At 36.8% G+C, this 57,671-nt stretch carries 51 protein-coding genes (2 of these 51 running past the window's edge); 32 read left to right on the top strand and 19 right to left on the bottom strand.

Translation table 11 applies throughout. The features are described 5' to 3' along the window. Positions 1 to 240, bottom strand: the beginning of a protein-coding gene (gene mfd / locus AAC601_RS06995; protein ID WP_340152866.1) for a transcription-repair coupling factor. Its footprint begins 3,129 nt before the window's first position; only the first 240 of its 3,369 coding nucleotides appear in the window; the start codon lies at positions 238 to 240; the stop codon falls past the left edge of the window. Between the two features lie 149 nt (positions 241 to 389). Here mfd and AAC601_RS06990 point away from each other — a divergent pair, with 149 nt between their 5' ends. Continuing rightward, positions 390 to 734 (top strand): tRNA-binding protein, encoded by a 345-nt coding sequence (locus tag AAC601_RS06990; RefSeq protein WP_303271256.1) that lies wholly within the window; start codon positions 390 to 392, stop codon positions 732 to 734. A gap of 23 nt (positions 735 to 757) precedes the next feature. After that, positions 758 to 1,375 (top strand): cytochrome C oxidase subunit III, encoded by a 618-nt coding sequence (locus tag AAC601_RS06985; protein WP_303271255.1) that lies wholly within the window; start codon positions 758 to 760, stop codon positions 1,373 to 1,375. A gap of 116 nt (positions 1,376 to 1,491) precedes the next feature. Here the strand turns inward: AAC601_RS06985 and AAC601_RS06980 are convergent, their stop codons facing one another. Then, positions 1,492 to 2,406, bottom strand: a complete 915-nt coding sequence (locus tag AAC601_RS06980) for a TIGR01777 family oxidoreductase (RefSeq protein ID WP_340152865.1) — start codon at positions 2,404 to 2,406, stop codon at positions 1,492 to 1,494. A gap of 159 nt (positions 2,407 to 2,565) precedes the next feature. On the opposite strand from AAC601_RS06980, the gene AAC601_RS06975 reads away from it, so the two are divergent. Then, complete coding sequence (locus AAC601_RS06975; protein ID WP_303271253.1) at positions 2,566 to 3,258, top strand: hypothetical protein; 693 nt, start codon at positions 2,566 to 2,568, stop codon at positions 3,256 to 3,258. A 2-nt stretch (positions 3,259 to 3,260) separates the two neighbouring features. Here AAC601_RS06975 and AAC601_RS06970 read toward each other — a convergent pair whose 3' ends face one another. From AAC601_RS06970 to AAC601_RS06950, 5 genes are all read right to left on the bottom strand, one after another. Further along, the gene (locus tag AAC601_RS06970; protein WP_303271252.1) at positions 3,261 to 3,992 is read right to left on the bottom strand and encodes an NYN domain-containing protein; all 732 of its coding nucleotides are present in this window, start codon (positions 3,990 to 3,992) and stop codon (positions 3,261 to 3,263) included. A gap of 68 nt (positions 3,993 to 4,060) precedes the next feature. Next, positions 4,061 to 4,741: a hypothetical protein gene (locus tag AAC601_RS06965; RefSeq protein ID WP_340152864.1), complete on the bottom strand. Its 681-nt coding sequence runs from the start codon at positions 4,739 to 4,741 to the stop codon at positions 4,061 to 4,063. A 114-nt stretch (positions 4,742 to 4,855) separates the two neighbouring features. Further along, positions 4,856 to 6,040: an MFS transporter gene (locus tag AAC601_RS06960; protein ID WP_340152863.1), complete on the bottom strand. Its 1,185-nt coding sequence runs from the start codon at positions 6,038 to 6,040 to the stop codon at positions 4,856 to 4,858. A 122-nt stretch (positions 6,041 to 6,162) separates the two neighbouring features. Continuing rightward, positions 6,163 to 6,984, bottom strand: a complete 822-nt coding sequence (locus AAC601_RS06955) for an SDR family oxidoreductase (RefSeq protein WP_340152862.1) — start codon at positions 6,982 to 6,984, stop codon at positions 6,163 to 6,165. Positions 6,985 to 7,037: 53 nt separating this feature from the next. Next, entirely contained in the window at positions 7,038 to 7,490 is a 453-nt protein-coding gene (locus AAC601_RS06950; protein WP_340152861.1) for a hypothetical protein, read from the bottom strand. A gap of 134 nt (positions 7,491 to 7,624) precedes the next feature. On the opposite strand from AAC601_RS06950, the gene AAC601_RS06945 reads away from it, so the two are divergent. The 3 genes from AAC601_RS06945 to AAC601_RS06935 all read left to right on the top strand — a co-directional run bounded on the left by AAC601_RS06945 (position 7,625) and on the right by AAC601_RS06935 (position 11,760). Beyond that, positions 7,625 to 8,173, top strand: a complete 549-nt coding sequence (locus AAC601_RS06945; RefSeq protein ID WP_340152860.1) for a hypothetical protein — start codon at positions 7,625 to 7,627, stop codon at positions 8,171 to 8,173. 75 nt (positions 8,174 to 8,248) lie between these two features. Next, on the top strand, positions 8,249 to 9,916 hold the full coding sequence (locus AAC601_RS06940) for a formate--tetrahydrofolate ligase (protein WP_340152859.1): 1,668 nt from the start codon (positions 8,249 to 8,251) through the stop codon (positions 9,914 to 9,916). Positions 9,917 to 10,353: 437 nt separating this feature from the next. Next, positions 10,354 to 11,760 carry a S41 family peptidase gene (locus tag AAC601_RS06935; protein WP_340152858.1) on the top strand — a complete coding sequence of 469 codons (1,407 nt, stop codon included), beginning with the start codon at positions 10,354 to 10,356 and terminating at the stop codon, positions 11,758 to 11,760. A gap of 147 nt (positions 11,761 to 11,907) precedes the next feature. Here the strand turns inward: AAC601_RS06935 and AAC601_RS06930 are convergent, their stop codons facing one another. Further along, positions 11,908 to 12,585 carry a LytTR family DNA-binding domain-containing protein gene (locus AAC601_RS06930; protein ID WP_303271244.1) on the bottom strand — a complete coding sequence of 226 codons (678 nt, stop codon included), beginning with the start codon at positions 12,583 to 12,585 and terminating at the stop codon, positions 11,908 to 11,910. Beyond that, a complete protein-coding gene (locus tag AAC601_RS06925) occupies positions 12,582 to 13,586 on the bottom strand; it encodes a histidine kinase (protein ID WP_340152857.1) in 1,005 nt (334 codons plus the stop codon). Before AAC601_RS06925 ends, AAC601_RS06930 begins: the two co-directional genes overlap by 4 nt. Before the next feature lie 200 nt (positions 13,587 to 13,786). Between AAC601_RS06925 and AAC601_RS06920 the strand changes: the two genes are divergently transcribed. The 5 genes from AAC601_RS06920 (at position 13,787) to AAC601_RS06900 (ending at position 20,061) form a co-directional block, all read left to right on the top strand. Continuing rightward, positions 13,787 to 14,146: a MotA/TolQ/ExbB proton channel family protein gene (locus tag AAC601_RS06920; RefSeq protein ID WP_303271242.1), complete on the top strand. Its 360-nt coding sequence runs from the start codon at positions 13,787 to 13,789 to the stop codon at positions 14,144 to 14,146. Between the two features lie 189 nt (positions 14,147 to 14,335). Further along, entirely contained in the window at positions 14,336 to 16,183 is a 1,848-nt protein-coding gene (locus AAC601_RS06915; RefSeq protein WP_340152856.1) for a cystathionine beta-synthase, read from the top strand. Between the two features lie 302 nt (positions 16,184 to 16,485). Beyond that, positions 16,486 to 17,073, top strand: coding sequence for a hypothetical protein (locus tag AAC601_RS06910; RefSeq protein WP_303271240.1), 588 nt, complete (start codon positions 16,486 to 16,488; stop codon positions 17,071 to 17,073). A 125-nt stretch (positions 17,074 to 17,198) separates the two neighbouring features. Continuing rightward, a complete protein-coding gene (locus tag AAC601_RS06905) occupies positions 17,199 to 19,226 on the top strand; it encodes a M13 family metallopeptidase (protein WP_340152855.1) in 2,028 nt (675 codons plus the stop codon). A gap of 103 nt (positions 19,227 to 19,329) precedes the next feature. Continuing rightward, the gene (locus AAC601_RS06900) at positions 19,330 to 20,061 is read left to right on the top strand and encodes an SGNH/GDSL hydrolase family protein (protein WP_340152854.1); all 732 of its coding nucleotides are present in this window, start codon (positions 19,330 to 19,332) and stop codon (positions 20,059 to 20,061) included. 36 nt (positions 20,062 to 20,097) lie between these two features. On the opposite strand, the gene AAC601_RS06895 is transcribed toward AAC601_RS06900, so the two are convergent. Both AAC601_RS06895 and AAC601_RS06890 read right to left on the bottom strand, forming a co-directional pair. Further along, the gene (locus AAC601_RS06895) at positions 20,098 to 20,301 is read right to left on the bottom strand and encodes a YwbE family protein (RefSeq protein WP_340152950.1); all 204 of its coding nucleotides are present in this window, start codon (positions 20,299 to 20,301) and stop codon (positions 20,098 to 20,100) included. Between the two features lie 308 nt (positions 20,302 to 20,609). Beyond that, positions 20,610 to 20,954 carry a hypothetical protein gene (locus tag AAC601_RS06890; RefSeq protein WP_340152853.1) on the bottom strand — a complete coding sequence of 115 codons (345 nt, stop codon included), beginning with the start codon at positions 20,952 to 20,954 and terminating at the stop codon, positions 20,610 to 20,612. 466 nt (positions 20,955 to 21,420) lie between these two features. Between AAC601_RS06890 and AAC601_RS06885 the strand changes: the two genes are divergently transcribed. From AAC601_RS06885 to AAC601_RS06870, 4 genes are all read left to right on the top strand, one after another. After that, positions 21,421 to 22,386 carry an NAD(P)-dependent alcohol dehydrogenase gene (locus tag AAC601_RS06885; RefSeq protein WP_303271236.1) on the top strand — a complete coding sequence of 322 codons (966 nt, stop codon included), beginning with the start codon at positions 21,421 to 21,423 and terminating at the stop codon, positions 22,384 to 22,386. Between the two features lie 272 nt (positions 22,387 to 22,658). Beyond that, positions 22,659 to 23,546: a DUF808 domain-containing protein gene (locus AAC601_RS06880; RefSeq protein ID WP_303271235.1), complete on the top strand. Its 888-nt coding sequence runs from the start codon at positions 22,659 to 22,661 to the stop codon at positions 23,544 to 23,546. Positions 23,547 to 23,736: 190 nt separating this feature from the next. Next, positions 23,737 to 26,595 carry an insulinase family protein gene (locus AAC601_RS06875; RefSeq protein WP_340152852.1) on the top strand — a complete coding sequence of 953 codons (2,859 nt, stop codon included), beginning with the start codon at positions 23,737 to 23,739 and terminating at the stop codon, positions 26,593 to 26,595. A gap of 12 nt (positions 26,596 to 26,607) precedes the next feature. Continuing rightward, positions 26,608 to 27,420, top strand: a complete 813-nt coding sequence (locus tag AAC601_RS06870; RefSeq protein WP_340152851.1) for a crotonase/enoyl-CoA hydratase family protein — start codon at positions 26,608 to 26,610, stop codon at positions 27,418 to 27,420. A 103-nt stretch (positions 27,421 to 27,523) separates the two neighbouring features. On the opposite strand, the gene AAC601_RS06865 is transcribed toward AAC601_RS06870, so the two are convergent. Then, positions 27,524 to 28,261, bottom strand: coding sequence for an acyl-CoA desaturase (locus AAC601_RS06865; RefSeq protein ID WP_303271229.1), 738 nt, complete (start codon positions 28,259 to 28,261; stop codon positions 27,524 to 27,526). 243 nt (positions 28,262 to 28,504) lie between these two features. On the opposite strand from AAC601_RS06865, the gene AAC601_RS06860 reads away from it, so the two are divergent. The 8 genes from AAC601_RS06860 (at position 28,505) to AAC601_RS06825 (ending at position 35,579) form a co-directional block, all read left to right on the top strand. Further along, positions 28,505 to 29,050, top strand: a complete 546-nt coding sequence (locus tag AAC601_RS06860) for a Crp/Fnr family transcriptional regulator (protein WP_340152850.1) — start codon at positions 28,505 to 28,507, stop codon at positions 29,048 to 29,050. Between the two features lie 67 nt (positions 29,051 to 29,117). Continuing rightward, positions 29,118 to 30,632 (top strand): glutamate synthase-related protein, encoded by a 1,515-nt coding sequence (locus AAC601_RS06855; protein WP_303271224.1) that lies wholly within the window; start codon positions 29,118 to 29,120, stop codon positions 30,630 to 30,632. A 228-nt stretch (positions 30,633 to 30,860) separates the two neighbouring features. Continuing rightward, positions 30,861 to 31,538, top strand: coding sequence for a porin family protein (locus tag AAC601_RS06850; RefSeq protein ID WP_303271222.1), 678 nt, complete (start codon positions 30,861 to 30,863; stop codon positions 31,536 to 31,538). Between the two features lie 469 nt (positions 31,539 to 32,007). Beyond that, on the top strand, positions 32,008 to 32,346 hold the full coding sequence (locus tag AAC601_RS06845) for a type II toxin-antitoxin system HigB family toxin (protein WP_303271221.1): 339 nt from the start codon (positions 32,008 to 32,010) through the stop codon (positions 32,344 to 32,346). Between the two features lie 5 nt (positions 32,347 to 32,351). Next, positions 32,352 to 32,906, top strand: a complete 555-nt coding sequence (locus AAC601_RS06840) for a transcriptional regulator (protein ID WP_303271219.1) — start codon at positions 32,352 to 32,354, stop codon at positions 32,904 to 32,906. Positions 32,907 to 33,103: 197 nt separating this feature from the next. After that, entirely contained in the window at positions 33,104 to 33,880 is a 777-nt protein-coding gene (locus tag AAC601_RS06835) for a hypothetical protein (protein ID WP_303271217.1), read from the top strand. A gap of 92 nt (positions 33,881 to 33,972) precedes the next feature. Beyond that, a complete protein-coding gene (locus tag AAC601_RS06830) occupies positions 33,973 to 34,968 on the top strand; it encodes a hypothetical protein (protein ID WP_303271215.1) in 996 nt (331 codons plus the stop codon). Between the two features lie 299 nt (positions 34,969 to 35,267). After that, positions 35,268 to 35,579, top strand: a complete 312-nt coding sequence (locus AAC601_RS06825; protein WP_303271213.1) for a hypothetical protein — start codon at positions 35,268 to 35,270, stop codon at positions 35,577 to 35,579. 426 nt (positions 35,580 to 36,005) lie between these two features. Here AAC601_RS06825 and AAC601_RS06820 read toward each other — a convergent pair whose 3' ends face one another. Continuing rightward, the gene (locus AAC601_RS06820; protein ID WP_303271212.1) at positions 36,006 to 36,833 is read right to left on the bottom strand and encodes a hypothetical protein; all 828 of its coding nucleotides are present in this window, start codon (positions 36,831 to 36,833) and stop codon (positions 36,006 to 36,008) included. 269 nt (positions 36,834 to 37,102) lie between these two features. Between AAC601_RS06820 and AAC601_RS06815 the strand changes: the two genes are divergently transcribed. The 4 genes from AAC601_RS06815 (at position 37,103) to AAC601_RS06800 (ending at position 41,051) form a co-directional block, all read left to right on the top strand. Continuing rightward, positions 37,103 to 39,094, top strand: a complete 1,992-nt coding sequence (locus AAC601_RS06815; protein WP_303271210.1) for a TetM/TetW/TetO/TetS family tetracycline resistance ribosomal protection protein — start codon at positions 37,103 to 37,105, stop codon at positions 39,092 to 39,094. Positions 39,095 to 39,365: 271 nt separating this feature from the next. Next, positions 39,366 to 39,941, top strand: a complete 576-nt coding sequence (locus AAC601_RS06810; protein ID WP_303271208.1) for a Crp/Fnr family transcriptional regulator — start codon at positions 39,366 to 39,368, stop codon at positions 39,939 to 39,941. Between the two features lie 85 nt (positions 39,942 to 40,026). After that, entirely contained in the window at positions 40,027 to 40,437 is a 411-nt protein-coding gene (locus AAC601_RS06805; protein ID WP_303271206.1) for a hypothetical protein, read from the top strand. An 11-nt stretch (positions 40,438 to 40,448) separates the two neighbouring features. Next, positions 40,449 to 41,051: an START domain-containing protein gene (locus AAC601_RS06800; protein WP_303271204.1), complete on the top strand. Its 603-nt coding sequence runs from the start codon at positions 40,449 to 40,451 to the stop codon at positions 41,049 to 41,051. A 179-nt stretch (positions 41,052 to 41,230) separates the two neighbouring features. Here the strand turns inward: AAC601_RS06800 and AAC601_RS06795 are convergent, their stop codons facing one another. Then, entirely contained in the window at positions 41,231 to 45,721 is a 4,491-nt protein-coding gene (locus AAC601_RS06795; RefSeq protein WP_303271203.1) for an ATP-binding cassette domain-containing protein, read from the bottom strand. 353 nt (positions 45,722 to 46,074) lie between these two features. Here AAC601_RS06795 and AAC601_RS06790 point away from each other — a divergent pair, with 353 nt between their 5' ends. The 3 genes from AAC601_RS06790 (at position 46,075) to AAC601_RS06780 (ending at position 50,803) form a co-directional block, all read left to right on the top strand. Continuing rightward, complete coding sequence (locus AAC601_RS06790) at positions 46,075 to 49,197, top strand: PAS domain S-box protein (protein ID WP_303271201.1); 3,123 nt, start codon at positions 46,075 to 46,077, stop codon at positions 49,195 to 49,197. A gap of 73 nt (positions 49,198 to 49,270) precedes the next feature. Continuing rightward, the gene (locus AAC601_RS06785) at positions 49,271 to 49,699 is read left to right on the top strand and encodes a response regulator (protein WP_303271200.1); all 429 of its coding nucleotides are present in this window, start codon (positions 49,271 to 49,273) and stop codon (positions 49,697 to 49,699) included. Positions 49,700 to 50,431: 732 nt separating this feature from the next. Then, entirely contained in the window at positions 50,432 to 50,803 is a 372-nt protein-coding gene (locus tag AAC601_RS06780) for a hypothetical protein (protein ID WP_303271197.1), read from the top strand. 70 nt (positions 50,804 to 50,873) lie between these two features. Here the strand turns inward: AAC601_RS06780 and AAC601_RS06775 are convergent, their stop codons facing one another. Both AAC601_RS06775 and AAC601_RS06770 read right to left on the bottom strand, forming a co-directional pair. After that, entirely contained in the window at positions 50,874 to 52,244 is a 1,371-nt protein-coding gene (locus AAC601_RS06775; protein ID WP_303271196.1) for a TonB family protein, read from the bottom strand. A gap of 1 nt (position 52,245) precedes the next feature. Then, complete coding sequence (locus AAC601_RS06770) at positions 52,246 to 52,770, bottom strand: sigma-70 family RNA polymerase sigma factor (protein ID WP_340152849.1); 525 nt, start codon at positions 52,768 to 52,770, stop codon at positions 52,246 to 52,248. A gap of 296 nt (positions 52,771 to 53,066) precedes the next feature. On the opposite strand from AAC601_RS06770, the gene AAC601_RS06765 reads away from it, so the two are divergent. Together AAC601_RS06765 and AAC601_RS06760 are read left to right on the top strand one after the other, a co-directional pair. Continuing rightward, positions 53,067 to 54,923: a von Willebrand factor type A domain-containing protein gene (locus AAC601_RS06765; protein WP_303271192.1), complete on the top strand. Its 1,857-nt coding sequence runs from the start codon at positions 53,067 to 53,069 to the stop codon at positions 54,921 to 54,923. 175 nt (positions 54,924 to 55,098) lie between these two features. Beyond that, positions 55,099 to 55,707, top strand: coding sequence for a transposase (locus tag AAC601_RS06760; RefSeq protein ID WP_303271190.1), 609 nt, complete (start codon positions 55,099 to 55,101; stop codon positions 55,705 to 55,707). Positions 55,708 to 55,837: 130 nt separating this feature from the next. Here the strand turns inward: AAC601_RS06760 and AAC601_RS06755 are convergent, their stop codons facing one another. The 3 genes in view from AAC601_RS06755 to AAC601_RS06745 are tightly spaced (at most 48 nt apart) and all read right to left on the bottom strand, a layout consistent with a single transcriptional unit that may run on beyond the window. Continuing rightward, positions 55,838 to 56,683, bottom strand: a complete 846-nt coding sequence (locus tag AAC601_RS06755) for an IS3 family transposase (protein ID WP_340152848.1) — start codon at positions 56,681 to 56,683, stop codon at positions 55,838 to 55,840. A gap of 26 nt (positions 56,684 to 56,709) precedes the next feature. After that, complete coding sequence (locus AAC601_RS06750) at positions 56,710 to 57,069, bottom strand: hypothetical protein (RefSeq protein ID WP_303271188.1); 360 nt, start codon at positions 57,067 to 57,069, stop codon at positions 56,710 to 56,712. Between the two features lie 48 nt (positions 57,070 to 57,117). Continuing rightward, positions 57,118 to 57,671: the 3' portion of a beta-ketoacyl synthase N-terminal-like domain-containing protein gene (locus AAC601_RS06745; protein ID WP_303271187.1), read on the bottom strand. It continues 631 nt past the right edge of the window; 554 of the gene's 1,185 nt are visible here — the last part of the coding sequence; its start codon lies beyond the right edge, outside the window — the gene reads right to left on this strand; the stop codon is at positions 57,118 to 57,120.

The raw sequence follows: 57,671 nt of genomic DNA, 5'->3' as shown, positions 1-57,671 counted from the left end.
TTTAAAATCTAATAGGTTTTGCAAGTCATTTTGAAAATAAGCCGCTTCCTCCTTATCATGCAAAATAATAAGCTGGTTCTGATGATTTAATAGATGGGAAACCGCAACGGCTATAGCATCCAAACTACCCACTAAACCTCTAAACTGGATAGTTTGATCTTCATTGGGCTTAAGAGAAGCTACCATCGTTTGCATGATGGCATCGTCCTTATATAATTTTAGAAAGTCTTTAATTTTCAAAACAGATACAATTTAAATTTTGTGCTCACTTTTTCGTTCTAAATTCGTAAACACCCTGCAAAGGTAAAACAAACTAATGGGAATGGGGCATAGTTCAAGTTTCGCGCAAAGATTTAATGAAAAAATAACTAAACGGATTATAAAGAGTTATGAATGAAGAGACTAAAGAAATCAGTTGGGAAGATTTTTCTAAAGTTGAAATGCGTGTGGGTACTATTGTAAAGGCGAAAAATTTTCCTGAGGCAAAGAGACCAGCTTTTATATTAGAGATTGATTTCGGGGATTATGGGCTAAAAAAGAGCTCTGCTCAAATTACGGAGCTTTATAATTTGGATGATTTAGAAGGCAGAAAAGTAGTAGCAGTTGTTAATTTTCCTCCTAAACAAATTGCGAACTTCATGAGTGAATGTTTGGTTTTAGGTGCGGTGGATGAGTCGAGAATTAGTCTGCTCGGAGTTGATGAAACTGCAGAAAATGGATTAAGAATTGCATAAATTGAGCTTTAGGGCTTTAGAATATGGATAAAAAAACGAAAGACGAGGAGTTATCATTTTTTGAAAGGGTGGAGAGAATGCACCCGTATAAAATGATTTTTATTTTGAGCTTATTGGGTAGCTCTTTAATCTTTTTATTTCTGCTTTTTTCATTTTTTATGAGTCTTGGAAACGAAGGTCAAAAGGATATTGAAATTCCTGCAGTTTTTGCCTTAAGTACCGTTTTGATCGGTGCTTCTAGTTTTATGATTCATCCTATTCACAATCTGTTTAAAGCAGAAGAGATTTCATCATTATTAACTGCCTTGCGATTCACCTTCTTTTTAGGCTTAGGATTTGCTTTATGTCAAATTCTGGGTTGGAAAGCCTTAAGAGAATCAGAAGTTTTATTTTCATCACAAGTTTCAGCTTCTTTTCTATACGTTTTAACAGGTTTACATGCCCTTCATTTTCTGGCCGCACATACTTATTTGGGCTTTCTGATTTTTCAAACACAAAACATTTCGAAAGACCCGGTTAAATATTTAATCGCTGAAACCAATCCGTTTTGGCATTTAAAATATAAACTTATTACCAAAGCTTGGCACTTTTTAGGCATCCTTTGGGGAATATTGGTGCTGAGTTTTTGGATTTTTTTGTAGAGTCCTGACCTTCTAATGGAAAATTGATTGCAGAAGAACAATAGCATTCACACTGATTCATCCACTTGTATTTTGTACTGATGAATTACATCAGTGATAACTATCCCCGCTCAGAGCTATGGGGCAGGTTTATATATATCCACTAAAGCTTCTTCCAACTTTTCATACTTAAATTCAAATCCAGAATTTAAAGTTTTTTTTGCACTAACTTTATTTCCACCTAAGACCATTTGAGCCATTTCACCTAATAATAGTTTCATGGCAAAAGCAGGAACATTCGGCAAAATCAAGGGTTTATTCAAAACCTTGGCCACTGCTTTTGTAACCTCTTTATTTGTTGCAGGATTAGTTCCCACTCCATTGTAAACTCCAGTAAATTTATTTTCAAGCAAATGTAAAAACAAACGAGTTAAATCATCTATGTGAATCCAACTCATCCATTGCTTTCCTGAACCCAATGGTGCTCCTGCCATTAATTTAATGGGCTGAGCCAATTGAGGTAAAGCACCTCCTTTTTTAGTCAAAACTATTCCGATTCTGATTTTTGCCGTTGGGATTTTCAAGGATTCAAATTGATCGACTGATGCTTCCCATTTCTGTGTGACATCAGCTAAAAAGTCGTTGCCAGCTTTTGATTCTTCATCAACTAATTTATCTCCAGTGTCCATACCGTAATAACCAATCGCACTAGCACTAATAATATGTTTAGGAGCGTCATTCGGCATCTTTTTAATGGTATCGTACAATAAGGAGGTAGACTCAGTTCTACTTTCAACAATTATTTTTTTCCGAGTTTCTGTCCATTTTTTATCTGCTACTCCCGCACCAGCAAGATGGATAATCACATCAGCGAATCGGATAGCTTCCTTTTCTATTTCCTGATTTTTTATATTCCATAGAAACTGCTTATAAGGGTAGTCACTTTTTTTATTTCTAGTCAGATGTGCTACTTCATAGCCATTTTCTTTCAAAATAGCTGAAAGTTCTGTTCCTACTAGTCCTGAGCCACCTGTAATTAGTATATTTTTCATATTCTTAAATTCTTATCTGTTTAACTCATGCCAGTAAAATATGTTGGACTTGCACATTAATCTAAATATTTTAGGCTTGATTATTGTAAATTGAATACCATACATAACTATACCATAATGTCTATATTTGCGTTTGTAATTTTATAGAAATGACTCAATATGTTACGATTTATACTACTATCCGCTTTTTTATTATTCAATTTAAACTTTTCCTCAGCTCAGTTTCAAACTGTAGAATCCCAGCATTATCTGCTTGGAGTTGATGTTAAAGGGTTTGAAATTATACTACCATTTTCAAAGGAAAAAACAGAGGAAAGCTGGAAAGTATATGCAAAGGAATTTGGGAAAAGCGAGGAAACTCAAGCCCATAAAACCTATCAAACCACTTTCAGAACGGATATTTATTCCGAAGAGGTCTTAATTTATAGTCAGGTAAAAGGTAATAATGAACAAAGTACTATTTGGGCGGGAATAGACCCACAGGGGATTCCAAAAGATGTTTATCCTGAACTGCAAAACGCATTAGAAGAGTTCATTTATAATTTTAATATTAAAATGAGGACCGATTTGGCCCAGAAGAAAATTGATGAATCAGAGCAAGCAGCCACTTATTTGAGTAAGGAATTTGAAAGCCTTAAAAAAGACGAACGAAATAATCAGAAGGGCTTTGAAAAAACCAATGAAAAAATTAATTCTTATGAGGAAAAGCTTACCGAGCTGAGGACTGACTCAACCCAGTATTCAGAAAATCTCCAAAACTTAAAAACTTCAATCGATTCCCTCTATATTGAGCTAGAAAAAGTAAAATCCATGGTGGAGACTTATAAAAAGAAATTGGAGGAGATTAAGTAAATCTATTTATTTTTCTTTAATCTCACATAAACCAATTTCAAATGGTTTTTTGTCCCAATTCTCTCTTCAATTTCAAATTGCCTGAGTGATTTTAATAAAGGGGTCAGTTTTGCAAAACCATAGTTTCTGGAATCGAAATTGGGTTGCTTTTTCTGTAACAAATTCCCTACATCTCCTAAGAAAGCCCATCCATCTTCATCTGCCAAATCAGAAATAGTACTGGTAATCAATTTGATATCTTTTGGGGTAACTTTATCAACTGAAACTTTAGACTTAGATTCAGCATTTTCCCTTTCTTCAGCTTGATTGTTAAGTATTTCTATATAAATAAACTTATCGCAGGCCACAATAAAAGGATTAGGTGTTTTCTTTTCACCAATGCCGTAAACTTTCATTCCTGCTTCACGCAGTCGTGTGGCTAAGCGAGTGAAATCGCTGTCGCTAGAAACCAAACAAAAACCATCAACTTTTTCAGAATATAAAATGTCCATGGCATCGATGATCATGGCAGAATCTGTAGCATTTTTACCAGTAGTATAACCGTATTGCTGAATGGGCGTGATGGCATTTTCCAGCAATAAGTTTTTCCATTTACTCAAATTAGGCTTTGTCCAATCGCCATAAATTCTTTTGATGGTTGGATTGCCGTATTTAGCAATTTCCTCCATCATTTCCTTTACATTGGCGGACGGAATATTATCTCCATCGATTAATACTGCTAAATTTATGTCCATATTCTACTTAAGAGTTGTTTTATTTGTATACTCTTAAAAACTGCAAGAGTTGATGAAAATACATATTTCTATTCCACTAAATCGTAATACACTTCAAAATCTCCATATTCTTCTTTAGTCATATTTTGGAGAAAAGTAGTTGATATCCAGGCATCCCCGAATACAGATTCATATTCAATAAAAAACATATTATTGTTCATGCTAAAATAATTATAGAAAAACTCTTTAATAGGGCCTAATCCTGAGCTACCACCTCTTGCTGAGAAAAGCTCCATTTTTTCTCCAGGACTCAATACAATTCCTTCCACAATCGAGGCAGAATTCCACGAATATACTGTGTCAGTATTTTTATTATCGTAAAACATTTTCAGGTTAAAATGTAGGAAAGTCGAATCTTTTTCTTTTATATATAATCCTTTTATAAAAGCTGGTCCAAGACCTTTGTTTTTAATATTGATCGAAAAAACATCGTCACCTGACTCGTCAATAAATTGAAGATATGGAAGTACTGCTGCTTTTTGTTGTTTGACCGTAAGTTCATATTGTTTATCCAATATATGACTTTGATAAAGTAAAACTACTAAAGTAAAGAGTGCAATCGCCATTGCTGACAGACTCACTATTTTATCGGCATTCCAGAACTTCTTTTTGGATGGTTTTGGATTGTATCTTTTTTTGTAATAGGGCTTTTTGTGTTTTCTTCGTTCAGTTTTGTTTGAACTATTATCTTTATTCGAATTGGCTTCCATTTATTTTAATATTGAGCGGATGTAATTTGACCATAAGAATACAGCAGAATAATTTATAATCCAACTTAATCATGCTTTCTGTCAAAACCTTTTCTTTTGTATTAGAAAATAATCTTAAATTATAACTTTAGCCGAACCGTTTTTATACAAACCGAAAAGCCCTAATAAGGGACCAAGTGCTAAAATCAAAAACAACAGACTTGGAGCAAGTTCAATTCTTAGATAATTCAAAACTTGAATACTCACTATCGTTATAGCAAAGCCAATGGAGTTCACTATGGTTAATGCAGTTCCTTTTATTTCTGCTGGAGTATTTTGTGCTACTAGTGTTGAAAAAAGAGGGGAGTCCGCGATTACAACCATGCCCCATAAAATTAAGAATGTGATGAATACTGCGGGGCTACTATAAAGGATCAGCAAAGGAGATAAAAGGCAGCACATACCAGAAAGAAATAATGATATGGAAGCCGTCTTTCTAACCCCAATAAATTCAGAAATATACCCTCCTGAAATACATGATAAACTTCCGGCTCCAATGATTATAAATGACAACAGTGGGATATTAAAGGTTGATAGTTCTTGTTGGTCTTGGTAGATCGATAAAGCCAAAGGGACAAAAGCCCAAAAGGCATACAATTCCCACATATGGCCAAAGTAGCCAAAAGCAGATGCTCGAAAATCCTTTTTCTTAAATACTTGAAAGAAAGCCGAAAAATCTGGCTTTTGACTTCTTTTTTGAAAAGGACCATCAGGAACAAGTAATAGCAACAAGATTCCTCCCAGCGTTGCCAAGGCGGAGGTAATGTAGATCACTATTTCCCATTGAATATTTTGTGTAAATTCTTTTAATAGATGTGGAAAAGCAGTGCCCAACACTAAAGCTCCTACCAAAAATCCTAAAGACTTACCTAATCCCTTTTCGAAATAATCAGAAGCTATCTTCATACCTACAGGATAAATTCCGGCCAAGAAAAAGCCTGTTCCAAAGCGAGTGCTTATCAAACTGATTAATGTATTTCCATCCCACACGCCTCCTAAATTAAAGAGTGACCCGATTAAGGCACAAACAAAAAATACTTTAGAGGGAGAGAAACGATCTGCAATAGAGAGCACTGCAAAAACTAATGTTCCTATTATGAAACCAAATTGAACAGCTGAAGTCAAACTCCCTAAAGCCGTTGGTTCTAAGCTAAAACTGCTTAATAAATCAGGCATTACCGCATTTCCTGCAAACCATAAGGAAGTGCAGCAGAACTGAGAGAAAACGATGATAGGAAGTATTCTGGAAGAAGGCTTCATATAATATCTTGAATCAATTTTATCCTTAAAGGTATTATTTCCTTCGGAGAATTCTTAAATATCTTTATTGCCTCTATTTAGCTCGCTAATTTTCAGCGCTTCTTCTTTTTTTAAGATAGATACTAATAATAGCCCTCTACCATCTTTTCGCTTTCACCCCAAAGACGCTCTCTTGCAGCTTGACTGTTTGCTAGAGAAGAAGCTTTCTTTACTTTTTTATCCTTGAAGTAAGAGCCATTTTTATCTTGGGACAAGTTACTACTTGCTAAATAGATGGATGTGGAGGCACCTTCCCTCGTGCTTTTCATAAATGGTGTTCCTAATTTCCACATCAATTTGAAGAAGCCCGGCAATTGTTCACCAAAACCAGAATCAATTACTCCCGGATGTAAAGCGTAAGAGGTTAAGCCTTTGTCTACTAATGATTTTGTAAAGAGCACATTGTATAATTTAGCATTTCCATATCCCAGTATGGTGGAATATTTCTTCTTTAAGTTCAAATCAGACCAATCAGGCTTTCCTGCTCTGTGAGCTTCAGAGCTCACATTAATTACCTTGGTTTTGCTTTTCTCTAGTAAAGGCATCAATATTTTAGTAAGTAGGAAATGCCCTAAATGGTTTACGGCTAAATGCAGCTCAAAACCATCTTTGCTTTCTAAACGCTCATGGAATGTTCCGCCCGCATTATTAATTAGCACATCCAATTTATCAGTTTTTTGTAAAAGTTCTTCTCCTGCTTTCCTTACAGATTTAAGGTCGGCCAAATCACATTTAATGATGATAATATTTTCTTTGTTATCCCAATCGGCAATTACATCTTCTGCTTTTTCGGTATTGCGAACCAAAAAAATTAAGCGGTTACCTTTTTTCAATAATTCTTCGGAGGTGGCCAAGCCAATTCCTGATGTGGCTCCTGTGATCGCGATGGTTTTCGTATTCCTCATAGGAATACCCAACCTGTTTGTGAAGAAATGGTTGGGGAAATTTTTATGTTTTTTTATTCTACTTTTTGAAAGTAGTTATCTGAGCCATCTGAAGGGGAGCCGTTAAAAAGCATATAATTTTCAGAAAAATATAAGGTGCCAAATGTGTTTGAAATTGGCTCCTCCGTTTCTAGGTACAAAGCATCTCCATCCCTTTCCTCAAATTGCCAGTGCAACGTTCGTTCCAAATTCTTATTCGTAAAAACTTTCACACTATCCCCTTCAAATCGCAGATCAAAATAATTGTCTTCTACCGCAGACCATTTATTGCTGTCTCCAAAGCCACAGCAGTAAGTATAAATTAAATTCCAGCGTCCTTGTAAATGCTCTATTGCTGATGCTTTGGTCCAATTTGCAGCTTCATGATTGGAGTAAAATTCTTGTTTATTGAATGGTGCCTTTGTCTCATCTTCAGTACATGAAAAAACTAATGCAACAATTATTATCCACGGGAAAACTATTTTCATAATTTCTGATATTTTAAATGGCTATTTATATAGACCCACATAAATATAAAATAGTTGCACCTTTGTTTTTTCCTTGTCTTTATTTTCTTGGAAGTCAAACATATTGAAAGATAGAAGGTTACCTGTAAAAAAACATGAAACTACTTATCACAATTTCTCTTGTTGCATTAACTTACCGTATACAAGCACAAGATATGTTATCTATGGCAGAGGCTGAAAGCCGACAGCTCATTTCAATGGCTAATGTCACTGCAAACAGTTCAGATGGAATTTATAGATATTATGCTAAAGGAGCTAAAGAACCTTTCACTGGCATATTGTTCTCAAAATTTGAAAATGGAAACTACGACTCCTATCAGGAATATGTTGATGGTGTTGGTCACGGAACGTGGATTAATTATTATGAAAATGGTAATTACAAAGAAATAGGAATATATGAGCAAAATAAAGTAATGGGACCCATTAAAAAGTATCACGAGAATGGTGAATTAGCATCCGAAGGAGTGTATAAAGACTGGAGAGTGAGAGTGGGCAAATGGACTTTCTATAATGACCAAGGGCAGTTACTACAAAGTGTCGATTATGGCGAAAAGGGAAGTATAGTAGAGGTAAAAGAGTATTACGAGAAGGGGAAAATTTCTTACAGCTGGTATAGTAGGATTCTAAATGAAAATGGGTTTTAATCATTAAGTTATATGATATCCATCATTATATTTGTTGGATTGACGTAGTAGATTAGCAGCATAAAAAGAAGCCCGATGACAGACTTAGAAATCGCGAATAAAAGCCAATTACAACCCATCCAGCAAATTGCAGAAAAATTAGGTTTAATTCCAGATGAGCTTGAAATGTATGGAAAGTACAAAGCCAAATTACCGCTGGATGTGATTAATGATAGTAAAGCTGAAAAAAGCCATCTTATTTTAGTATCTGCTATTTCTCCAACGCCCGGAGGCGAAGGAAAAACTACTATGTCCATTGGTCTTTCTGAGGCACTTAACCAGTTGGGTAAAAAGACGACTGTGGTGCTTCGAGAACCTTCTCTTGGTCCTGTTTTCGGAATGAAAGGAGGGGCTACAGGAGGGGGAAGATCTCAGGTTTTGCCGATGGAGGATATCAATCTCCATTTTACAGGCGATTTCTCCGCTATCGAAAAAGCTAATAATTTACTTTCTGCCATTATTGATAACAATGTTCAAAGTAAGAGTAATTCACTAGGACTCGACCCAAGAACCATAGCTTGGAAGCGAGTTATGGATTTAAATGATCGGGCATTAAGAAATATTGTGGTAGGATTGGGTGGCACAACCAATGGAATTCCAAGAGAAACGGGATTTGATATCACGGCAGCATCAGAAATTATGGCCATTCTTTGCCTTTCTTCTGATTTGATTGATTTAAAGAAGAGGCTTGGAAATATTTTTGTTGGATATACTTTCGATAAAAAGGCGATTTATGCTAGAGACTTGAAGGCAGAGGGAGCTATGACTGCTTTGCTTAAAGATGCAATTAAACCTAATCTCGTACAGACAATTGATGGAAACCCAGCGATTATTCATGGCGGACCTTTCGCTAATATCGCTCAGGGCACCAATACGGTCATTGCCACAAAAATGGGCATGTCATTATCAGATTATACGGTAACGGAAGCCGGTTTTGGCTTTGATTTAGGGGGCGAAAAATTTCTAGATATTAAATGCCAAAGTGCAAATTTAAAACCTAAAGCCGTGGTTTTGACCACTACAATTCGTGCGCTGAAATACCATGGCGGAGCAGATCTAAAAACACTCAAAGAACCCAATGAAGTAGTTCTGAAAAACGGCTTTCCCAACTTGGAGAAACACATTGAGAATGTGAAAAAGTATGGGATAACGCCAATTATCGCCATTAATAAATTTAGCACAGATAGCGAGGAAGAAATAGAGGCGGTTCTAGAATATGCTAGAAGTAATAATATTCAGGCAGAAGTGGCAGACGTTTGGGCAAGTGGAGGAAAAGGGGCATTGGATTTGGCACAAATTGTTATTGATTCTGTAGATGCCGAAATTTCAGATTTCAAACCTTTGTACAATTGGAATAGCCCAGTAGAGGAAAAAGTAGCTAAAATTGCAAAAGAAATTTATGGAGCTGATAGAGTGGAATATGCAAGTAAAGCTAAAGCAGATTTAAAGCGAATCGAGAATTTGGGGCTAACGAGTTTACCTATTTGCATTGCTAAAACCGAAAAGTCCCTCTCTGATGACCCTAAACTTTTAGGGAGGCCAAAAGATTTTGTCTTGACGGTAAGAGAAATAGAAATCGCTGCTGGAGCAGGATTTATTATTCCGATTACGGGAAATATTATGCGGATGCCAGGCTTGCCAGCCCATCCGGCCTCAGAGCAAATTGATGTGGATGAAGAAGGAAGGATTACAGGTCTTTTTTAAGCGTCTAGCCCATAAAGGGATGAGCACTATGTTAATTGTTACCCATTTTACTATTGACAACATCTTTCCTTTTCCTATTTTTTATGGAATTTTAACAAAATTGAAGAATAATAGAAAATAGACGTTCAATATTCACTAAGCAGCAGAAGGTTTAAATAGATTACCCATAACCTAATAGTTCCGTCTTTCCCTAATTTGAAATATTGCCTAGTTAGCAATAATTTATAAACTATTTATATATATATTGAAAAGTTAATTCAACAGTCACCAAAACCTGGGTAGATTTTGGTAGCTAAAAAAACGTTCCTTTTTGTTTAATATCATTTAAATCGAATGGTAGTGTTTATCACTAATAAGTAAACCAATAATTATTCAACATATTAAACCTTACAATGAACCTATTTCTTAAAATCACCCTCAGCTTATTATGTCTAATAATGGTACCTTATCTGACTTTACAGGCTCAAGATTGTAATTGTGAAGATTCTTTCAAAAAGACGGTGGACGTCTATGAGAAAGATTATTCTCTTTTTATTTATAAAGTCACCGATGAAAATCGCGACTTATACACGGCACATACCGATATTATGCGCACAAAAGCAATGCAAACGGATAATTTGCAAGACTGTAAAACCATCTTAGTACAATGGCTTGATTTTTTTAGAGATGGGCATACTTACCTGAAGATTTCCACATCAATAGATCTCGATATCGAAAAAATCCCGATTTCAGAGAAGGAATTCAAAAGCAGTTATAAACGCAATGAATATAAGCAAAATCCGCTTTTGGGAATATGGCAGTATAAAGGATACGAAGTAGCTATTATTCCCAATCCCAAAAATAAAAATCAGACCAGAGATTTTGTTGGGCTTGTAATTAATAGCAGTAATGAAGATTGGAATCAAGGCGATGTAAAATTCGAACTTACCAGCGATTTCGGAAGCAATTACAAGTCTACTTTCATGATGGGTGATCATACCCCCAAAACCGTCAAAGCTTATCAACTTAGTGAAAGTAAACTGAGCTTCGAAAACCTCAATGAATGGACTAAAATATGGCCGAAAACCAGTAGCGAAGTTTCCGAATCTGAAATTGTTGAAAAATTTGGTCAATTTCACTTTACGGAAATTGATGGCATTCCTTATTTGAGATTTCCTGATTTCTATTCTGTAGATGAACTCCATGTCGACAGTATAATGAAAGCTAATCATGAAAAACTTTTAGCTTCAGAATTTATCATTGTGGATATTCGAGAAAATGGAGGAGGAAATGATGTTACATACTACCCCCTGCTACCGTACATTTTGAGCGGTCCTATTCAAATTCCTAATACAGGCTTATGGATGAGTGATGGGAATATTAAAAAATTCTTTGAATCAAGCGACTTGAAAGGCAAATCGATCGATGAGTACACAGCAGAAGAGCGGGAGCTCTACGATTATGTGATGTCGCTTAAAGGCACTGCATTTTTTGAAGACCCTAATTATTTCTATGAATATGAGCCTGACACCATTTATACAAGCCCTATGAAGGTTATACTCTTGAGTACAGAAGCTGGCAGTTCAGGAGAAACCTTTGTTTACAGAGCGAATCAAAGTGATAAAGTAGTGGTTTATGGTCAAAATACTGCAGGAGTAGTCGATGGATTCAATGGCCTTTCAACGGATATTGGTTGTTTTACACTGACGTACCCTTCTTCCTTTCGAGCAAAGGACGTGAATGAAAACCCAATAGATCCATATGGCATTGCACCAGATGTATATGTTGATGAAGATGTTGATGTTTTAGCTTACTCAATTCAGCACATGAAGCAGTTGATCAAAAATGTGAACTCAAAAAAATAAAAAAACTCACTAGATGAGGACTAAGCATTAGTTATGCGATCACAAATATGGTACAATGAATCGATATGGCTTCATGACATTTATAATATTGTAAATATAAAAAAACTAGCAGTGGTAGAGACAGTAGCAAATTGTCCGTTCCACTGTCTAATCCCCAAAATCAACCTGATTTTTAAAAGATCTAGAGATGTTCAACCATTCTTCTCCAACTTTGACTTTTTCTTTTTGAAAAGCGGTTATTTTATCTTGATTGATGATAAAGGATCGGTGAATTTGGATAAAGCTTTCAGGGATTTGTTCTTGAAGTGATTTCAAAGTCATTTTGCTCATCAATGGTTTTTCATTTTCCAATACGAACTTTAAGTAGTCGCCTCTTGATTCAATAAAAAGCACTTTGTCCAACAGTAATTTCTGCTGTTGCCTGTCAATTGAAATGAAAATATGGTGAGATTGTTGATTCACTTCTGAATTACTAGATTCTAATCCGTTGACAGCCTTCAAAAAGCGTTCAAATGAAATCGGCTTTAATAGATAATCTAGTGCTTTTACCTCAAATGCTTCAACAGCATATTTTCGATGTGCTGTAATGAAAATAACTTTTGGCTGGATGGGATTGCTTTTAATGAAAGTCAGCCCATCTAATCCGGGCATTTCGATATCAATTAATAGCAAATCAACTGGATTTTTCTGCAAGAAATCACGAACCTCCCAGGCATTGGTGAAAGTGTCTTTCAAATCCAGAAAGGGAACTTTGGCCACATAATCGCTGATAAGTTCGCGTGCCAAAGGTTCGTCATCGGCTATAATGCATTTCCAAGTTTTCATTTAACAGGGATTTGGATTTCGATTTTAAAATTACCCTCACTAATGGACTTCTCCATTTTGTATTCTTCTTTGTAAATATAAGAAAGTTGACTTTCAATATTTTTTAGGCCTATTGCTTTTGGATTACTTTCGTTGTGTAAAAAGTTATTGGAAAATGATAGAAGCAGATTACGGTCTGTGCTTTTGATCGAATACTTGATTTTCAATTTTCCGGTATTATTTATCCCTCCATGTTTAAAGCAATTCTCCATTAAGGTAATCAGAATCAAGGGCGGAATTTTAATAAAAGCATCCTCTGGAACTTCCAAATTTTTTTCAATTTCCAAACGATCCCCAAAGCGGAAACTTTCCACATGAATATAGTCTTCTAAAGTGCTTATTTCATCAGATAATAGGATCAAGTCTTTTTTGCTATTCTCTAGAATATACTCTAACAAAGCACTCAATCGCAAAATTAATTCAGGTGCTTTATCTGATTTCTTAAGTGATAAAGCGTAAAGATTATTCATTGTATTAAATAAAAAATGTGGATTGAGCTGGCTTTTCAGAAAGCGCAGTTCTGCCTGTGCCATATTTTTTATGGCCTCATTTTTTTCATTTTCCGTGGTTCTCCATTTATCTATGCTGGTGATGGCTACGAAAAGAAATACAATCAAGAATAATACGGTATTTAGGATGGCTATATCACGAGTGCCGGGAGGCATTAATTCAAATTGATAATCTGCAATCACAATAAAAACCACCGTATTAATGAGGAGTGTCAAAAATATCGCTGAAATAATGAGGTAAACTACATAAAGAACAAATCTCAATTTTTTATCCTTCAACAGATACTTAGGAATCAAGTAATTGGATATCAGGTAAGCGCAAGCAATGGTTACGGGCAAATAAATCAAACTTAAAAGCAGTGCTTCATTCCAATTGTTGTCATAACTAATCAAAAATGCACAAAGCAAAAATGAAAGTAGCCAAAAAGCGATATGATATAGGTAGTGCTGCATCTGGAAAAAGTAAAATTAAACAACTTCAGTTAAGATGCATTTTTTATCGACCGATAACTTCTTTAGGTAGGCAGAACACAAAATTCACCTTCTAAATCTAAAATTGTGTTTTCTATCTTTACAAACCCGACAACCATCGACTATAAATAATAAAGTGCAAAAATGTTGATAGGATTGCATATCACTTAAAAACAAAAATTATGAAAATTATTGAAATTCATGTTGAAGGAGGAATTCTATTTATGGGCATATTATTTTGCCTTCTAGTTGCTGTGGTTGTAACATCAGCACTGGTTTTGAAGCATCGATCTGACAATGTCTTGTCAGAAAAATGGCTGAAGATTTCGCAGGACATAGCGCTTTTTGCTCTAGTTTTCGGCATTTTGGGCCAATTAGTAGGCTTGGTCGGTGCTTTTCAAGCAATTGAGCAAGTAGGAGAAGTTTCCCAAGCCTTATTGGCCGGGGGACTAAAAGTATCTTCCTATACTACGCTTTATGGATTCTTTATATTTTTGCTGGCCAAGCTTTTTAAAATTGGATTTCTATTCTCCCAAAAGTAAGCCGTTTAAAATCATGCAATAAAGTGTCTCATGAATTATTGCAATTTTGAACTCTAAGCACGCATTGATTTGCGTGCTTTTTTTGTTTAAAAATTGATACTATTCATATTGAAGTAAAATCATTAAGGCCAGATTTAAAATTTAATTAGCTTTGCACAAACACTTTTACATCTATCGTATTAACCTATTATGGAAGACAATAAAACACTCAATTATACAAAAAAGGTGGTCGAAAATGCACCTACTGATTGGTTGAATCTTACAACTCACCGCTTGGATATTTATAAAGAAGAATTGGCCAAAACAGAATTTTTGGAAAAATTTGAAAGTTTGTTTGAAGCTAAAATAGCCGAGAAAACAGCTCTTAGCGAATTGCCAACTGCCTATGATTATATTCGGTTAGGTCATCCTTTATCGACTGTCTTGGAGTGGACGATTGCCAAACAAAATCGGTTGAATCCTGATAGCGTCATCGCCTTTTCTTCCAAAACGATCCCAGTTTTGGCAGTGCTAAGGAAGAATCTATTTGACAAGAAAAGCACCCAGGTTGTTTATACTGAAGAATTACCGGAAGCTTTTGATGAGGAAATTATCAAGCTTGTTTACGGATATAGTTTTGAACTGAATAAGGTTAGTAGCATTGAAGAAGTACCTGCTTTTGACGGCAGTACTATTTTCGTTTCTCAAGAGGATGACTTAAATAAAATCTCGCTTCAGCAGAATATTGATTTTTTCGTTAGTACTCAAGCTAATCTTGGAAGTGTTTTACTTGTAAATGGTAAAGAAAACGAAAGCTATATTTCTGCTATTCAGCACGTGAGAAGAAGGGAAACTATTGCTATGACGCCTCCAGACTGCTACACTTTATTACAAAAACTGACTGGAATTTCTGCTACTGGCGATCCAAATTCAAAATTTGATGCTGACAAAGCAAAGGTTCTTAAAACCATAAAGGAAATAACAGCCACGGATACCACAGCCCTGTTGGGGTCATGTGGTTTATCGGTTCAATATGCCATCATGATGGGTCTTATTGAAGATGCAATGGAAAAGCATGAAGGAAAGGCTATCAAAATTATTGTACCCCCTAACTGCTATGGCGGCACAAATGATCAGGCAAGAAGAGTTGCGGCTTGTTTGGAAAATGCGGAAATTTTGGACTTAGCGGTTGATGGCGATAGTGATATGGTGAATAGTACGGAACAAGTTTTGGAAGCCGTAGCTAAGGACAATGCTGTACCCTATATTATTGCAGAGATTCCAACAAATCCTAGAGTGGAAGTTCCTGTAATGGAAGCTTTGAGAAAAGCTTTAAGCAAAGAGAGAAAAACAGCAAATGGAGAAAAAGCCATTGATCCTGTATTTATTTTAGACCAGACCTTTTGCCCTAATATTCAATTTTTGAGTGAAGAGGGAATTCTATCAGAAGTTCAGACGATTTCTTATGTAAGTGGATCGAAATTCCCAAGTGGCGGTAAATGTACTGCAGGATATGTTTCAGCTAACAGAAAAGCGGCCTCACTAATGGATAAAATTGAAAAGCATCTAATTCTTTGTGACAATGAAGCGACACCTCTACAAACGGCAATATTAGCTGAGCAATTGCCATCTATGAATCAAAGAATTGCAGATGCTTATAAAAACACCCGTGAATTTGTAAGCTTTATTAGGGAAACTTTACCCACTGCTAAGATCAATTTTGTGTCTGAGGAATTAGCGCAAGCAGATTTTACCCCTTCCGTTTTTTCATTAGATCTTCCTACTAAAGGAAATACTCCAGAAGAAAGAGAAAATTATAAGAGAGCTTTAAATTTAAAGCTGATTAACATGATGATCACGGAGATTCCGGAGGAAAGCAAGTACTGTGTGAGTTATGGTCAATTGAAAGGCTGTTATTGGACTATTCCAGCTACTTCCACACAAGGAACGACCAAAGAAGAAGATAAGGATTATATAGCGCGAGTATCGGTTTCGCCTGACCTAGATTTGAAAAAGCATAAGGAGGTTTTTGTTAATTTTGTTAACAGTATTGGATAAGGAAAATGACGGGAAGGCTTCTCCAGCTAGAAAAAATGGATTGATGTTGTGCTACCCATAGGTTGATTATCAAAGCCCTGGTAAACAGAGAGCAGGTGGATAAATTTACTGGGGATATTTGATACAATATTGTACTAATACAGGATGGCGAAATATTTGTGGTTTGAAGTTGTCAAGTGTTTCTTAAACTTCCAAAAAAAGCAATAATCAAAATCATTTACTTAGTAGGTTATACATGTTTTTTCAATACTTTTGTACTTCTGTTTCCGCCATAAAAGGGATTGGGCCATTAAATTAAATTCATGAAACGAGTCTTTCTTATTTTGATCATAATAATTTGTTCTTTTGAGCTGAAAGCTCAGGAAGATGGAACTTACTATGAACCAGATGATCGCCCGAGCTTTTATATAGGGCTCGGGAGTGGCATTAATTCTTATACAGGTCTTGCAGGAGTTACGGCCAATTATATAATTGATAAAACCCTTTTTGTGCAAGGTGGCCTAGGGTTAAGCAGTTGGGGTTTCAGGACCTCAATTGGGCTGCGTTATGATCAGTCCTACCGGCATGGGTTTACTTATGGAATTAATTTGTCAAGGTCATCGGGTATAGATGATATAGACCTGACTTTCGATTCTGGGAATGGAACGACTCAAGAGGTTAATATGCGCTTTGAAAGTACTACCACTTTTAATTTGAAGGCGGGCTACAATTGGTGGTTTGGAAAGTACAACACACTAAATATAAGTCTCGGCTACGCAGCAGCTTTTAAGGATCAACCTTGGGTAGTTAAAGATGGATCAACCTTATCCCCATTTGACCAGCAAGTATTACGACTCCTTTCACCAGGAGGAATTGTTCTTGAATTAGGGCTGACTTTTGCTATTCAGTAAAAAGGACATTAAGTAATAAAGACTTCCGTAAATTACTCTTAAGTTTTGTTGAAATCGCTTATTTCAACAATATGATGAAAAATTACTATCTTGTTTGCTTTTACAGCTTAATTCAAACGGTAAACATGAAATCATTTTTTTCTCTAATCATTGCAGTACTAGGCATCGTAGCATGCACAGATCAAAAACCGGAAACCACACCCAAAGTAAAATATGTAGCCATTGAAGGAATTGACAGTAGTCGCAATCCAGGCGATAACTTTTTTCAATATGTAAATGGAATCTGGTATGATTCTGTTTCTATTCCTGAAACGCAAGCCGGAGTAGGGGCCTATCGTTTTATGAATTACCCACAAAGATTACGCCTCCAGAACTTATTGGATAGCGTATCACAATTGGATAACGCTAAAGGAAGCATCGAACAAAAGGTTGGAGATTTCTATGCTTCAGGAATGGATACCGCCAAAATCAATAGAGAAGGCTTTCAGCCTATTAAGCCAATACTTGCTGAAATACAAACCATAACGAATGTCTCTTCTTTGATGACCTACGTGGCGTTGCAAGCTAAGCAGCAAAATAATTCAATTATTGGCTTTTATGTTGGACCAGACGATAAAAATAGTAAAATCAATATTGCCCATGCGTATCAAACAGGTCTGGGGTTACCCAACAGAGATTATTATTTTGATAAGAATAGCTCCACTGATGGAATACAAAAAGCATATAAAGAGTATTTAGCTACACTTTTTGAATTAAGTGGAACAGATACAAAAGCAGCTGAGAAGATGTCCGAAAAGGTTTACGACATTGAAAAGCAAATAGCCGAATCGCACAGAACCAGAGTAGAGTTAAGGGATGTGAAAGCAAACTACAATAAATTTTCTGTAAAAGACTTGAATGAAATGCACCCCAATATTGGCTGGAGCAAATTGCTCAATAGCATGGGGGCAGAAACTGATTCAGTTGATGTAGGTCAACCCAACTATTATGAAAATTTGAACGAGTTGCTAGTTAGCATTCCAATAGAAAATTGGAAGCTATTTATGAAATCAAGCACTTTACAGAATTACGCTGACAATCTAAGTAAAGCTTTCGTTGATGCTGAATTTGCTTATACAAAGGTGATCTCTGGACAAGCGGTGCAAAAAACAAGAGGCGAAAAAATGGCAAGCGCTGTAGATAATATGCTTGGCGAAGCATTGGGACAGTTATATGTGAAAAAGTATTTTCCTGAATCTGCCAAGCAACGAATGCTTGAATTATTGGATAATGCCCAAAAGGCTTATGCCAACCGAATAGATCAATTGGAATGGATGACCGATAGCACAAAAGTAAAGGCTAAAGAAAAACTATTCGCCATCACTAAGAAAATTGGCTATCCTGATGAATGGAGAGATTATAGTAGTGTCGAAATTACTCACGATAATTATTTTTCCAATATAATTTCAGCTTCTAAAGCTCAGTATAACTATAATTTAGCTAAACTTAATCAGGCAGTAGATCGGAAGGAATGGTATACCACACCATCAACAGTAACGGCTTATTATAATCCATCTGCAAATGAAATTGTGTTCCCGGCCGGCATTTTACAACCGCCTTATTTTGACTACGAAGCCGATGATGCCTTAAATTATGGAGGAATTGGTATGGTAATAGGACATGAGCTTACCCACTCCTTTGATGATCAAGGTGCGCAATTTGACAAAGAAGGGAATGTTAATAACTGGTGGACAGATGCTGATTATAAAGAGTTCAATGCCAGAACTCAAGCAGTAATTGACCTTTATAGTTCTTTTACAGTTTTGGATACATTGCATATCAACGGAGCGATGACTGTGGGAGAAAACACGGCCGACTTAAGCGGATTAGCTGTTGCCTATGATGCTTTCAAAATGACTGAGCAAGGACAAGACACAGCAAGAATAGATGGTTTTACGCCAGATCAGCGATTTTTTATGTCCCTAGCCCGAATTTGGAGGGTAAAAATGAAAGAGGAATATCTTCGCTTGTGGATCAAAACCAATTCGCATTCTCCTCCAATGTGGCGTGTAAATGGCCCTTTGATGAATATCCCTGGCTTTTATGAGGCTTTTGACATCAAGCAAGGAGACAAAATGTATTTAGCCGAAGAGGAAAGAGTAGCAGTTTGGTAGATGAAAATTTAACATATGTTTTTTATGAAGAGTGCAAGTGAATGCTTGTGCTCCTTTCTGTTTAATGTAAAAACCTAAAATAATTAATCAGTGTTTCTATAGGATGAGGCAGAACAAAAATTTCTATCATCTATTTACTATTATCTCAATTCTACTAATCATTGGTTGTGAAAATTCAACTGATCAGATTGACTTTGATGATATAGAGACTAATGAGCCAGAGGTAGACGAATCCGCTATTCAATATTTAGCTCTAGGAGATTCTTATACAATCGGACAAGGTGTTCCAGAGGAGGAAAGTTGGCCAGCTCAATTAAGCCGTAGAATTGAGCAAGAAACATCCTTGAAGGTGGAAGTTGACATCATTGCTCAAACTGGCTGGACTACCAGTAACCTTATGGGTGTGATTGAGTCATATGATATTAATTCTGGAGATTATGATTTAGTATCCCTATTAATTGGGGTCAACAATCAATATCAGGGCATGGATTTTTCTTTGTATGAAACGGAATTCGATTCTCTTCTCCAAATTGCTATTGACATTGCAGGTGATAGCGGAGATGTATTTGTGGTATCTATTCCTGATTATGGGGTTACTCCCTTCGGAAGTTCTAATAGCGATAAAATAGGCAAAGAAATCGACCAATATAATACTTATGCTAAAAGTGTTTGTAATAATAAAAATATTCCTTTTATCGATGTTACTTCTATCTCTCGTGAATTAGGCTCCTCCTCGGATGCATTGACCAATGATAATTTACATCCCAGCGGTTTCCAGTACTCTCTGTGGACCGATCGGATTTATTCTAAAGTTTTACAGTTGATTGGAGATTGAAAATCTATTTATTTTATAAATAAGATCAACCTCTGGCTATTCCTCCTCCAAAATCTCCTTCACTCTACCTACTACGCCAGTCTCCAACATCACTTTTATGCCATGAGGATGAAAGGAAGATTTGGTCAAAATCTTTTTAACAAAGCCGTTAGTTAAATCGCCTGTTCTTTGGTCCTGTTTCTGGACGACTTCCACTTCCAAGCCAATTTTTATCTCATTTCTATTTCTTCCGTCTAGCATAGCTATTTTTATTTTATATAATATTGCCAACCCAATCGAATTTAGTCATATTTGCCAAAACAATTCCTTTTTCTAAGACTAAATCGAGCTTATTTCCGCAAACTCTTTTTTTATAAAGGCACTTTTGTAGAATAGTCCTTCTTATCAAATATACTTCTCTCATTTGAAAATTGAATTTTGGAAATGTTAGCTTCTCCCAGTTGTTCTAGCAATCCTTCTGCTTCACTCCAATTCCAAAAATACCATTTGTGAGCAAAAGGAATGGAATTTACTTCTTGATAATCAGCATATGAAATCGCATGAGGGTTTTAAGCTGCTTTTTCTGCATTTCTATTGTCAAAAGTAACAATATAAGACATCGCCTCTAATAGATCAATTTCAGAATTTTGATAGATCATGTACCAATCATCAGGAGCATCGCCTACATTTTCACCAAATGTCATCTTATTAGTTTTTAAAGCCTGATTTTCAGTATACGGTAATGACTGAACTGCTGAATGATAAGTTCCCGGCTCGTTTAATTTGAAGGGAGTCATAAAAAAGTAAGACCAAGTCAAAGCATCAAAGCGAGCACCCTCATACAAACTGTCTTCTGGCTGTAGCCAAATATCTTGCCCGTCAAAAAGCATAGAAGTACCATTATTCTTGAGCACCAAAACCTTCGATGAGTTAGTGGTGCTATAAATTCGTGATTTAGCCTTTCATTGCCGCCAAAATTGAGTTTAATATCAAAGCCTATGACTTCTCCAGTTTTATATTTGTCCACTTCGTGTGCATCTTGAATGGAGGCGGCCAAGGGATGCACTTCCTCCTCCGTGCTTGAAACTTCATTTGTTTCTTTTGTACTCTTTTCTTCAGGTGTAACTCAGGCCGCAATGACCATTAGTAATAGGGTGTAAAAGAGGGTTTTCATGACTTTTCATTAGCGTCAAAAACGAAGTTAGTAAAGCTGGGCAAACTTAACTGTCAGTCAAATATCATTTTTTGAATTGTTGGAAAAGTAGCCATTTTGTTGATTATCCTCATTTTTATTTAAATACTTTTCGAGATTTTTTGCGCAAAAACGCTATATTCAGAAATTGAACGCTTTTTTTATATCTACTACTACACTCAATCCTGATGAAAGCCATTTTTTGTTCTCAATACACATCTCCCGAAAAGCTAGAAATTAAAGAAATTCCAAATCCAATTCCGGGAAAACTAGAAGTATTAGTAAAAATACATGCAACTGCAATCAATGATTATGACTGGGGAATGGTAAGAGGTAAACCTTACTTGTATCGCTTGATATTTGGCCTAAGGAAACCGAAGCACCCGATTCCAGGGATGGAACTGTCGGGCGTAGTTGAAGATACTGGAGATGGGGTTACAGCTTTCAAAAAAGGGGATGCTGTGTTTGGAGATTTATCGGAGTTTGGCTTCGGTAGCTTTGCTGAATATATTGCTATAAATGAAAAAGCTTTAATGTTAAAACCAGAAGCAATGAGTCACGAAGAGGCGACTGCCATACCACATGCTGCATTACTAGCGTATCAAGGACTAGTGAAGAAAGGAGGAATTCAGAAAGGGCAGAAGATTTTGATCAATGGCGCTGGTGGAGGAGTAGGTACTTTTGCTTTGCAGATTGCTAAGCAATATGATGCAGAAGTTACAGGTGTGGACACAGGAGAAAAACTCAATAATATGAAGGCCATTGGCTATGACCATATCATCGATTACAAAAAAGAGAATTTCACCAAAAGAGGAGAGCGCTACGATTTAATTCTAGACGCGAAAACTTCTCAATCGACTTGGGCATATTTAAAAGCCCTAGAGCCAAAAGGAAAGTATATTTCGGTTGGTGGTACAAATAGTAAACTCATGCAACTGGCGATCACCAAAGGATTGATCTCCGGCCTCACAAAAAAGAAGTGTCAGATCTTGGCTCTTCAGCCCAATGAAGGGCTTGATATCATCAATCAGTTTTATGCCGAAGGTAAAATTAAACCCGTTATCGATGGGCCTTATGCCTTTCAAGAAATCCCGCGATTGATCCAATATTTTGGAGAAGGAAAGCATACAGGCAAAGTGGTTATTAGGCTTTAAAATATACACTAGTGCAACAGCTCTCAATTTAACGTCTCTTTACTCCACGGCTAATTGGTCCTATTGGTAATTATGTCCAAACATGTCAGGTTTGGATTTGATATTATTGATGAAAACACCATCATATTCACTTCCTTTAATTATTGAAAACTCATAGCTTTCTACGAGGCGAAGGAGGCTTTAGGCTTGCTTTCATAAAAGCAATCATATTTAATTCATTTGTTAAATTGAGACAGATGATATTAACTTGCGACACATTAATTTTATAAACTATGGCTTCTGGATTTTTTGCTTTACTGGATGATATTTCAATGTTGATGGATGACGTGGCCACGCTCAGTAAAGTGGCTGGCAAGAAAACGGCAGGAATACTTGGAGATGATCTGGCGGTCAACGCAGAGAAGGCATCTGGCTTTATGGCCTCAAGAGAGATTCCGGTGCTTTGGGCCATCACAAAAGGTTCTTTTCTCAATAAAATTATCATTTTACCACTAGCATTTTTACTGAGTGCATTTGTCCCTGAGGCCATTCACATCATTCTGTTGCTAGGAGGTTTATATCTTGCCTATGAAGGTGCAGAAAAGATCTATGCGTATTTCTTCCATCCTGCACCCAAGAAAAAAATAGAAAATGTTGAAAAACTGACTAAAGAGGAAGCCTTAAGCAAAGAAAAGGAAAAAGTGAAATCCGCTATTGTCACCGATTTCATTTTATCAGTGGAAATTATCATTATCGCTTTAGGCACGGTTGAAAAGGAAAGCTTGCTTAATCAAATTATGGTGGTTTCAATAATTGCTTTATTAGCTACAGTCGGGGTTTACGGAATAGTTGCACTTATCGTTAGAATGGATGAATTTGGAGTAAGATTAATAAACTTAAATGAACAAGATAATAGCTTTTCAGATAAAATCGGAAAATTTTTGGTTCAAGCACTACCGAAGGTAATTAAGAGCTTGACCGTAATAGGGACCATCGCATTGCTTCTAGTTTCTGGGGGAATTTTTGCTCATAATATTCACTTTTTGCATGATCTACTGCCAAGTGTTCCATCATTTATTACTGAATTCTTTATTGGGCTTATCGTGGGTATAGTAATGTTGCCCATAGTGAATTTAGCAACTGCTATTTTGAAAAAAGTTAGGTCTAACAGATTAGAATAATTTTTTTCTTGAACGAAAACACCTAGCGGTTTGAAGACTTACAAAGGGGGTTCTAACAAAACCCCCGCAGAAGATCTTTTTTACTTTGAATGCTACACATTCTACAGGCCTGATTTTCTTTAATTGTTCTTGATAACTGCATAGTATTTATTATTATATTACAGCATTATCTATCAACGAACTAATTAAAATGAGAAATCTATTATTTCCACTGCTACTGTTGACCTCAAGTATTTTATGCGCTCAAGATCCAATAATAAATGTCGAACAGTACGAGCTTCCCAATGGACTGAAAGTTTATTTAAATGAAGACAAAAATGCTAGTAATGTATATGGCGCTGTTTGGGTAAATGCAGGAGGTAAAGATGATCCGGCAGAGGCAACAGGAATTGCCCACTATCTTGAACATATGCTGTTCAAGGGAACGGACGAACTAGGCACTCAAAACTACGAAACTGAAAAGACGCACCTTGACTCCATAAAGATTTTGTATGATGAACTAGCAATTACCAAAAGTCCTGAGACGAAGCTTCAAATTCAAAAGATGATTAATGCACAAGAATTGAAAGCTTCGCAATTTGCAATACCCAATGAATTTGACCGCCTGGTTAAATCAATTGGAGGCAGTGGAGTAAATGCCGGAACGAATTACGACTATACGTATTACTATAATTTTTTTCCAGCCAATCAGATGACCAAGTGGCTTGATATTTACTCCCACAGGTTTCAAAACCCTGTTTTTCGACTTTTTCAAAGTGAGCTCGAAGCAGTTTACGAAGAAAAAAATAGGGCAGGAGATGATTTGCAACGAAGAGTATTTACCAAATTCAATGAATATATTTATGGGGATCATCCTTATAGCACCCAAACTGTTTTGGGCAGTGTGGAGCATTTAAAGAATCCCTCCTTAACCAAAATGTATGAGTATTTTCAAAAATATTATGTGGCCAATAATATGGCTTTAGTGCTCTCGGGAAATTTCGATGCTACAGAGGTTAAGCCTTTGATTACCGAATCATTTGGTAAATTAAAGAGAGGAAAAGAACCGGAATTTCCTCAGTATACAAGAAACAGTTTTGATGGAAGAGAAGTGGAAAAGGTCAGAATAACACCCATAAAAGTGGGCTTCATGGGATATAAATTGGTGCCGGCAGGGCATCCTGATCGTCCTGCTTTGGAAATAGTGGGTGGAATGATGTCTAACAGTAACCAAACAGGCTTTATCGATAAAATGAATCTCAATAACGAGCTTTTATATGCAGGAGGGGAGCAGGATTTTCTGGAAGAAGATGGATCAGCCTTCATTTTCTTTGTGCCAAAAGTTTTTGGGGGGAGCCTTAAGAAATTTGAGGGCAAGATTAGAGACGGTTTTCAGGAAATTGCAAAAGGCAATTTTACTGATGAGTATTTTGAATCTGTAAAGTTTGGCATTTACAGGAATTATGAGCTTTCCATGGAAAATTTAAGTACAAGAGGTCGCACATTGGGTCTAAGTTTCATCTACGATATTGATTATAAAGACTACCTATCATTTCCTGAAAAGATTAGAAACATTTCGAAAGAAGAAGTACAAAAAGCAGCTGAAAAATACTATGGGGATGACTATTTCACTTTACAATCAAGAACAGGATTTCCTAAAAAAACGAAGCTAGAGAAGCCCTCTTATAAGCCTATTTCTGAACGCACGGAAGAATCCTCAGCTTATGCTAAAAGATTCCAGGCACTTCCAGAGAACCAAGCAGAACCAAATTTTATAGATCTAAAAAATGATTTTGGGATTACCGATGATTATATTTTTTACACTAAAAATATGCTTAATGATATTTTCACCCTTCGCTTTAGTATTGCTGGAGGAATTACGAAAGATCCCGACTATGCCCTCTTAGCGGAAGCGCTCAACAGCACAGGCACTAGTGATTTTTCGGCCGCTGATTTGAAAAGAAAATTCGCGGATGTAGGGGCCACCTATTTTTTTAATGCAGACTATAATTCATTCGATATTTCAATAACGGGTTTAGACAATAAGTTCGATGAGACGGTAGACTTGATTGAAACTTTAATAGCAGATTTCAATCCTACCAACAAAACCATCAAACTTCTTTATAATCAGCGAAAAACGGAGAATAAGCTCAACAACAATAATCCTGCGACAGGTGGCAGTATCCTTTATAGCTATGGACTTTTTGGTGAACAGTCCAGTTATAAAAGCCGAATGCCAGCGGGAAAATTAAAAAAATTAGAACCTGCTGTGCTCAAGAACAAAATGCAGGCACTTCTAAGTAATGGAATGAGTTCCATCCATTACGTAGGACAAAAGGAGGAGACTGAGTTAATAGAAAAGATCTCAGCATCTACATTATTCAGAAAAAACGCTATTGATCAATACACATTCTTGGAAGCAGAGGATGTAGCGGAAACCACCTTTTATGTGGTAAACGACAAAAAGTCAATCCAAAGCTATGTATATTATATAGTAAATGGTGAGCCGTTGAATTATGAGGAGGATTATAAAAAGGAGGCATTCAATTCTTACTATACCAATAGCCTGTCAGGACTGTTATTTCAAGAAGTACGTGAATTCAGATCATTGGCATATTCAACAGGAGGGAATTATATAGACCCTATCTACGAGCCCGAGAAAAGGGGTAGATTAGTTTTATTCACCGGTTCTCAATCTGATAAAACAACTGATGCAGTTAGTGTCGTTTTAGGGCTTATCAATGACATGCCAACTTATGAAAGCAGGCTGTCCTCTATAAAAGATGGTTTGATATTGACATCGAGTTCCAGCAGACCGGACTTCCGACTGCTATCACGAACCGCAGAATCATTTATAAAAACAGGTTATTTGCAAGATCCTAATGAAATTAATTTCGAGCAATACTCAAAACTGGAGTTTGACGACATTGTGTCGTTTTATGAGAAAAATATTAAAAATAAGCCTGTAACGGTTACCATTTATGGAGATGCGTCAAAGTTCGATCTTGATAGGTTGAGAACCTTAGGCCCTGTAAAGGAGCTAGAGCTTGATGATATCATAGTTGAATAAAAGCAATAGGAAATGAAATACGATTTTTTTAGAGTTGAGATTGAAAATAAAGTAGCAACAGTAAGCTTTAACCGTCCGGAAAAATCCAATGCAATTCATATGCCGGCTTGGAAGGAGATGAAGGAAATCTTTAATTCACTTTCCGAAAGGGCAGAAGTACGAGCTATTGTATTAGCTGGAGCGGGAAAAAACTTTTGCGCGGGCATTGATTTGGAATTGCTGATGTCGGTAAGTCAATACCAAAAGATTGAATGTGCAGGAAGAAGAAGTGAGGAAATCAGAAGATTAGTATTTACTCTTCAAGAAGCCGTAAACGCCATCGAAAAATGTAAGAAACCTGTTTTGGCTGCTGTGCATGGTGGCTGCATAGGTGGGGGAGTCGATATCATTGCCGCTTGTGATATGCGCTATTGCAGTGATGATGCCTATTTTACCATAAAAGAAATTGACTTAGGAATGGTAGCCGATTTAGGAACTTTGCAACGCCTGCCCAAATTAATTTCTCCTGGTATGGTTTCCGAAATGGCCTATACGGGCAGAAAAATGGACGGCAAAGAGGCCAAGGAAATTGGGCTAGTCAATCAATCTTATTCTTCAAGAGATGAAATGATGGAAAGTACTCATAAACTGGCTACTACAATAGCTTCAAAATCTCCTTTGTCCATTCGAGGCACCAAAGAAGTATTGAAATACAGCCGAGATCATTCGGTGGAAGACTCACTGCAGTATATGGCTACCTGGAACGCTGCCATGTTACTTTCTGATGATTTTAGTGAAGCTTTTAAAGCCAGCATGGAAAAACGCGCTCCTAATTTTAAAGATTAAGCAAGCATCTGTCAAACTTTAAACAAGACAAAATTTGACAGCTCATCCCGATTACAAAAAGATGATTTAAGGTGGCGACTATAGCAATTGCAAGTCAAATTCTTTACACCTTGACTTTCTTCATCTGAATAATACCAAACTTGTTCAATACTTTCATGATCAAGTAAGTTGGGTCAATCTCGTGCCATCTCACACCTCCAAAATTAGGATTGCCACTTCTTTTATGATGGTTGTTATGATAGGCTTCCCCCATCATCAAAAAATCGAAGGGTAGAAAATTCTTGGAAGTATCCTTCACTTTGAAATTTATGTAACCATAGATATGTGCAAACCAATTAATGATGGCCCCGTGAATAGGTGCCATTAAAAAAACTAAAGGTAGCAATAGCCATTGCCATAAAGCAGTTGCAAAAAAGTAAAAGAAAGCAATATATACTGCCGCCCATAGCACTCTTGAAAAGATTGAACTAGCAAAAAGATCAAAGCTTTTCCATTGCGGTACATTGGTGGTGAATTTCTCTTCCACCTTAATTCGTCCTTTATTAATATCTTGATAGATCTTTTTGGTTTTCCACATCATAGCGAAAAGCGTTTTATCATATTTAGGAGAATGCGGATCGTTTTCTGTATCCGTATAAGCATGATGTATTCTATGCATAATGCCGTAGCCATAAGCACTTAAATAACTACTTCCCTGGAAAACCCAGGTTAATATATAAGTAAGTTTTTCCATAAATTTAGACATGCTAAAAGTTTGGTGGGCTGCATAACGATGAAGAAAGAAAGTCTGAAAGAAAAGACCTCCATACCATAATACTAGGATAAAAATAATAATAGCCATTGCTTAATGTGGGTAACGAGATAAATAAATAAAATATTTCAATAAGAAAGGTGACTCGATAGGCGTGCTTTACTTCGAATTGAATTCCACTGCAAATAACAGCAAAAACTTTAAATTGTTCATGCTAAGAAAGTGCATATATTTTTGGCATAACGCATTATCTACTTTCTCCTTTATTATGAAACCTAAGGCATTAGCAACTAGTCTATCAAATTCCTCTTGCAAAATTATTATATTTACTAAATGGAGAATTTAGCATCCATATTAGAAAATAACTCAAGCGTCAAAAACAAAAGCTATCGTAAGGGAGAAATCATTCAGCACTCCGGTGAACTCAATGCCCATAGATATTATGTTAAAAAAGGCATAGTAAGAAGCTACATTATTGACAGCAAAGGTAAAGAACACATTTTTAGTTTTGCGCCTGAAGGATGGATTGTGGGCGATATAGAATCATTGGAATACGACAAACCCGGACAGCTTTTTATTGATTGTCTGGAAGATGCTGAGGTAATGATTTTTGATCAAGATAGCTTCTCCATCACCAGCCTTTCAAACCAAGAAATTACTGAATATACCCATCTTTTATACAGAAGAATGGGAATTTTGCAACGCAGGGTATTGATGTTGATGAGTGCTCCTGCCATAGATCGATACCAATACTTTCTGAAAACTTATCCCGAACTCCCCAATCGAATCCCGCAACGAATGATAGCTGCTTTTTTAGGGATTACACCTCAGGCCCTTAGCACACTTAGATCTAAAATGACTTTTTTGGAAGGGCCGTAATTTATTAATCTAGATGAATGTAGGATAAATTTTAACTACTGAACTTGACCTTTAAAAATAACCCATCATGAGTAAACCTAAGATAGCCGACAGAAAACCCATTAAAGTTGAACTTACTAAAGGCGAAGAAAAATATTGGTGTGCCTGCGGATTAAGTCAGAATCAACCATTTTGTGATGGTTCCCACAGGAAAACTGATATAACGCCTAAGCAATTTGTGGCCGAAGAAACAGGCGATGCCTATCTCTGCATGTGTAAGCATAGCAAAAATCCGCCTTATTGCGATGGAACACATGCCACGTTAAAAGAAGAATTAGACGATAGCACCAAAAGCGAGACGGCTTCTTCCTCGGATTCTACCAAAGAAGAACCTACTTTGGCTTATATTAAGGCACTGGCCAAAGATGGCTTATCCAAAACTGGGCATCACGGAGAAATGGGCGCTATGGGTGTACCAGGCCCGGAATTGCCGCAATGGAAAGACATCCAAATTTTGGCAGCCCAATTGGCTACCAAACCTTTGATGGAAGATGTCCCTGTGGCTACCGAACTAATCATCGGTCCTAATGCTAAAAAACCTTTAAAACTGGACATCCCCTTATTTGTGTCTGATATGAGTTTTGGTGCTTTGTCTGAAGAAGCTAAAGTAGCCCTTTCCAAAGGAGCGGAATTAGCCGGAACCGGCATTTGCTCTGGCGAAGGCGGTATGCTGAATGAAGAACAAGCCGCTAATTCTAGATATTTTTATGAATACGCTTCCGCCAAATTTGGCTTTGAGTGGGAGAAACTAAAGCGCGTGCAAGCCTTCCATTTTAAAGGCGGACAAGGCGCGAAAACCGGAACAGGCGGACATCTTTCTGCCAATAAAGTAGTGGGTAAAATTGCAGAAGTGCGGAATTTGAAAGAGGGCACTGCAGCCGTTTCACCGCCTACTTTTGATGATTTGCATACGCCTCAAGACTTTAAAGCTTTTGCCGATAAAGTTCGGGAAGTAACGGGTGGTATTCCCATCGGTTTTAAGCTGTCGGCCAATCACATCGAAGCCGATATACAATTTGCCTTAGACGCCAGTGCGGATTACATCATTTTAGATGGCAGAGGAGGCGGAACAGGGGCCGCGCCTTTGATTTTTAGAAATAATATTTCCGTACCAACTATTCCTGCTTTGGCCAGAGCTAGAAAGTATCTGGATAAAATGGATAGAAAAGATGTGACCTTAATTATTACAGGCGGCATCCGTGTACCAGATGATTTTATCAAGGCTTTAGCACTGGGTGCAGATGGGATTGCTGTATCCAATTCAGCTTTGCAATCTATTGGGTGTGTAGCGGCCAGAATGTGCAATACCAACAACTGCCCGGCAGGCGTAGCCACCCAGAAACCGGAATTAAGGAAATTGATCAATATCGATAAATCAGCTCATCAGCTTCATAATTTCTTTAGTGCCTCCACCGAACTTATGGAAGTAATGGCCAGGGCTTGTGGACATGATCATTTGAATAAATTCAATCCCAAGGACATCACTAGCTGGAAGAAAGACATGGCAGAATTGACGGGGGTTAAGTTTGGTGGGGTATCATAAAGCTAAGTTGTGAATTAGGCTGTCTTATCCTGAAATAGCTTTACACAAATAAAGCCCCATAGCGCAAGTGTCCGCTTGGCATATTGCCTAAAACCTAGATAGTCTTTATTTTCAACTCAAATTGGATTTGTTTTGCTTAACCTCTATCATTGCATCTGCTTTACAAATGCGTAATTTCAGCCTTCCTTTTAGAAAAAAGATGACGAGAAAGAAAAATGAAACTCTAATATGAGCAAAATAAGCAAAACCCTATTAATCTATATTGTCTCATTTGTGCTTTTTAGTAATGTAGCCCACGGCCAAGATATTTTTCTTATGGGTGGGGTCAATTTTTCGAAACTGGGACAGCAAAAAGATAATACATCCTCAATCAATAGGGAGTACAGACCCGGTTTTCATATTGGCCCAGCAGTTGCTATGAAACTGAACGATCATTTTGATCTTATCCCTTCATTGCTGTTTTCTTTAAAAAGAGAATACAGTGAATCAACGATATATATTCCCAGATTTGATAACACCAATGCATCTTACAGATATGATTTTAAATCTTCCATTAATGAGTATTATCTAGATTTACCAATAACCCTAAAATTCAATTTTAAGCTTGGAGAGCAAAAATTATATGCTTTGGCAGGACCTTATGTTAACTTAAGACTATTTGATGATAGCACTACGGAATTATTTATAGATGGCGAAGCTAGTGAATTTGAAAATCAATTTGAAGCAAAATTTAGTAACCGAATTGACTATGGTATTCAAGTTGGTCTAGGTGCAGAATTAAAGTCATACGTTATTCAAGCGACCTACGACTACGGATTTTACAGGACAATGAAATATGAAGACATTCCGTTTGAAGAATCGGTAAGAAATGCGGTTGCCAGAATTACTTTTGGGTATAAATTTTAAACCTAATGTAGAATTTGAAAAGGATTTTAAGCTTTTTTAGCTAATCATTGCAAAATTACTAGTGCGTTCTCCACCGCTCAAATAGCATAAGTGTCCACTTATGCTTTTGACTATTCTCCAAAATTTCCCTCGAATCGCGCAAGCATCCACTTGTGCTTGCCAGTAACAACATACACTGCCACCCATTTACCCAATCCACTTTTCCAACTAGCCTAAAAACAAGATCAATTGAATTTTTTGATAACTTCTATATGTGCAATTTCTAATTTTGTTATGGATTAATTATCTTTCAAATTCAACATTTGCCAAAACCTGAAAAGTCCCGTTCGATTTTAATTTTCCGCTTTTTGGCAATAACTAATTAATTGATTAGAGACACAATTGAGAACCAATCAATTGTTATTATCAATATAAATATTTTAAATGTTCGGAAAAATTCCGAACTATTTTTTGTTTATTTGCATTACTAATGAGGCTAGTCAATAAAAAGGCATTAGAAAAATTAAAAAGGAAGAATAAAGGAAATGTTTCATTAACAACTGCCATTGATAAACTGATAAAGGATATTGAAGATCACAGCTGGAAAAATCAAACTGAGCTGAATATGACCAGACCAGATGCAGATTGTGTCCATAATGATGGATTCTACTTTTTTAATATTAATATCCATAGAACGATGATCCTTATTGAGTTTGAAGATAATGAAGCTTCAGTAGTTTGGGTCGGAACCCATCAAGAGTTTGAAACAACATTTAAGAACAATAAGAATACTATTAAAAAATGGCTGAATGCTAATGATTGGATTTAATTTTTATGCAAACACAACTAGACATATCGAAAATATTGGAAGCAGGAAAAATTGCAAATGAATTGGAATTTGAGAGAGCTTTAATTGCCGATCGAAAATTAAGAGTTCTTGCTAAAGAAGATTCAAAATATAAAGCTGTTCGCAAGAAATTAAGAGACTTAATTACTGCTTATGAAGACAAAAATTGGTCTTTCAGCTCAAAAATAACGAATAAAAAAATACAGGATAGTGATTTAGCAGAAGTTATAGCTGAAAAAGAAAGGCAATTCATTCAAAAGAGGAAAGAGTTAATCAGAAAGAAACTTAAAAGTTTAAGTTTAACACAGCAAAACCTTGGTGAAATTTTAGGACATAGAAGCAAATCCTATATGTCTGAATTAATGAATGGAGTCAGCCCCTTTTCCTTAAAAGATTTGATTATCATTAACCGATTGCTAAAAATTGATCTGACTCACTTGATCCCTACTTTCTTAGCTCCTGCAGATAAGATGAAAATTAAAAACTCTCTTGAAAAGCTCAATAATTCAAAGCTTCGTGAGGAGGATATTGAATTGGTTTGATTACTGAATACCATTAATTCTTAGAACTAAAATTTTTATAGAACTATATCTTTGGAAGTAATATATACCAGCACATGAAAAATGCTTTACTAATCTAATTCATACTGACAACTACAATTGGATTTAGTCAATCTCAAAAATCACTAAGCGAATTATTATGGGAAAGAGTTAACACTTGCTATAGTAGGTTTGAGGATATGAATGACGATGGAAAGCCGGACTTTGAAAAAATAGATGATTCTCAAAATGGCTATTTGAAAGTTTGGGGCGGCTGGCCAACCTGTGGCTGTTCTTGTAGTTCTACTGTGGGGGCTTACAAAAACAATAAAGACCATTATATTTTCTTGCAGTCAGAGGAATTTAATTGCAGTTGGACAAAGGAAAGTTCATCAAATAAAAGTCTGGAGGAAATTATGCCTGATAATTTTGGTTTAAATTCATTTTCAAGCCAGGCCATTAATGACAATCTTGAAACGCCTAGTTTTTTTATCGAATTCGAAATTCCAAGAGTTGGTACTGACACTCATGTAGAAATTGAATTGGTCCCTTTCGGATTGAAACCATCTGGTGAAAATGCTATTTGTTACTCTTATAAGCAAGAAGAGTACAATTCAAGAAATTGGACTAATTTGTCGGGCATCAAAGATATTGTGGAAGAAATTGGCACTAGCACTACATTAGAACTCATATTAGCAGGGGATTTCGAGAAAATAAATCGAGAAGATGTTAAGGTAATCTCTAAATACATTGGATCAGGCTATAATGAATTCAAAACAAGAACTGACTTGCAAAATACACTCAAAGAATTAAAGCTTGCTTATGAAATTTATAATCAACTAGAATATACTGAACTGACCTTAGGCTGGAATCGAGATGAATCGAAATTCTATATTAAAGAAGTGGGCAAGAAAAAGGAGAAACAATCTTTCAGAGATTTTTTAATAGAGAATGAATATTGGGGGATGATATGTTGAAACTGCCCAATTGAACACTCAATTGGTCCAAGCGTCTGCTTGGATCAGTGAAAAATTTCGGAAATTTATGCATCAAACAAGCTACATAGAAAATGAATATTAAATTAATCCACCTACTTTTTTTAGTAATATTTGCTTGTAGCCCAAGGCAGGAAACAAATCAGAGTAAAACTGTCAAAAGCAAAGATCAAACTATTCAAAAAGCAGTTATACAAAAAGAGGAAACCTTACAAAAAGCACTAAAAAATGAGGTGGAGGACAAAAAAGAAACCCCTCAAAATAATTGTGATGATTATTTCAAGAGTCGGTACCCCAATGATTCCGTTAAAGCAAGTTTAATAGATGAAATTATAAGTATCAAAGGCGATAGTTTGTCTGCCAATAATTTGAAGTTATTGAAGTCACTAAAAACTCAAGAGAAAACCCTGGCTTTCAAACACTCAATAAATCCAGTATTTAGGCTTAAGAAAGAGGAGCTTAGCTTAATTTTTTATCCTCACTATGAAAGAACTAAAGAAGGTGTACCAGTTCCAGTGTCAAAAGAAATTGATCTCATCAAAAGGTATGATACTACGAACAATGAATTGGCCTTTTTATCGAATAAGATTAAGTATTTTCCGCAAATTCTAGATTCTATCTATTCGGGACAGGAAAAGCCGTTCATTTATTTTTATACACCAAGTAAAATGGATTCAACTCGTGTAATAGATCTCGGTAAATTTTATGGTGAATGCCTGTACTATCATGAATACATATTAGATCCAACTTATATCGCTATGCGAGATTCATTGCTATTAGCTAGTTCTATGAAATTGGATTTAGCATTTGGAAATGAGCCTAGAATAGACTCCCTTATTCAAGAGGGTTACAATAAGGCTTGTCTGGACTGTCCCTCAAGCGAATACCTAGCTAAAACCTTTGCAAAGCTAGAAGGCACCGATAATTTATATCTTACTTATGCCGATTCCTTTCCAATAAATGATGAATATGACACACCTTTCAGAGCATTGGTAATGATAAATGAAGGTATTGAAGTCAAGTATCTGTGGTACTCAGAAGTAGATCTATTTGGGTGTAGCTGCTTGTAATGAATTGCTGTGGATATATCAATCTAAAGTAGATCTCTATGCAACCTAAACTTCTCAAATACAATTCAGATGTAGAGAATGTGATTGAGGAATAATGTCAAACTAAATCTCCACACAAATTTTCATGATTTTTAATTCCTCATTCATAATTAAATTTTTTCGATGAATAGTGCTATTTATATGGTGAAAAATGGAACTGTATTCCTATATTTACAATTCATCAATAACCGAAACCTTTAGAAACACTGCTGTTAGGCGTTCAGATAGGAGTAAAAGAATTTCAAAACCTATCTGAGAGTTTGAGTAGAATTTTAATCAAAAACCCAACCACAATGGCCCATAATTTAAAATTAGGTATTTATCAGTTCAATTTAAGGTATCAATCCAAGAGAAAAAGTTTAAAAATTGAAGAGGCTTTTGAACATGTAATTAGAAACGAAAGTGATAAGAAGAAAAAATATGAAAAAATTGTCAAAGCATATATAAAATCGTTTAAAGGACAATTCACAAAAATTCAAGATAAGACAAAATCAATAATTCCATTAGATCTTCACTTTCATAGTGGAGAGAATATAATCTATGGCAGTTTAAAGGGAGGGCTTCCGAGATAGAAAGAGAAATTTATAAAGGTAATGATGCCAGCAAGCCTATCGGGAAAATCAATGAGGATAATGAATTAATAATTATTATGCGTTAATTAAAAGGGAGAATCTATAGGTATGTTTATTACGAATTGAATTCCACTGCAAAGAACAGTAAAAACCTTAAATTGTTTATACTTTGGAAGTAGATATGTTTTTAGGGCACTGATTTTTTTAGCTTTGCTCCAGCCTTAGTTGCTTTACAAATCATTATCCCTCATCAATTATTATTTTCTTTCGCGCGCTCTTGATGTAGAGAGTAAGGCGGATTTTTAAATTAGGTATTTGTAATGAGGGTAAAGTGATTATTTAAAACAAGTTGAAAAGTCGATCTTGATAGAGTCGTCAACAATCATTTAAAATAGTATTTACCCCTTCAAGCTAATGGAACCAGGCTTAATTTGAACAATTATAGGAATAAGAATGCTCTACTCTTATTGAACCATCACCTGAAAGCGATTGAGTCTTCAAAATGGTATCGTTTTCATTAAAAAAAGTTTTTTCGGATCCAGACAATGATGTACCACCGTTGCTATATCTTTTAACCTCATTCATATCATCACTATATTCATATTCAGTTTTGAAAGTAACTTCTCCATTGATGTCTTTTGTTAAAATCTCTTGGATTAGGCCTTCAGAATTATATGTATATTCTAAAGTAGCATCATGACGGTCAACCAAATGATCACGGTAGGCTTCTACTAGCTTATCTCCTTCATATGTATTTGTATATAGCGTATGATAAACAATAGATCCGGAGATATTAAAATTCTTATATTCCTCAATGTTTCCCTTTTCATCAAAATATGACTCTTGGATGGCATTGGTCTTATCGGATAAGGTTTCAATCTTCTTGCGTTCAGTCTTTATCATCTTCTTTTCTCCGGATGGCCAATATTCAATTGTTTTTTCACTTTCCAAAACATCGTTCATATCAAACCTCTTTGAGAGGGTTACTTGGTTTTGGCCATTATATTCAAAAGTCATATAGTAAACCAGTGAACTATCAGCTAATTCTCTGTATTCTACCCTATCAGAGCCATATCCACTGTCTACATACACGGTAGAGGTCACGCTGCTACTTTTATTATCTCGGTAAACTACCTCTAACTCACAAGATGAATCAATGCCTTCACTATCAGGTTCTGGTGCATTATCAGAGCAGCTTAAACAAATGGTAAAAAGTAATACAGTAGAAATGAGATGCTTAAAATTTATCTTCACGATTGATATTTTTTTAATGAACGGCAATAATAAGTATTTATAAGCTGAGATAAAAAAAAGGTGATAAGAAAGTTTGCTTACTGTTAAATAACAACTATTGAAATCGATTTGCAATGTACAAAGTCCTGTCTCGTCCTGATTTTACTTTACATCCCTTTGTAGTAGTCCATCCAAAAATTCCTTATTGTACCCTACATCAGCAATTGTTATACTAAATTAAGTTAGACGATCTGTAAAATTTCTAAGCAAAATGATAAGTTTGCAAGCAGATGTCAGCAAAGCGAAATTTAACCATAGGAATTTTAGCGCATGTAGATGCAGGGAAAACCTCTTTGACGGAGTGCCTACTGCACGAGGCGGGAGCCACTAACACTCAAGGCAGTGTGGATAAAGGTTCTGCTATCACGGATGGCTTGGCGCTAGAGAAAAGCAGAGGGATTTCCATCAAAGCAGCTTCTGTTAATTTCAACTGGAAACAAACGCAATTTCAGTTAGTGGATACTCCAGGGCATATTGATTTTGCAGCTGAAGTAGATCGTGCGCTTTCCGTTTTAGATGCCGTAATTTTAGTGGTTTCGGCTAAAGAAGGCGTTCAAGCTCATACTTTAAATTTATGGGAAAGCCTTAAAGAGCGTAATCTGCCCGTTATCATTTTCTTTAATAAAATCGATAGAGATGGTGTATTCCCAGAGCAGGTTTTTGCTGATTTTCAAAGGGAATTAGACGCTAAACTTTTTGCTTTAAACCTTCCCGATTTGTCGGATTCCCAGCAAATTCAAGTTATGCCTTTTGAAGCAAGTAGCAATCACAGGGATCATGCAATTCTTGATAGCTCTCTAGAAAACCTAGCCGAATGTGATGAGGCTTTTCTGGAAAAATACCTGGAAGCAAATACAGGCGAAATGTCTACCATTTTGGCGCAAGCCATCCCGCATATTCACAACGGAAGTCTTTATCCTGTGCTTTTTGGAAGTGCTAAGTTAGGGCTAGGGATTGAAGCCTTATTAGATCAGGTGGAAAAGTTGATTCCTCCTCCTTCGCATTATTTTTCTACGCCTGCTGGCAAGGTTTTTAAAGTAGAATTCCACGAAAAACTGGGAAGGTTAGCCTATATCAAGTCTTATGGCAGTCTCTTAAAAACCAAAGACAGCATTCCTTCACAAGAACTGGGCAAAGACATAAAAATCAACCAAATTTTTAAAGCCGAAGCCGCAGGTTTGGAGCAAGTTTCAGAGCTCCATCGAGGAGAAATCGGTTTGATCACTACTTCTGATATCATCCTTGCTGGAGATATTTTAGGCAATGAAAAACTTGCAGATTCTTACTCCAAAATCAGCAATGCCGTACTGGCGGTGGAGGTAAAGGCTTTAGATGAGAAGGATTACCAGAAATTAGGAGAAGCATTAGAAATTTTCAATGTGGAAGATCCTATTTTAGATTTTAAATGGTTTAAGGACGACAGAGAGTTTCATCTCAAAATTTTGGGGCCTATTCAAACCGAAGTGTTGAAAGACAGTCTAAGCCAAAGATGGGGAATTGAAGCAGAGTTCCTTCCGCCTAAAGTGATTTATAAAGAGACGCCTGGTCAATCTGCTGAAGGCTTTGTTCGCTATTGGATGCCGAAGCCTTGTTGGGCCATTATGACTTTCTTAATAGAACCTGGAGAAGCGGGAAGTGGTGTGAGCTTTGAAAACAAAGTACGCACTAGCGATATCAGCCAGAAATATATCAATGAAGTGAAAAGAGCCATTCCGTGGACCTTAAAGCAAGGCCTGCATGGCTATGAAGTTACCGATATCAAGATCACTTTGATCAAAGGTGAAGAGCATATCGTGCACTCTAACCCCGGAGATTTCTTATTAGCAACTCCAATGGGTGTTCTCAGAGGTCTGGAGAACGCAGGGACGGATCTTTTGGAACCAATGTATGCTTTTGAAATTAAAGCTCAGCAGGATCTACTTGGCCCTATTTCCAGCGATCTTAATCAAATGAGAGCACAGATAGAAGCACCGCTTTTTGATGGGGATTTTTTCATTTTGAAAGGTCGAGTTGCCGTAGCGGAAGCTATGGACTATGGGATCAAGTTTAATGCCACCACTTCGGGCAAAGGCCGTCTAAAACTGAGGCTAGATGGATATGAAAAAACAACACTTACGGATGATAAAATCCGTCCTTATAAAGGGGTTTCTCCCCTCGATGAATCGCAGTGGATCTTGCATATGCGGGGCGCTTTTAAGGCGGATGAAAGGATGATGCGCTGAGAGAAGAAAAATATTTTCGGGATTAGATAGTTAAAATGTTTAATATCAATTTAACCTGTCCTGCCCTAAGAAGCTGGTTGATTTCTTAATGCTGTCAAAGAGCCATTGTACCACGGTCAGTTCTCAAGAATTAAAAGGACATTGCAGTTTCAGCTGAGTGACTTTGGTATCTTGCCATATTGTAAAAATCAGTTCGTAAAATTTTAGAGGTAAAAGCAGTCACCATATCATCTAAATTACGATATTAGAGAAATTGACGAGTCATATACTCATGAGAAATTTAATTGCATTCTTTAGTAATGTCATACCCCTTTCAGAGGAGGCTATCAGTCTGATGAAAGATCTATTCGTCCCTGCAGAATTAAAAAAAGGAGAATACTTCATACGAAAAGGACAGTATGCGAAAGAAATTGCGTTTTTGGAGTCCGGTATCGTTCGAGCATATTACATTAATAATGAAGGTAAAGAGTATAATAAAACATTTTTTTCAGCCCCATCGATTATTGGTTCCTATGCTTCTCTTATCAGTAAACAGAAAAATGAAGTAGCTCAGCAAGCCCTCACGGATTGTAAACTTTGGAAAGCTTCCTTTGGTCGAATCGAAGAATTGTCTGCAGGCAATTTTGAAGTTGAAAGGCTTAGAAGAATCATCGCAGAAAGATATTTTTTAAGTAATGAGAAAAAAGAAATTGAGATGGCCTTGCTGGATGCTGAAAAACGCTATGTAATTCTTCAGCAGGAGTATCCAGGAATCGAACAGCAAATAGCACAGTATCATATAGCAGCATACTTGGGCATCAGTGCAACCCAACTTAGCCGGATCAGAAAATCCATGTCGCAGCACTGATTTCTTTACATATGTAAATGCAAATGGCCTTTTATAGCTGCAACTTTGCCATAGAGTTTAATGATCAACATCTAAATTTTATGACATGCAAAGTAAAGAGATTACATTCTTTAGAGCCTTTTTCATCATATCAGCAGTATGGAATTTAATAGGGGCTATTTTCGGGTATTTTAATACCGCTTACACTTTTCATGGGTTCTTCAATAGGGATTTGGCGGACCCACTTTTCTATGGAATTTATCAAGGGGCATGGGGCACCACCCTGGTATATTTCATTGGTTATGCTATTGTTGCCTACAATCCGCTGCGACATACAGGTATTGTGGTTGTGGGAGGAATTGGAAAAGTGGGTTTTGCTATTTCACTACTAAAATTCTATTTATCAGGTTTGGCGGGATCTGTGGTTTTCATAGTAATAATTGGAGACGTCATTTTTTTCCTTCTGTTCCTTTACTATTTCATGAGGTTGTATCAAACCAAAGAATCCATTCTCTAGCATAAGTAAGCATGAATATACAGACACTCGTTCTATCTATAGTCTTTGCGGGAAATTCAATTTCGGTGCTTTCTCAAACCGCCTGGGAAGTGGACTTGTCTGAAGACGATATTATCGTATACACTAGATTTGAGGAGGATTCAGAATTCAAATCGTTCAAAGCTTTTATGCTAATTGAGGCATCGCCAAATGAAATAGTGGAAGTATTGGAAAATGCTAATAACTACACCGAATGGTATGGTTTCACGAAAACAGCAAACGTGCTTGATCAGGGAAATGGCATCCAGTACAATTACGTAGAGACTATTTTTCCGTGGCCTTACAACAATAGAGATATGGTTTACAAAATGGTCATCGATAATGTTAACTCTAAAGAGGTGTTCATATCCCTGGAAGGAATTCCTGATTATCTTCCCGAAAAAAAAGGAATTGTTCGAATGAGGAAGGCGAAGGGCTTTATAAAATTAAAATCTTCAGGAAAATACACGGAGTTAACCTATCAATTTCATTCTGAGCCTGGCGAAAACATTCCGGTTTGGCTTGCTAACATTTCAATTGCTGAACTACCTTTCACAACCTTAACTGGTCTGAGAAAAATACTTGCAGAGGATTAAGCTAAAACGTCCTTCTGTTTTCCTCGGTAAATGCGTTTACATGTTCTCTAATTGGTTCAAGCGGATGCTTGAACCAGTGCTAAAATGCATCAAATTGCGATAGAGCGAGCGTCCGTTTGTGCAAAGTTGGGAGAAAGTTGACCCGCACTTTTATCTATGAACAAATAGTAATAGCAAATTCAATTCAAAACCACTCCAACCCCAATCATTTTCAATAAGTATGGATTATGATCAATCACTAATATATCATTGTGGGTACTCAGTTTCGCTAAAATGGTATATAGCAAATCAATATCCGCATAATGCAATCCCGTGCTCGGCTCATCTAAAATAAAAAGCTCATTTTTGGGAGCATCTTGAAGCCAGCGTAGCAGTAATAATCGTTGCTTTTCACCTGAGGAAAGTGACTGGACGCTTTGCCCTAAACTCAAATGGGCCAAACCGATTTTCTCTAGGCTTTTGATAAAATTAAGCGTAGAATTCGACACTTTAAAATCCGTAAACCATGCTATTAATTCTGTAATATTAAAATCCAGAATATCAGCTATATTTCGTCCCTGCACTTCATACTGAAGAATGTGTTTTTGATAGCGCTTGCCATCACAGTCTTCACATTTTTCAATAGCATTGGCTGCTACGTCCAGACTGGTTTCTACAAAACCTTTTCCTTTACAGTTTGGGCACTGACTTCCCTTTGTTTTATAAGAAAAGTCAGCTGGCTTTGCCTCTGTTTCATTAGCCATTATTTTGGTAATGTCCTTGAGTAAATCTAAGTAAGAAACCAAAAGTGTAGCGGAATGGCTGTTGAGCTTTTTAGGTTCAAAATACTGCGCGCCTTCATAATTTTTAGGAAAATCAATTTTTTCACAGTTAATCGCTTTTCCAGTTTTTATACTAGGTATGATGATCTCTTTTACCAAAGTGGTTTTGCCAATTCCTGATTTTCCGGTCAGCGCAGTGATGCCACCAATGGGTAGGTCTAATTCATTTCTGACCAACGTATGTTTAGCTAATTTGCGAATCCTAATATGTTTATTACCATCTTTGAGCTCAACTGCTTTGCTTGGCTCTTTCAGGAAAGGATGACAATCGTTTTGCTTTAGCAGACCTTCCGTATTGCCCTGATAGGTAGTACAGCCACCGAGCTTACCAGCTTGGGGACCAATCTGTACAAGATGATCTGCTGCATGAATAATGTCTTTGTTATGTTCGATAACGATGACTGTATTCCCTTTTGCAATCAACTCTTTCAGGATTTGAATCAGATCCGGAATATTATCGTTCGACAAGCCGGCAGTAGGCTCATCCAATAAATAGGTAATACCTTTTAATGGACTATTCAGCTGTTTGATCAGTTCTACTCTTTGATTTTCTCCACCGGAAAGGCTTGGTGATTTTCTGTTGAGTTGCAAATGGTCAATATGCAATTGCTTTGCCCGCTCAATTGTGTTAATTAAATGAGGTTCGATCTTAGCCAATAATTTTCCCTCCACATCAACTTCTTTGTCACTGGCCGTTAGCCAATCACTCAAGATCGTAAAATCCATGGATTTAATATCATGAATAGATTTACCGGCTATTGTAAATTTCAATCTTTCCGGCTTTAATCCGCTGCCCAAACAATGTTTGCATTCACTAAATGAAAACAGAGAAGTCAGCTGGCTAATGTTTTTGTTCTTTCGTGTTTTGAAATATTCATCTTGCAAGTAATGGAATAGACCTTCCCACTGCATTGTCAAGTCTTGCCTTCCTGTTCGTGTTTTGGTTTTGTATTCCCAGATAGCTTTCCACACTTTTTCCCCTGTTCCTTGCAGGAGAATTTCTTTTTGATCGTCACTTAATTCTTTAAAAGGGGTTTCTAAACCAAAGCCGTGTTCCGCTCCAACCTGCTTCAAGATTGCCATATGCTGTCCTGCTGGATCACCATAATATGCAACTGCTTTGTTGTGTGAGAAGAGTCCATCGGCTATGCTTTTTTTCTCGTCTAGCACTAGTTTTTGAAGATCAGGTAATAATTCCTCACCTATTCCTTCGCAAACTTTACATCTCCCTAATTCATGATTATTGGAAAAATGACTGGCTGATAAATCCTCGCCTTCGTATTGTGCCTTTCGGGAAAAAGCAAACCGTAATATTTTATCAATCCCCGTTTGCTTAGTAATATCTGTTCGAATTGAATAGTTCTTTTGCTTTCTAGTAATACAAATGGTTGGTGTGAGACCTTCAATATGGTTGACTTCAAATTGAAAATTCACGCCTACTCGTGATTGCTGATAACTGGAGAACTGCTTAGTCATTTCCTGCAATCCGTAGCCGTGCAGCGTGTCAATCACAAGCGATGATTTTCCGGAACCCGAAATCCCTGTAACCACAGATAATTGATGCTTGGGCACTTCCAGATTTAAGTCTTTTAGAGAATGTGTTCGAGCTCCCTGAATCGAGATCCATTCTCGTTGCTGCTTAGGTTCTTCCTTAATTTTTATGGGCTTTACTTCAAGTGCATTATCCACTAAAGTATCACAGCTCTGTTGGAACAGCGCATGATTTTCAAAGCAAATGATACCAGCAGTTTGTTGCTTCAGTTCATGGAGGGCATTCAGCAATTGTGTTACATTTTTTTGGTGCAAGCCAATGCTGGGTTCTTCCAGCAATAAAATTGTCTTCTTCGATTTCTTAGTGAAATGTTTGGTGAGTTTTATTCGCTGTGCCTCACCTCCCGACAAGGTATTGGAAGGCTGCCCCAATTTGATGTAACCGAGTCCCAGCTTCAACATCAATGAAAGAATTTCAGTAATCTTTTTTTCTCCTGAAAATAAATCATAGGCGGCTTCAATGCTTAAGTCGTAAAGGTCTGCTATATTTTTTCCCATCCATTCTACAAGGAGCACTTTCTTTTTAAATCGCTTGCCATTACAAGTAGGACAGATCTGATTGATATTCCCAAGCGCACTCATGGACAGGGTAATCACCCCAGCACCTTCGCAGGCCTCACATCTCCCTGTTTTATTATTAAAGGAAAAGGCTCCTTTAGCTAATTTTGATTCTTTTGCGTCCGAAGTTTTGGCTAGTAAATCTCGGATTTTATCCCCTAAGCCTGTATATGTAGCAGGGTTACTGCGTGGCGTTTTTCCAATCGGTTGATCTGTTACCATATGCATGTTCAGTTCCTGTTTTTCACAAAAGCTGGAAATGCCTTGTAGTATTTGGGGGTTCTTTCTACTCACCACTGTTAGTTGTTGCTCCTCAGGTACAAAATTGTAGGCAGAGACTTTGTTTGGAATTGGATAATCTACGGCATTTCCCTTTTTCAGTGCTTCTAATGTCGGACTTCTATTGTCCTTGCACTTCAGGAAGTCATCGATAGAGCCATTGAAAACAACTTCACCACCGTGAACACCTGCCTGCGGTCCCAATTCAACTATCCAATCTGCGGACTGGATGAAATCTAAATCATGCTCCACCACCATCACCGTATTGCCTCTTCTAATTAATCGATCCAGTATGTGGAGTAAGTATTTTTGATAGTCTGATGACAATCCTATAGAAGGTTCATCAAAAACATATAGAATCCCCTGCAAATTACTATTCACCTGATTAATCAATTTGATTCTTTGCGCATCACCGGAGGAAATTTCTATACTAGGGGCACTCAACTGATAATCCTCCATTCCCAGGCGAATAAGGTCATACAGTTGAGTGCAAATCTTATCCACTAATGTTTTTTCACCTTCTGAAAGTGTTAGCGAATTAAGTTTATCATATAAGTCGCTCAATGAAAGCTCCATCCAGCCTTGAAAATTCAGCCCGTGCCATTCGTATTTTAGATGCTCAGCTTTGATTCTTGCTCCATCACAACTTGGACAGACTTTAGAGCTGGCAAATTTTAAGATGTTAGGGTTTCGGTCTCTCCTGAGAATATCCTGCATGATGGGGAGCATTCCTTTGTAATAGCCTTCTTCTCTGGGCTTTGCTTTGATTCCTTCCCACCGCAATCGGGACTCCAATCCATGCTTACCATAAAAGACTTTAAGTCGATCACTACCATTTAAGACTACATCTTGCTGTTCAGCTGTAAGCTCCTTCCATGGAATGTCCACATTAAAGCCGTGTGCGTTGCAAACCTTATTGAGTTCCTCCACCGTAATCTGAGAATAAACTATATAGCCACCGGGAAGGGTAGTGGTGATGGCTCCTTCTCGCAGCGTCTTATTTTCATCCCCAATGAGTTTTTCAAGATCTATATATTCCGCATCACCTATGCCTCGGCATATTTCACAGGCTCCCCGCGGATGATTAAAGGAAAATAATGATTTGCTCATCGTTTCTTCCCCTGAATAGCGTGCAAATAGAATTCGGAAAATGGAGGTCAACTCTGAAAGCGTACCAAAAGTAGTATTGATAGATTGAAAGCGTTTTGATTGTTCCACTTTGATCACTGGTGGCAAATCTTGAATGTCATCTACTTCAGCAGTAGGGATTAACTGTCCGTTCTGTTGATTATAGGCTGGCAGGCTTTCTAAAAAGTAACGGTATCCTTCATTTGCGATCACACCCATAGCCAAAGAAGATTTTCCTGAACCTGATAATCCAGTAACCACAATTAGTTGGTTTTCAGGTATTGTTAAGTCAATGTTTTTGAGGTTGTTCTGGTGGGCGTTTATGATCTTCATATTCTGCTTTTCTTTTGGAAATTTAAAGGTAAGAAGAATATTACAGCATGATGATTCAATCTTAGCCTTGTATATTAACTAGATGATCAATTTGATCCAATTGGAAGTGCTTTTTTAAAAGAGTAGACCAAAAAAATTGCGTTTCTATTAAAATAATGAATATATCTAAGGCAGAAAAATATACTATTATGTGAAGAAATAGAGGATGGAATATTTCCGTCTCCAACTATAAAATGTATTTTGAAAGTTCATTTTTATTTGTACTTTTAGTAAAGTACAATAGATTATAAACAAATCGTATTTTTCTAAATTCTGGCTGGTTCACAACCGCCATTTCCAATTGTATAAGCTGAATGAAAAAACCTCAAATCCCCATAAACGAAATAAATCGCCAAAAGGAGTTAGAGTCCTACCAAATCATTGGATTGAATGAAGAAGATGAATTTGATTTCATCACTTCGATGGCAGCAAAGATTTGCGAAACCAAGATTTCGCTGATTAGCTTGGTCACTGCAGATAAGCAATGGTTTTTGTCTCATCACGGAATAAAAGCTAGAGAGACACCCAAAAACATCTCATTTTGCGCTCATGCTATCAACATTCCTGACCAAGCATTTATTGTCGAAGATGCTCGTCAAGATACTCGCTTTTCTGATAATCCTATAACTACAGACGATCCAAATGTCATTTTTTATGCTGGAATTCCTTTAGTAAATAAAAACGGCTTTCCTCTTGGGACATTGTGCGTAATTGATGATGCTCCAAAAAAGCTTAATGAGGAGCAAATTCAGCTGTTACAGCAGTTGGCGAAACAGACGATGAATCTCTTAGAGCTAAGGCGGTCTCAAAGGAGATTGGCCGAGTCTAATGAGGACCTAAACAAAAAAAATCAACTATTAACGGTCACAGAGGAGGCTAATCAAATAGGGACTTGGGAGCTCCATATTGCTTCAGGACAGACTGTTTGGAGTAAGGTAGTCTATGAAATTCATGAATTGCCCTTAGATTACGATCATAACCAAGCCAACGCTATAGAGTTTTACCACCCTGACTATCGAAGTTTAATAACGCAAGCGCTTGAAAATGTAGTACAGAATGACGTACCATTCGATCTAGAATGTAAATTAATTACTGCGAAAGGTAGGCAAAAATGGGTGCGAAGTACAGGTAGAAAGGTAGAAAATACGATTATCGGTAGCTTTCAGGACATTACAAAAATTAAGGAAAGCGAACTAAAATTTAAAAGTATATTTAATTCGACTTTTACTTTCATTGGTTTTCTGAGTATTGAAGGTATTTTATTAGAAGCTAATGATACTGCACTTGGTCTGGCCGATTTAAAGCATGAAGAGGTAATCGGCAAATATTTTTGGGATTGCTATTGGTGGCAGATATCTCCACAAACTCAAAAAGAGCTCAAAAAGAATTTTCAGAAGGCTGTTGGTGGAGAAACTGTATCTTATGAAGTGGAAGTTTGGCTTTCTAACAAAACCCCCATCACGATTCTCTTTAGTATGAAACCCATATTTGATGAATTTGGGAAAGTCATTTATGTTTTACCCGAAGGTAGTCCAATACAAGAAATTGTTGATGCCAGAAGGAAATATAAATCCGTAATTGAAGGGACTAATGTGGGGACCTGGGAATGGAACGTGCAAACAGGTGAAACAGAATTTAATGAACGATGGGCGGAGATTGCAGGCTACACCCTGGATGAACTGGCACCTATCAGTATAGATACATGGATGAATTTGGCTCACCCCGATGATTTAGAGGAATCTAGTAGGAGGCTTAATGAATGCTTTGAGAAAAAGGCAGAATATTATGATTTTGAAGCCCGTATGAAGCATAAGGACGGACATTGGGTATGGGTTCTTGACAGAGGAAAAGTCTTTGAATGGACGAAAGAGGGAAAACCATTGATGATGTACGGCACTCACCAAGATATTTCGGAGAGAAAGCAGAAGGAGGAAGCGCTACGAATTAGTGAACAGGCGTTTAGAGGTAATTTTGAAAATGCCGCCATTGGAATGGCATTGCTAGATCAAAATGGTAAATGGTTGGAGGTGAATGAAAATGTTTGCCAAACTGTAGGGTATTCCAAGAAGGAATTATTAAAACTCACATTTCAAGACATTACCCATCCTGATGATCTTCATGCTGATCTGGACTTATTGCAAGAATTAGTGGAAGGTAAGAGAAATCATTACCAAATGGAAAAAAGGTACTTTCATAAGGAAGGTCATATTGTCTATATTATTCTGGCGGTTTCGATGGTTAGAGACGAAAGCGGAAATGTACTTTATTTTATATCGCAGATTATTGATATTTCGAAGTTAAAACAAACTGAAATTCGCCTAAAGGCTTTATTAGCAGAGAATAAAGCACTAATGGATGCCACAACCGAGGTAGCTTTTGTGTCAACGGATAAAGAGGGAAACATACTTGATACAAACATTGGCGTTCAAAGAATATTAGGATATGATAAGGCATCTATCACTGGGAGTAGTATTCAGAACATCCTTTTTTTAGAAGAAGAGTGGAATCAAATGGCAAGAGAGCTTATGGGTAGCTCTGAAAAAAAATACTTGACAGCAGATTTTCTACACTCACTAGCTAATAATAAACAGCACAACCTAGGTGAATGGACTATGAAGGGGAAAGATGGTATAATTGTACCCGTATTATTGTCTGTTAGTGAAATTATACAAGTTCAAAATGCACATGGCTATCTATTTGCAGCAACAGATATTAGCCAAATCAAATCGATACAAAAGGAACTTGAACAAAAAAATGAAGAGCTCGAACAGTTTGCATATATAACTGCACATGATCTAAAGGAGCCATTACGGGGTATCACCTCTTATTTGTCCATCTTGCAAAAAAAGTATAGTGCACATTTAGATGATAAAGCAAATAGCTATATTGACATAGCTTCCCACAGCGCAAAGAGGATGAAAAATCTGATTTCTGATATTCTGGATTTTTCCAAAACTGGTGTAATTGAGCAAAAAGAGGTGAATCTTAACAGTCTTTTAGACACAATTTTTGATAACTACAGAAATGATATAAATCAGAATAATTTGGTACTCTCCAAATCTAATTTACCTGTTTTAACTGGCGATACTACCTCGTTTATTCAATTATTTACTAATTTAATAGATAATGCAATAAAATATCAGGCCAAGGGAAATAGGGCACAAGTAGATATTTATGGGGAAGAAGACGAAAAGAACTGGGTTTTTACAGTTGCAGACAATGGAATAGGAATTAAAAGGCAACATCAGGATAGAGTATTTGAGGTATTCAAGAGGTTGCATTCAAATAGTGAATATACTGGAACGGGAATAGGTTTAGCCACTTGTAAAAAAATTGTTTCTGCTTACGGTGGGAAGATCTGGTTCGAGGCAAATCAACCCCAAGGAACTAAGTTTGTATTTACGATACCAAAGACAAAAGATAATATAGAAAGATAAACAGCTAGAGTTTAAACTCGTTTATTGGTGCTAATTCACCGACCAAGGAAAGCGGAATGTAAATGAAAAAAAAATGAGAAAACTAAATATACTTTTGGTAGAAGATAGCAAAGAAGATGCGTTTCTTATCAGAGAGGCATTGGAAGGGCTTACATTTGTAGATAAGCTGCACCATGTCGAGAACGGTGCAATGGCTATTAATTTTCTGAAAAAGGAGGAGCCCTACTCGGCAGCGGAAACACCGGACCTCATCCTAATGGATATTAATATGCCCGTTATGGATGGGCATGAAGCTTTGAAAATAATTAAATCAATAGAAGAAGTCAAACATGTTCCTGTTATAATGCTAACTACCTCATCAAGAAAAGAGGATATTCTAAGGGCATATCAAGAACAGTCTAGTTCATACATTGTAAAACCTGACGATATTTATGAGTTAGATAATCTTGCAGAAACTATCAGAGATTACTGGAACAATACTGTCAGACTCCCTAGGAAGTAATCTCATGTATTTTGTTTTTATACTATTTTTCTAAAAAATCCTCTCATGGTTTACTATTGTAATTTTTAAATTCGTTAGTGTATCTCGGGGCGGGGGAAAGATTATTTTCGTTCCATTATTGAAACAGCTTTCCTGCTGTCTGACCCACCAATATTAAGAATTATACCTGTGTTTAAATTATCAGCCTGATTTCCCCACGCCTCTCTTGCATTAGTTGGCTATAAATATATGGACGCTTGGAAACGCAAATTGAGCCAATAGGATTTCCCCGATCCTGATAAACAAGTCAGTACAATTAATTGGTGTTCATGAATTGATAAAGTTATGTTTTTAAGATTATTCTGATGCGCATACAGACTTTTTTTCTTTTTTCAACGCATATAGATAGAAAGGTTGCGGCAGTGTTAAATTGAATTCGCAATAAAGCAAAGCATAATTTGCTTTCACAATTGCTTACAGTCTCTCAACTTTTTCATAATTAAGTCAGCCAAAACCAACCATAATAATTACCAAAACAGATTTTTTTTGACAAGATGCTACATAATTATAATAATATTTTATTAGTTTTAATAGGACGGATAGTACAATGTTTTGTGTTATTCAGCTGATTCTAACTAAACCTTAAGAGAGTGTGTGTGATTTGCTTGATGACTGTAAGTAGTAATATCAGTCTGCTAATTGCATAATAGTCGTATAAATTGTTAACAAAAATAATCCAATACTTACACAATTATGGAAACAAATCAAGTACTTCTAAACTGGATTGAAAGGTCTGAAAAGAATTGTTTAAGAATCGAAATTCTGGGACGACTAAATGAAGAAAATGCTTCTAAAGCTACTGCAAGATGGAAAGAAGAATTTTCCAGTACCTTAAAGCCTGAGGAAAAAGCGAACATCATTTGTAATTGCCTCAATATGACAGGCTATGATACTGAGGCAAGAAAGCAATGGCAACAAACAATTAGTGATTTAAAGTCTCAAATTGGATATTTGTGGGTGATTACTGACAGTAATGTGATTAGAATAGCGGCCAATACCATGGGATTGCTGACAAAATTCAAAATTAAGACAGCAAAATCTGAATCAGAGGTTACAGAGCAATAGAGTAATTGAATTCAGGGGTTTCCTCGATAGGTTCTTAAATAGAATAACTTTCCTGTCATCGAAATCTGTTTTATTTAATTTTAAATCGAACCGAAATTTTCTTGCTTGAAGCTACAGAAGTATCTCCTTTTTTAGCAGATTCCCATCTTGGCCCTTCCTTGATTAACCTGATTGCCTCCTCATCACAGCCATCTCCTAGTCCTTTTATAACCTGTACTTCTTCAATACGGCCCGTGGTGCTGATACTTATTTTTAGTCTTACCCTTCCTTCAGTGCCAGCCTCCAGGGCTTTTGGAGGATATCTTAAATTATCTTTGAGGTAATCACGGTAATCAGAAAAACCGATGCTGGGTCTTGCAGCATTGTAAGTATTGTCTTTTTCTGTGTCAGCTGCATTATTCGTAACGACTACTTCGCTTAATTGGGCAGCATCAGTGTTTAGATATATTTTATTGCCCGATTTTTCACCCACCACAAATTCTTGCTGTTTCATGCCTATAAAGTTCACTATCAGGACATCGTTTAACTTTGCTGCAATTTCAAAATTGCCATCTAAATCAGTGCTAATGGCTATTGTTGTACCCTTTAGCATGATGTTGGCTCCTGGCACTGGCTCTCCGGTTTCAGCATCTAACACCTCTCCTGAAATAGTTGGAGGAGTCGCATTCTTCTTCCTTGCTGTGATAACTGTTTCATTATCAGTTGGAGCAATAGATGATGCCAAATCAGATACCTTTTTACTTCTTGCTGCTGAAGGATTGTTTTGATCGGTCTCAATTCCTGCTACTTTTCCCACCATCGAGTCTTTATTAACCTCTTTAAAAGTATCTTCATAAGGGACAGCCGTTTCCGATACTATTAATTGCTCCTCAGTACTAATCGATTCATTTTGAGCAAGGAGCTCTATATCTTGGACTGTTTGAACTGGCTGTTCTTTTTCTTTCTTACTATTAGAATCAGTGCTTTCAGCCACCGTAGACGGTTGATTATCGGATTCCTTTTCTATTGCCTCAGCCTCTAAAGCGTTGGGTGGGTTGGTAGGGCTTTTGTTCTTATCAAATTCTATGGCCTCTTCCGATTTAATAGCCAAGGGAGCCAAAGCCTCATCTTGCTGAAAAAAATTGAGAATGAGTATACTAGATATGATGAACAATAAAAAGACTGCAGCATAAGGCAATGCTTTTTTCCACATAGGTATTACGCGCTTTTCTTGCTTAGGAGTAGTTTTAGACTGCAGCTTGGCCTTTAGACTTGGTAAATCATTTAGCGCATCCGGATTTTCCAAATAACCTTCCATGGCCTCCGCCTCAAAAGGATGACTTAGCAAATATTTCTCTACCTGATGCTGCTCTGCAGGACTCAAAGTACCATTTGCATAGGCTTTCATTTTCTCTATGCTCAGGTCTCGAATAGGGTCAATATGGTTTTTATCTTTCTTCACCTTATTCCATGCACTGTTTCAAATTTCGTTTCGCATTTTGTATGTAGCTTTTCACTTTCTTTAATTCGTAAGAGGTACTATCTGTAATTTCTTTATAACTCTTTTTGTCCAAGTAAAACAACTCCACACATCGCCTTTGTTCTTTTTTTAATTGCGCAATACATGCAGTTAATTTTTCCAGATTGTCTTCCTGAAAAGTATAGTCTTCTTCATGATGCTGCAATTGCCCATTTTCCATAAGCTCAAGGTCAGAATAATCAAAACTGTCGGTTTTTTGACGTTTTTGCTTTCTCAATTCCATTAAGCAATGGTTTTTGGATAGGACGTAAAGCCAACTTTTAAAGTTCTCTACTTCATGCTTGGGAAGTTTTATCACTAACTCTTCAAAAATAGCCATCACAGCATCCTGAGCTGAATCTTTATCTTTCAAATATTTTAGGCATACTCCGTAAACCAAGTGCATATAAGGCTGATATAATTTACCTAATAGTTCCAGATCTTGAGATTTTCGGAATCTCTTAATCAATTGTTTTTCTTTTTGTATATCGTTTTTATCTGTCACTTAATCTTGCTGTACAAATGCTAAGTTAATTTGTATACCTGAATAATATACATAAAATTAAAATTCACAGCTTAATTCAAAAGTAAGTTGTTAAACATTAAGTACTCACATCATATTAATAATTAGAGCCTTATAAGGCTATTTACATAAGAATTAAGACCAATTTCTTTCGAAAAGTAAAAAAAATAAAAATAGTTTTATGGAATTTATGGAGTAGCTGCATCCTGTCTACAAATATGTTTCACATAAAATTATCAATTATGAAAAAGTTAATGGATGCAATGAGAATAAGTGGTCTGATTTTGATCAGTGCTGCAATGTTAAACGCACAGACGATCACTATCAGCGGGAAAGTCACCGATTTCGATAGTGGAGAAGATTTACCGGGAGTCAATGTATTACTGAAAGGGACTTCCACCGGAGTAAATACTGATTTAGATGGAAAATACTCTATCAAGGTATCTTCACTAAAAGGAATATTAGTTTTTAGCTACATTGGGATGGAGAAAAAGGAAGTGTCGATAAAAGGGCGTACTGTTATTGATGTGAAGATGGAAGCTTCTGTTTCTCAATTATCTGAAGTGGTGGTCACTGATAAATCAGTGCGGAATATATTTTCAGGAAGAAAAGCGGTTAGCTATGAGGAGGAGATAGCTTATTTGCCCACAATTGCTGAACCACCCAATCATCAAGCAGATACCGAGGAATACGAAGGTCTTGATGAAAACACTTTTCAGGAGGCTACTCAACATCCGCTCTCTACTTTTTCAATAGATGTAGATGCTGCATCTTATTCCAACATGAGAAGATTTATCAATAATGGTCAGAACCCTCCAAAAGATGCCGTGAGAATAGAAGAAATGATTAACTACTTCAATTATGACTACAAACAACCAACTGGTCAAGATCCTTTTTCGATCAACACAGAAGTAGCTCCAGCCCCTTGGGATGAAAAACATCAACTGGTGCAAATTGGCTTGCAGGGCAAGGTAATCCCAACAGAGAATCTGCCTGCTTCTAATCTAGTTTTTCTTTTAGATGTGTCGGGCTCTATGTTTGCGCAAAATAAACTGCCCCTACTGAAATCAGGCCTGAAAATGTTGGTTGACCAGCTCCGAGAAGAGGATAAGGTGTCTATTGTAGTGTATGCTGGTGCTGCAGGGTGTGTGCTTCCTCCCACTTCTGGCAAGGAAAAAGACAAAATAATCGATGCGCTTCAAAACTTGCAGGCGGGTGGTTCCACTGCTGGTGGAGCAGGGATTGAATTGGCCTATAAAATTGCAAAAGAAAATTTCATGAAAGAAGGCAACAACCGCATCATTTTAGCTACGGATGGTGACTTTAATGTGGGAGCAAGTTCAAATGAAGCCATGGAAGATTTGATTGAAATGAAGAGAAAGGAAGGCGTTTTTCTTACAGTTTTAGGCTTTGGAATGGGTAACTACAAGGATTCAAAAATGGAAATATTGGCGGACAAAGGAAATGGCAACTATGCTTATATCGACAATATTTTAGAGGCGAAAAAAGTGTTGGTAAACGAATTTGGCGGTACTCTTTTTACCATTGCCAAAGATGTGAAAATACAGGTAGAGTTTAACCCTGCCAACGTTACAGCCTATCGACTAATTGGCTACGAGAATAGAAAGCTCAATAATGAGGATTTTAACAATGATAAAAAAGACGCTGGGGAGCTCGGTTCTGGTCATACGGTTACGGCTTTATATGAAATTATCCCTAAAGGGGTGAATAGTTATTTCAAACCAATTGATGATTTAAAATATCAGGAAAATAAACAAAAGACAGAAAAAGTAGCTTATGGCGATGAGCTATTAACGGTGAAGTTTAGATATAAAGCTCCCAATGAAGAAGTCAGCCAGTTAATTGTGAAAACGGTAGACAATACAATTACGGCACTTGGTAAAACGTCTGATAACTTTCGTTGGTCGGCTGCAGTGGCTACTTACGGAATGCTTTTAAAAGATTCTGATTATCTTGAAAAAGGGGATTATAAGCTAGTGACAGACTTAGCCCAAAGTGCAAAAGGAAAAGATGAAAATGGGTATAGAATAGAATTCATCAAGCTGGTAGAATCCAGCAGTTTGTTGGCTAAGAACTAGTTTTTAGCCGTTACAAGTTTAGTTCAATGTGTATGGTTGTTTTGGTGGGCGCTTGTGATGTGCATTGGGTTTAATTTGGTGATGATCATCGGCAGTGGAGACGCAATGCATTGCGTCTCCACCAATTTTTTACGAAATTAAAATTTATTATCTAGATAGAACAAACGAATCAACCATGCCTGACAAATTCAAAAACAAATACCGTACTGAATCAGCACGATTACAAAATTGGGATTACAGGAGTAAAGCAAAATATTTTGTAACCATTTGCACAAAAAATAGAGAATGTTTTTTCGGTAAAATAAGAAACGGAGAAATGTTATTAAATGATGTCGGAAAAATTGTAGAATCGGAATGGGTAAAAACATTTGAATTGCGACCGGACATGAATTTATGTATGGGCGAATATATTGTGATGCCTAACCATTTTCATGGTATTATTGGGATTGGGGATAATCGATATAATTCGATTTCTGGTTCGAACCGGGATGGTAGAGACGAGATGCATCGCGTCTCTACGGTGACCACAACCACCAACGGAAATAACCTGCGTACCAAACCACCAAAAAACCAATTCGGACCACAATCAAAAAATTTAGGATCCATTATTCGGGGTTTTAAATCGGGTGTAACCGTTGGTGCACGATTGATTAACCCTGATTTTGGATGGCAGGACCGTTTTCATGATCATATTATTCGTGATAAAAAATCATTTCAACGGATTTCAGAATACATAAAAAATAATCCTCGGAATTGGTCTGATGATGGATTTAATGATAAATGATGTGTTTATATACGATGCATCTGTGGAGACGCGATGCATCGCGTCTCCACAGATGCATGGTGTCTCGTCCTGATTTTACTTTACAGTTTTATATTATTGTCCTAATATAACTTTACTAAGATGAATAGTCCTAGTATTCTTTTACATTTTCTTTATAGTAGTTTTTCCATTTCCGTGTTATGATCTCTTCAGTTTTATGTGCAATATCGGGTGTTAAATAACTGCAACTCATATGTGGTCTAATAGTATTATAGGTTTTAATTGCTTTATCAATAAAGTTTTTTGCCTTATTAAAAGAGGTAAAAGTTTGATTGCATGCAAACTCGTGTTTTAAGATACCGTTTACCCTTTCGGCTATGGCGTTTTCGTATGGGCTTCCCTTCTCTGTCATACTAATTCTAATAAAGCTTTCATGCAGTATATCGATGTAACCTTTGCAACAGTATTGGATTCCTCTGTCTGAATGATGAGTCACATATGATTTACCTTTTTGTTTTATGGCCATTTTTAAGGCTTTTATAGGACCTTCTCTGGATAAGTTCTCACTCAGATAATATCCTAGTATTTTCCTTGAATACGCATCAGTTAGTAAACTGAGATAAGCAAAATCTCTTTTTATTTGAATATAGGTGATATCACTAACCCACACTTGATTGCTTTTATAAATCTGTTTTTGAGCAATCAGATTTGGGTATTTGCGTAACCAATGATGAGAATGAGTGGTCAAGGTTGCTCTCCTTCTTTTCTTAATGAGCAACCCCCATTCTCTTAATAAATCAAAGAGCTTATCTCTACCGATTGTAATATTATATGCAGCTAATTGCTGCTTAAGCATATGATATAACTTTCTGGTACCAATTCTTGGTAAGTCATTTCGGATCATCTCTACCATGTGGTAAATGATAAAATACTCCTGTGATTTACTTTGATCTTGTTGCTGTTTGTAATACCAGGCTTGCCTCGTTTTACCAAACAATCTACATAACTCTGAAGTAGAGGCCTTTACTTTTCTTTCTTGGAGTCGTTGGATGGCTTGGTACCAGACTTTTTTCTGATTTCAATGTTAAATCGTTCTTCCGCTACTTCAATGATGGCTTCATAAGCCTTTGTTTGCAGATTAGAAGCTTCTAAACGCTTATTGGACTCTTCCAAAGCTTTTATGAGCTCTTCTTTCGATAAATCGTCATATTTACCCATTTCCATACAAGGTAGCAATCCTGCCCTATATTTTCTAAGCCAAGGACCAATACTACCTTGACTTTTTACGCCATATTCTCTCTGTGCATCGCTGTAGCTGATCTCGCCTGTGTCTATCCTTCTACAGATCTCATAAATTGTACTTTCGCTGTATTTTATTCCCATGATTAGCTTTATTTGTGTAAAGCTATTTCAGGACAAGACATGGTGTATCTATCGACCCAAAACCGAAACAGCATTACTAGTACCCGAGCCTCCGATATTCACCACCAAAGCCGTTTGTGCATTTTTGGCTTGATGGCCCCATGCCTCTTGCACTAATTGTTTGTAGAGATAAGCATGCATGGAAACCCCAGTTGCCCCAATGGGATGACCTTTGGCTTTCAATCCTCCGGATAAATTTACTGGTAAATCTCCGTCAGGAAAGACTTTACCACTTTCTATTGCTTCAAATTCCCGACCTGCAGGAGCAATGCCCATTGCGCTATACAACAAAAGCTCTGTTATAGTAAAGCAGTCATGTACCTCTGCTATGTCAATATCTTCAATGGAGAAGTTAGCATCTTTTAAGGCTTTTTTGACTGCAAATGACGCGCCTTCCAAAAAGTGGTCAGACTTATGTTTACCAAAACTATCTAAATAGTCGCTAGCACTATAAAAACTTTTGATGGCTAGTCCTTTTCCTTTGCTTACACTGGCTTCTTCTAATACCAAAGCGGATGCTCCATCGGAAACAAGGGAACAGTCATGTAATCGCAGTGGGGCAT

The sequence above is a fragment of the uncultured Marivirga sp. genome, from assembly GCF_963974845.1.
Classification (GTDB): Bacteria; Bacteroidota; Bacteroidia; order Cytophagales; family Cyclobacteriaceae; genus Marivirga; species Marivirga harenae.
The sequence above is the reverse complement of the archived record's forward strand: the minus strand, read 5'-3'. Positions and strand labels throughout refer to the sequence as shown.

Coding starts and splice junctions, on each gene's coding strand:
- AAC601_RS06750 (WP_303271188.1), bottom strand. CDS start 57,069: ATGGGAATAAAATACAGCGAAAGTACAATTTATGAGATCTGTAGAAGG.
- AAC601_RS06850 (WP_303271222.1), top strand. CDS start 30,861: ATGAGCAAAATAAGCAAAACCCTATTAATCTATATTGTCTCATTTGTG.
- AAC601_RS06875 (WP_340152852.1), top strand. CDS start 23,737: ATGAGAAATCTATTATTTCCACTGCTACTGTTGACCTCAAGTATTTTA.
- AAC601_RS06960 (WP_340152863.1), bottom strand. CDS start 6,040: ATGAAGCCTTCTTCCAGAATACTTCCTATCATCGTTTTCTCTCAGTTC.
- AAC601_RS06840 (WP_303271219.1), top strand. CDS start 32,352: ATGCAAACACAACTAGACATATCGAAAATATTGGAAGCAGGAAAAATT.
- AAC601_RS06990 (WP_303271256.1), top strand. CDS start 390: ATGAATGAAGAGACTAAAGAAATCAGTTGGGAAGATTTTTCTAAAGTT.
- AAC601_RS06880 (WP_303271235.1), top strand. CDS start 22,659: ATGGCTTCTGGATTTTTTGCTTTACTGGATGATATTTCAATGTTGATG.
- AAC601_RS06970 (WP_303271252.1), bottom strand. CDS start 3,992: ATGGACATAAATTTAGCAGTATTAATCGATGGAGATAATATTCCGTCC.
- AAC601_RS06810 (WP_303271208.1), top strand. CDS start 39,366: ATGAGAAATTTAATTGCATTCTTTAGTAATGTCATACCCCTTTCAGAG.
- AAC601_RS06785 (WP_303271200.1), top strand. CDS start 49,271: ATGAGAAAACTAAATATACTTTTGGTAGAAGATAGCAAAGAAGATGCG.
- AAC601_RS06950 (WP_340152861.1), bottom strand. CDS start 7,490: ATGAAAATAGTTTTCCCGTGGATAATAATTGTTGCATTAGTTTTTTCA.
- AAC601_RS06790 (WP_303271201.1), top strand. CDS start 46,075: ATGAAAAAACCTCAAATCCCCATAAACGAAATAAATCGCCAAAAGGAG.
- AAC601_RS06980 (WP_340152865.1), bottom strand. CDS start 2,406: ATGAAAAATATACTAATTACAGGTGGCTCAGGACTAGTAGGAACAGAA.
- AAC601_RS06895 (WP_340152950.1), bottom strand. CDS start 20,301: ATGCTAGACGGAAGAAATAGAAATGAGATAAAAATTGGCTTGGAAGTG.
- AAC601_RS06985 (WP_303271255.1), top strand. CDS start 758: ATGGATAAAAAAACGAAAGACGAGGAGTTATCATTTTTTGAAAGGGTG.
- AAC601_RS06800 (WP_303271204.1), top strand. CDS start 40,449: ATGAATATACAGACACTCGTTCTATCTATAGTCTTTGCGGGAAATTCA.
- AAC601_RS06925 (WP_340152857.1), bottom strand. CDS start 13,586: ATGCAGCACTACCTATATCATATCGCTTTTTGGCTACTTTCATTTTTG.
- AAC601_RS06815 (WP_303271210.1), top strand. CDS start 37,103: ATGTCAGCAAAGCGAAATTTAACCATAGGAATTTTAGCGCATGTAGAT.
- AAC601_RS06910 (WP_303271240.1), top strand. CDS start 16,486: ATGAAACGAGTCTTTCTTATTTTGATCATAATAATTTGTTCTTTTGAG.
- AAC601_RS06830 (WP_303271215.1), top strand. CDS start 33,973: ATGAATATTAAATTAATCCACCTACTTTTTTTAGTAATATTTGCTTGT.
- AAC601_RS06860 (WP_340152850.1), top strand. CDS start 28,505: ATGGAGAATTTAGCATCCATATTAGAAAATAACTCAAGCGTCAAAAAC.
- AAC601_RS06975 (WP_303271253.1), top strand. CDS start 2,566: ATGTTACGATTTATACTACTATCCGCTTTTTTATTATTCAATTTAAAC.
- AAC601_RS06945 (WP_340152860.1), top strand. CDS start 7,625: ATGAAACTACTTATCACAATTTCTCTTGTTGCATTAACTTACCGTATA.
- AAC601_RS06935 (WP_340152858.1), top strand. CDS start 10,354: ATGGTACCTTATCTGACTTTACAGGCTCAAGATTGTAATTGTGAAGAT.
- AAC601_RS06870 (WP_340152851.1), top strand. CDS start 26,608: ATGAAATACGATTTTTTTAGAGTTGAGATTGAAAATAAAGTAGCAACA.
- AAC601_RS06915 (WP_340152856.1), top strand. CDS start 14,336: ATGGAAGACAATAAAACACTCAATTATACAAAAAAGGTGGTCGAAAAT.
- AAC601_RS06795 (WP_303271203.1), bottom strand. CDS start 45,721: ATGAAGATCATAAACGCCCACCAGAACAACCTCAAAAACATTGACTTA.
- AAC601_RS06805 (WP_303271206.1), top strand. CDS start 40,027: ATGCAAAGTAAAGAGATTACATTCTTTAGAGCCTTTTTCATCATATCA.
- AAC601_RS06930 (WP_303271244.1), bottom strand. CDS start 12,585: ATGAAAACTTGGAAATGCATTATAGCCGATGACGAACCTTTGGCACGC.
- AAC601_RS06760 (WP_303271190.1), top strand. CDS start 55,099: ATGCCTGACAAATTCAAAAACAAATACCGTACTGAATCAGCACGATTA.
- AAC601_RS06900 (WP_340152854.1), top strand. CDS start 19,330: ATGAGGCAGAACAAAAATTTCTATCATCTATTTACTATTATCTCAATT.
- AAC601_RS06940 (WP_340152859.1), top strand. CDS start 8,249: ATGACAGACTTAGAAATCGCGAATAAAAGCCAATTACAACCCATCCAG.
- AAC601_RS06855 (WP_303271224.1), top strand. CDS start 29,118: ATGAGTAAACCTAAGATAGCCGACAGAAAACCCATTAAAGTTGAACTT.
- AAC601_RS06885 (WP_303271236.1), top strand. CDS start 21,421: ATGAAAGCCATTTTTTGTTCTCAATACACATCTCCCGAAAAGCTAGAA.
- AAC601_RS06905 (WP_340152855.1), top strand. CDS start 17,199: ATGAAATCATTTTTTTCTCTAATCATTGCAGTACTAGGCATCGTAGCA.
- AAC601_RS06845 (WP_303271221.1), top strand. CDS start 32,008: ATGAGGCTAGTCAATAAAAAGGCATTAGAAAAATTAAAAAGGAAGAAT.
- AAC601_RS06955 (WP_340152862.1), bottom strand. CDS start 6,984: ATGAGGAATACGAAAACCATCGCGATCACAGGAGCCACATCAGGAATT.
- AAC601_RS06920 (WP_303271242.1), top strand. CDS start 13,787: ATGAAAATTATTGAAATTCATGTTGAAGGAGGAATTCTATTTATGGGC.
- AAC601_RS06865 (WP_303271229.1), bottom strand. CDS start 28,261: ATGGCTATTATTATTTTTATCCTAGTATTATGGTATGGAGGTCTTTTC.
- AAC601_RS06965 (WP_340152864.1), bottom strand. CDS start 4,741: ATGGAAGCCAATTCGAATAAAGATAATAGTTCAAACAAAACTGAACGA.
- AAC601_RS06765 (WP_303271192.1), top strand. CDS start 53,067: ATGAAAAAGTTAATGGATGCAATGAGAATAAGTGGTCTGATTTTGATC.
- AAC601_RS06835 (WP_303271217.1), top strand. CDS start 33,104: ATGAATGACGATGGAAAGCCGGACTTTGAAAAAATAGATGATTCTCAA.
- AAC601_RS06780 (WP_303271197.1), top strand. CDS start 50,432: ATGGAAACAAATCAAGTACTTCTAAACTGGATTGAAAGGTCTGAAAAG.